This is a genomic window from Pseudomonas sp. Irchel s3h14 (genome assembly GCF_900187425.1).
In the GTDB taxonomy this organism is placed as follows: Bacteria; Pseudomonadota; Gammaproteobacteria; order Pseudomonadales; family Pseudomonadaceae; genus Aquipseudomonas.
The window spans coordinates 112,294-168,456 of record NZ_FYDJ01000013.1 but is presented as its reverse complement, the minus strand read 5'-3'; the positions used below and the strand labels follow the sequence as shown (position 1 = coordinate 168,456).

The following is a 56,163-nucleotide window of genomic DNA, read 5'->3' as shown; positions in this document are numbered from 1 at the left end:
TTCGGGTGTATGGCAAGGAAGACTGGATGTCGCCGGTGGCCTCGGGCTCCGGCGCGCCAGCGGCGATGGTGGTGGTGCCGTGTTCCACCGGGACTTTGTCGGCTATTGCGACGGGGGCCTGCAACAACCTGATCGAGCGTGCCGCCGACGTCACCTTGAAGGAACGCCGTCAGCTGATTCTGGTGCCGCGTGAGGCGCCGTATTCAAGCATCCACCTGGAGAACATGCTCAAGTTGTCGAACATGGGCGTGACGATTTTGCCGGCATCGCCAGGCTTTTATCATCAGCCGCAAACCATCGACGACTTGATCGATTTTGTCGTGGCGCGAATTCTCAATCTGCTGAACATTCCTCAGGACATGCTGCCGCGTTGGGGCGAACACCATCTGACCAGCGATGAATAAGCTGCTGGCGATTGTGCTGGCGCTGCAATTGGCTGGCTGCGCCACGGCGCGAACGCTCGATGCCGCCAAGCCCGGGGCACCGGTGGTGTATTCGGGGACGCGTCTGGATTTGTATGCCCTGAACGGCGGTTGCTGCGCCATGGACCGCTTCGGCGCCGAAGCCCCGAGCTATCCGGGCGTCGACCTGCCGGCCAGTGCGTTGCTCGACACGCTGCTGTTGCCGCTGTCGGTGCTCACGGTGATCGGGGTAAGTTTTCAGGCAACGGGCGGATTGTAGCGTTCGGCGACGAGTCGGAGTCGCGCCCTTCGCGAGCAAGCCCGCTCCCACATTTGACCGAGTTATCCGGACGAACACGGTCAAATGTGGGAGCGGGCTTGCTCGCGAAGGCGTCAGACCAGGCGATGAAGAATTACTTGCCGAGTTTGCGCAACTCATCCGACTCGACAATCCGCACCCCATCCTGCTCTTCCAGCGCCAGTCGCCACATGGCGCGGGCCAGCTGGCAGGCTTCGATGCCGCGGTATTTGCCGGGGATCAAGCGGGACAAGGGCCCAACGAATTGCTCAGCCATACGCGGTTCCATACGCTCGCCCAACAGCAGCGAAGGTCGGCAAATGGTCAGTTGCGGCCAGTCCTGTGCGCGCAATGCATATTCCATCTCGCCTTTGACCTTGTTGTAGAAAATAGGGGACCTGCGATCAGCCCCCAGGGCACTGATCACGATCAAGTGCCGTGCGCCCAGCTCCCGTGCACGTTTGGCGAACGCCACCACCATGTCCAGGTCCACCGCGCGAAACGCCTGTTCCGAGCCGGCTTTCTTGATGGTGGTGCCAAGGCAGCAGTAGGCGATGTCGACGCGACCATTCAATTGCGGCAGAAACACCGCTGGGTCGCCGACCGGATTTTCCAGATGGGGGTGCTCGGCCAATGGCCGGCGTGAGGGCGCCAATACTCGTGAGATCGTGGGCTCATTGAGCAGACGGTCAAGAAGATGTTCACCGGTCAAACCGGTAGCTCCGGCAAGCAGTACGTGCTGAGGCGTCAAGTACATAGTGTTTCCCCCTTGATACTCTCAGCTTAGTTGTTCTTTGCATCCTTGCTGTCGATGGAGACACTTTGCAACGCCTTTCGTGCCTGTTGTTTGCGTAACAGCTGCCAGTGAGAGAGAACGGTTTTCGGTGCCCAGATCTGCGGTTCAGAGGCTTCGAAGCTGTCCGCCAGTTCGCGCTCGGCGACGGTGGCTTTGGCCAGTTTGAAGGCTTGCTCCAGATCGTCGGTCTGGTTCAGTGCCTGGGCGAACAGCGCATCGCCAAAGTAGGTGAAGTTGGCTTCTTCCGAGCAGCCGAAGGACACGCGGTCAGCGCGCGAGGCGGTCATGATCAGGGTGCGTTCATCCTTGAGCGCGGGAATGAAGCCACCGGAGTAACAGGACGAAATCACGATGATCTTGTCGCGGTTTTTCAGCGGAGAGAGCACCGCGGCGAGTTCGTCGGCCGGCAGATCGGACAGTTCCATGCGCGGCTGGTCGAGCACCAGTTCGTGTTCGCTGGTGCCGTGGCTGGTCAGGTAAATGAAGATCAAGTCTTCCGGGCCACTGCGTTCGGCCAGGGCTGCGGCGGCGCGGCGCAGGTTCTCCCGGGTGGCCATCGGCCGGTCGACTAGGTGGTCGCGATGGTTCACCAGGCGGATCTGGCCAAACGCACCAAAGCGACTGTTGAGCATGTTGCTGACGTAATCGGATTCGCGCAGGAACACGCTTTGCTTGCCGTCACCGCCGAGTGTCAGGGTGTACAACTCGACTGCCGGGGTCGAAGCCGGCACGTTGGACAGCGCATCGTCGAGCAAGCGGCCCTGGGCCAGCAAACCGAGTTCCAGGCTGTCGGGTAGCAGCTTGCCATCGGCATCGCGAACACGCTGGCCATTGACCCACGTACCGTTTTGCACCGTGCCGTCAGTCAGCACCAGGGTGCCGCGCCCCGAGTAACTGTCACTGTCGAACTGGCCGATGTAGAAGCTGCCGTCGGACAGGTTCAATCGACCTTGGCCGGTGAAGCGCCAATCGCTGAACTGGCCGATGTAATGGCTGCCGTCGGCGCCGATCAACTCGCCCTTGCCGTTCAGCGATCCTTCCTTGAATTGACCGAGCCAGACATCACCGTCGGCGTTCTCGTAGCGGCCCTTGCCGTGCAGTTGGTTGTTCTTGAAGCCACCGACATAGATATCGCCATCGGCGCTGTTGAAAGTCCCGTTGCCTTCGAGCTGACCGTCGACGAAATGCCCGGTGAACTGATTGCCGCTGGCGTCGCCACGTTGGCCTTCGCCGTTGGGTTTGCCGTGGGCGAACTGGCCCTGATACGAGCTGCCGTCTTCGAGTTCGAGACGACCGAGCCCTGAATATTGATCGGCCTTGAATTCACCGCGGTAGGTCATACCGTTTTCTTTGAGGGTGCCTTCGCCGTCCCGTCGACCGGCTTTGAAGCCGCCGGTGAAGCTGCTGCCGCTGGTGGTCAGTGTGCCCTTGTCGTCGAACAGCCCCAGATTGAATCCCCCGCGATAGACTTCGCCGTTGCTGCCGTGCCATTCGCCCTGGCCATGCCATTGGCCCTTGTCGAAATCGCCGGCGTACCAGCTGCCATTCGGGTAATCGATACGGCCCTGGCCTTGCAGCAATCCGTTGACCAGTTCACCGCGATAGCGTCCGCCGTCCGGCAAGCGGGCGTCGGGGGGCAACAGCGATTCGCCGTCGCCGCAAGCGGTGAGCAATAGGGTCAGAGCGAGGAGTGCAAGTGGGCGCATAGCGGGATCCGGGCAATTAGGCGACCGAGTATGCCGCAGCTGTTTGACCTTATATAGCCAGGAAACAGGAGAGGGCGCGAAACAGCGTGAGCTGCTTCGCATCCGGGATGGGTTACACGAAGCAGAGCGACAGTGGCTCGGCGATGTAGGCCGGTTTGTCCGAGCCTTCGATCTCAAGCGTGGCGGTGGCCTTGAGCAGCCATTGGCCGGGTTTCTTCTCGGTGACTTCGTTCATGTCGACCTTGAGTCGTACCCTGGAATTGACCTTCACTGGCTGGATGAAACGCACGGTATCCAGACCGTAGTTGACCACCATCTTCGCCCCTTCAGGGAGGATCAGGATGTCTTCCATCAGTTTGGGGATCAGCGACAGCGACAGGAAACCGTGTGCAATGGTGCTGCCAAATGGCGTTTGCGCGGCTTTGACCGGGTCGACGTGGATGAACTGATAGTCCCCTGTGGCTTCGGCGAACAGGTTGATGCGCTCCTGATCGATGGTGAGCCATTCGGAACGTCCGAGTTCCTTGCCGACATAATCTTTGAGCTCTGCAACTGGAACATAGGGCATTGAGACTCTCCTTGGGTTCATCGGTTTTATAGTTTTGAGGTGGGGGGATTTGACCTCCCGGATTACCACTTTAGATCAACATGGCAAATGGCTCCGGTCAACTGACCATGATTTTGGCGAATGCCGGTCTATAGCGTTGGCGTGCTTATAATGCTCCGCCCGCTTGTGCGGGATGATATTGGCGGGAGATGACGGATGTTGTTACGTGGCCTGACCTGGCTGGTGCTGTTCCAATTGCTGGGCACAGCCATCAACCACTTGTTTTTACCGGTACTGCCGGGGCCGATTGTCGGCCTGCTGTTGCTGCTGGTGTTCCTGATCAGCCGTGGCCAGGTCGGCGAACCGCTGAACCTCGCGGCCAGCAGTCTGCTGCGTTACCTGCCGTTGTTGCTGGTGCCGCCAGCCGTAGGTGTGATGGTTTACGCTAAAGACATTGCCGCAGATTTCTGGGCCATCGTCGGTGCGCTGGTGTTATCACTGTTGCTGTCCCTGGCCTTCGCTGGCGTGCTGATGCAGCGCATGGTCAAGCGTCACGCTCATCGTGAGGACAGCCAATGATCTTCGACTGGCACGGCGCCTGGACGTCGGTGATTCATCATCCGTTGTTCGGTATCGGTATTACGCTGGGGGCTTATCAGCTGGTGCTGGCGGCGTATGAGAAAACCCGCTGGATCTTTCTGCAACCAGTATTGGTCTCGATGCTGCTGGTGATCGGCGTATTGGTGGGTTGCGGCCTGACCTATGCCGAGTACCGCAAGAGCACCGAGATCCTCAGCATCCTGCTCGGGCCTGCGACCGTCGCGCTGGCTGTGCCGCTGTACCTCAATCTGCGACGCATTCGGCAGTTGTTCTGGCCGATATTTACTACGCTGGTGATAGGTGGCGTCGTCGCCACTGGCATGGGCGTATTGCTGGGCTGGTCGTTTGGTGCCGAACACATGATCCTGATGACCATGGCGCCGAAGTCGGTGACGTCGCCGATTGCCATGCTGGTGGCGGAGCAGATCGGTGGTGTTGCGGCGCTGGCGGCAGTGTTCGTGTTGATTACCGGGGTGATCGGGGCGATATTCGGGCCGAGTCTTTTGACCCGGCTGGGTGTGCACAGTCCTGAGGCGCGCGGTATGGCACTGGGCATGACGGCGCACGCGGTCGGCACTGCGGTGGCAATGCAGGAAAATGAAGAATGCGGCGCCTTCGCGGCGCTGGCGATGAGTCTGATGGGCGTGGCCACGGCAGTTTTCCTGCCGTTGGCGGTGTCGATGGTGGTGTAAGGAAATGTCTATGAGCTTGCCGCTTTTTCCGCTGAACACGGTGTTGTTTCCTGGCTGCATCCTCGATTTGCAGATCTTCGAGGCGCGCTACCTGGACATGATCAGTCGCTGCATGAAACAGGGCGGCGGCTTCGGCGTGGTGTGCATCCTCGACGGCGAAGAAGTCGGCATCGCCCCGGCGGGCTACGCGCTGGTCGGATGCGAGGCGCTGATCACTGATTTCAAACAGCAGGACAATGGCTTGCTGGGCATTCGGGTGCAGGGCGGACGGCGTTTCCACGTGTTGCGCACCGAGATTCAGCGCGATCAGCTGACCGTCGCCGAGGTCGAGTGGCTGGAGGACGAACCTGAGCAACCGCTGCAGGACGAGGACGCCGACCTGGTTGCGCTGCTCAAAGCCTTGGCCGAACACCCGATGGTCGAAGCGTTGAACATGGGCACTGAAGCAACCGGGCAGCAGTCACTGGCCAATCAGTTGGCGTACCTGTTGCCGTTTGCCGAAGTGGACAAGATCGACCTGCTGCAACTCGATGATCCGCAGCAGCGACTGGATGCGATTCAGGCGCTGCTGGATGAGTTGCAGGGTGAGTTGTTTGCCTGATCAGTAGGCATACCGCAACATCGCATGCGGCAAATGCCGCAGCGCAAAGAACCCGAACAGCGCTACCATCGCCGGCAACACCAGCCACCAGACCTTCGGTGGCATGGCGTTGAGCGGCGCCGGGCGCTGACTCAGCCACAAGCTCGCGGCACACACGCACGCCGCCAGCATGGCGCCGGCCAGCACATCCGTTGGCCAGTGCGCGCCCAGGTACACCCGGGACAGGGCAATCGCCAGCGCTGGCAAGCAACCTAACAGCAACCAGGTCAGACGCATGCGCGGCGGTTGTCCGCGGCCGGCCAGCACGGCCAGCGTCAGAAACAGCGCAAAAGAGCCCGAGGCGTGGCCGCTGGGCATGCTGTAGCTGGTCAGGGGATCGCTCAACACTTCCGGGCGTACGCGGGCGAAAAAGTGTTTGGTCGCGGTGTTGCCCAGCGCGGTGCACAGCAGGGTGCTACCGGCGAAAATCGCCTGGCGCCATTGCCGGGTGAGCAGCAGCAAACCCGTCAGCAGGGCGCTGAACAACAGCATGTTGCGAAACTCGCCGATCAGCGTGAACGTCACCGCCACTTCATCAAGCAGCGGGCTGCGGTGTTCCTGCACCAGGGTCATCAGGCCTTGATCCAGGGCGGTCAGGTGCGGATAGCCGATAAACAGTCCCGCCAAAATCAGGAAGCTCATTCCGGTAATCAGCATCGTCGCTTTGCGATGACGGCGCAGACTGCTGGTGGCGCTCAAGCCCACCATGACGACGATGCTACCGGCGACGATGCCGGCCTCAGGCCAAAACCCTTCCGGCAAAGGCAAGCGAATCGCCGCGCCTGTGGCCCAGCCGGGCAGCAGATAGGCAACGGTCCAGCCAGCGGCGGCCAGCAGGCTGACGGCGGCGAAGCGCGGGAAGGGCATGTCGAACATCCCCGCGACCATCGGCAGCATTGGCCGTAGCGGGCCGATAAAGCGCCCGACCAACAGGCTGGCGATGCCGTAACGCTGGAAATACGCCTCGGCACCGGCGATCCATTCCGGATGATGGCGCAACCCTGGCAGGCGCCGGATGTTCTGATGGAAATGTCGCCCGAGGAAGTACGAAATGATGTCGCCCAGCACGCCGCCGAGGAACCCCAGCAACAGCGTTTCGCCCAGAGACAGCGCGCCGCTGCCGGCCAGAACCGCCACGGCAAACAGCAGCACCGTGCCGGGCACGATCAGCCCGGCAATCGCCAGGCATTCTACGCAGGCCACTATGAACACCGCCGCGGCCAGCCATTGCGGGTTGACCGTCAACCAACCGGTCACGCTATCGAGCCATTGGCCCATAAAAACAACTCCATCAAATAATCAATCGGTCCCAAGGGACGAACACAATCTTCAAAACACTACAGATCCCATGTGGGAGCGGGCTTGCTCGCGAAAGCGGACTGACAGTCAACATTGATATCGACTGGCATGGCCCCTTCGCGAGCAAGTCGAATCGTCGCACCGCCGCTCCCACAGGGGGATTTTCATTGTTCATGTCAGCAAAAAATAATCGCGACCTTCGATCTGCCCCCGTCGCAGCGGGTTTCTCGTGCAATACGGCGCGTAAGTCGAATCGACGAAGCGGTACATCAAATGCTCATCGCGGCCGTGCGGAATGCCCAAACGCGTGGTTTGTATGATGTGAACAGGCGCCGGGCCGACATCTTCCACCAGCAGCACTTCATGGTCGAAGCGCTTGGCGTCCCAGACCGGCACCTTCAGGCCCAGCGCCTTGCAGAGCAAAGTTTGTCCGGCGCAAAGCTTTTGCGAGGGGCGAGGGCGACCTTGGGCGTCGGGATTGTTCAACAGCATTTGCGCGAGGCTCGCCGGCCCGCTCAAGTCATCGACCCACGGATAGGCGGATTTGATCAGCACAGCATTGCCCGGACCCTGTGCGCTGAAGTTCAGGGAATCGCCGCCTCGGGCGTAGTACATATAGATGTGGCCGCCATCCAGAAACAAAGCCTTACGTTTTTCTGTGTAGCCGAGGGAGGCGTGGCTGCCTTTTTCTTCGAAGTAATAGGCTTCGGTCTCGATAATCCGGGCGCTGAGCCACAGGTCGCCGACCCGGTGACGAATGACTTTGCCGAGTAAGTCCTGGGCCAGCGTTTGGGCGTCTCTGTCGAAAAATGCATCCGCGAGCCCCTCGGGCGTGCTCGTTGCGGACGTGGGAACAGTCAGGTTGGTCATGATGAACGGCGTTTATCAGGGCTGATTGAGTCGCGATGATAACAATTTGCAGCTTAATCACGGCTGAACGTCGGCAAATTGCCCTCCATTTCGACCATCCGCCCGTCACCGCTGTTAGTCGAGGGACGCGGCAGCTATAATCTGCCGCTTTACTCTTTACCAAGACCTTAGCAAAGACCACTCCAGACCATGACTGAGTCCGTTCTTGACTACATGACCCGCCTGGGTCGCGCTGCCCGCGAAGCTTCTCGCGTCATCGGCCGTGCCAGCACCGCGCAGAAAAACCGCGCCTTGCAGGCAGCTGCCAATGCGTTGGACGCTGCTCGCGCCGAGCTGACGGCTGCCAATGAACTGGATTTGGCCGCTGGCCGCGCCAATGGTCTTGAGCCGGCATTGCTTGAGCGTCTGGCGCTGACCCCGGAACGCATCGACGGCATGATCGTAGGTTTGCGTCAGGTAGCGGCTCTGCCGGACCCGGTCGGCGCGATCCGCGACATGAGCTTTCGGCCGTCGGGTATTCAGGTCGGCAAGATGCGTGTGCCGTTGGGCGTCATCGGGATTATCTACGAATCCCGGCCGAACGTGACCATCGATGCCGCCAGCCTGTGCCTGAAGTCCGGCAACGCGACCATCCTGCGCGGCGGCTCCGAGGCGATTCATTCCAACCGTGCCATTGCCGCCTGCATCCAGCGCGGTCTGGCCGAAGCCGAACTGCCCGCTGCCGTGGTGCAAGTGGTCGAAACCACTGACCGCGCCGCGGTTGGCGCGCTGATCACCATGCCTGAATACGTCGACGTTATCGTGCCCCGTGGCGGCCGTGGCCTGATCGAGCGCGTTAGCCGTGACGCCCGCGTACCGGTTATCAAGCATCTGGACGGCATCTGTCACGTTTACGTCAGTGCTCACGCCGACCTGCCGAAAGCCCAGCGCATCGCGTTCAACGCCAAGACTTATCGCTATGGTATCTGCGGTGCCATGGAGACCCTGCTGGTGGACCAATCGGTCGCCAAGGATTTCCTGCCATCGATGGCTGCACAATTCCATGAAAAAGGCGTCGAGCTGCGCGGCTGCGAACGCACCCGGGCGATCATCGAGGCTGTTGCAGCGAGCGAAGAAGACTGGAACACCGAGTATCTGGCGCCGATTCTTTCGATCCGTGTGGTCGACGGGCTGGACCAGGCCATCGAACACATTAACAAGTACGGCTCCCATCACACCGATTCGATCGTCAGCGAAAACCTTGCCGACACCCGGCGTTTCGTCGCGGAAGTCGATTCATCGTCGGTGATGATCAACACCCCGACGTGCTTCGCCGATGGCTTCGAATACGGATTGGGTGCCGAGATTGGCATTTCTACTGATAAGCTGCACGCCCGCGGCCCGGTGGGCCTCGAAGGTCTGACCTGCGAGAAGTACATCGTGGTCGGTGATGGCCAGTTGCGCGGCCAGGCGTCGGACTGACTTGGGCGACCACGACCTGTCAGTCCCGGTAACCGCCAGCGAGCCTGCGCCTCGACGCATTGGCATGCTGGGCGGGACCTTCGACCCGGTGCACATCGGCCATTTGCGCAGTGCGCTGGAAGTCGCCGAATCGCTGGCGCTCGATGAGCTGCGTCTGACACCCAGTGCCAGACCGCCTCATCGCGGTACGCCGCAGGTGTCGGCGAAAGACCGTCTGGCGATGGTCGAGTGCGCGGTGGCCGGTGTGGCGCCGCTGGTGGTGGACGCCCGCGAATTGCAGCGGGACAAACCGTCCTACACCATCGACACCCTGGAACTGATGCGCGCAGAACTTGCCGCCTCCGACCAGGTTTTTCTACTTTTGGGCTGGGACGCATTTTGCGGCCTACCCACTTGGCACCGCTGGGAAGAGTTGCTCCAGCATTGCCACATCCTGGTGCTGCAACGCCCGGATGCCGACAGCGAACCGCCGGATGCCTTGCGCAATCTGTTGGCGGCACGCTCGGTGAGCGACCCGCTGGCCCTCAAAGGGCCGAGCGGACAGATTGCATTCGTCTGGCAGACACCGCTCGCGGTATCCGCCACCCAGATCCGTCAACTGCTGGCCAGCGGTAAGTCGGTACGTTTCCTGGTGCCCGACGCGGTCCTGGCCTACATCGATGCGCACGGTCTCTACCGTGCGTCGAACTGAAAAAGGGCGCGCTTCAAAACACGTGAACGCGTGTACCGAAGCGCCCGAACATACGAGCAAAACGAGTTTTATATGACGAACAAAGACGTAACTAAAGTAAAGCGCAAAGGCACGTTCAAGAGCGCCCCGCTGCCAGTAGAAGTTCCAACCGGCCCTGAGCTGCGCGGCGAAGAGCTGGTCAAGGTTGCCGTAGCGGCCCTGGAAGACGTGAAAGGCCAGGACATTCAGGTAATCGACGTTCGTGAAAAGCAGAGCATCACTGATTTCATGATCATCGCTACCGGTACGTCCAACCGCCAGATCGGCGCGATGCTGGACAAGGTCCGCGAGGCGGTCAAAGCCTTGGGCGTCAAGCCGCTGGGTGAAGAAGGCAAGGGCGACAGCGACTGGGTGTTGCTGGATATGGATGATGTCATCGTGCACATGATGACCGCTTCGGCTCGTCAGTTTTACGACCTGGAGCGTCTGTGGTCCGGTGCAGAACAGAGCCGTGCTCTGAACGCGGCTCACCACAGCCCGGAAAACACCCATGAGCATTTCGTCAAGCTCAACAAAGACCAGCAATAAGGGACCGCTGTGCGACTGCGACTGATCGCCGTCGGTTCACGCATGCCCAAGTGGGTGGAAGAAGGCTGGCATGAATATGCCAAGCGTCTTCCGTCCGAGCTGGCGCTGGAACTGGTGGAAATACCGCTCAACACCCGTGGCAAGAACGCCGACGTGGCGCGCTTCATCCGTCAGGAAGGCGAAGCCATGCTGGCCAAGGTCGGGCCGAACGAGCGTGTTGTGACCCTCGAAGTCCACGGCAAGCCCTGGAGCACCGAGCAACTGGCGGTCGAGCTCGATCGCTGGCGGTTGGACTCGCGCACGGTGAATTTCATGGTCGGCGGCCCCGAAGGGCTGGCGCCGGAAGTCTGTGCCCGGGCCGATCAGCGCTGGTCGCTCTCACCGTTGACGTTGCCGCACCCGCTGGTGCGAATCCTGATCGGCGAACAGCTGTATCGTGCCTGGACAGTCCTGTCCGGCCACCCTTACCACAAGTAGTTCTGCCCTCATGCCCCAGCCGATCCGCATCAAGGACCACGAAAAAGACGCCCGTCTGGTGCGTGGCCGCGTCGTGTTCGGGGCAATTGCGGTGGTGGTGCTGATCTGTGTGCTGATCGCGCGGCTGTATTTCCTCCAGGTGATTCAGTACGAGTACCACTCGACCCTGTCGGAGAACAACCGCGTCCATGTGCAGCCGATTCCGCCGACTCGCGGGCTGATTTTCGATCGCAATGGCGTGGTGGTGGCCGATAACCGGCCCAGCTTCAGCCTGAGCATGACCCGCGAGCGCTCTGGCGACTGGCAGCAAGTGCTCGACGTGATTGTTGAAGTGCTGGAGCTGACGCCCGAGGACCGGGTGATCTTCGAGAAGCGCATGCGTCAGGGGCGCCGGCCGTTCGAGCCGGTGCCAATCCTGTTCGAGCTGACCGAAGAACAGATCGCCCGCATCGCGGTGAATCAGTTCCGTCTGCCGGGGGTGGAAGTGGTCGCGCAGCTGGTGCGTCACTATCCGCAGGGCCCGCACTTTGCGCACTCGGTGGGTTACATGGGGCGGATCAACGAGAAAGAGCTGAAGTCGCTCGATCCGGTCAATTACAGCGGCACCCACCACATCGGCAAGACCGGTATCGAGCGTTTCTACGAGCCCGAGCTGCACGGTCAGGTGGGTTACGAAGAAGTCGAGACCAACGCTCGAGGCCGCGTGTTGCGCGTGCTCAAGCGTACCGATCCGATTCCCGGCAAGGACATCGTCCTGAGCCTGGACATCAAATTGCAGGAAGCGGCCGAAGCTGCACTCGGCGGTCGTCGTGGTGCGGTGGTCGCGCTGGACCCGAAAACCGGCGAAGTGCTGGCGATGGTCAGTGCGCCGAGTTTCGATCCGAACCTGTTCGTCACCGGCATCAGCTTCAAGGCCTATGCCGAGCTGCGCGATTCCATCGACCGGCCACTGTTCAACCGCGTGCTGCGCGGCTTGTACCCGCCGGGTTCGACCATCAAGCCGGCCGTGGCAATTGCCGGCCTGGATGCTGGCGTTGTGACCGCGTCGAGTCGGGTGTATGACCCCGGCTATTACCAGTTGCCCAACTACGATCACAAATACCGTAACTGGAACCGTACCGGTGACGGCTACGTCGATCTGGACACGGCGATCATGCGGTCCAACGACACCTACTTCTATGACCTTGCCCACAAACTGGGAATCGATCGCTTGTCGGCGTACATGAGCAAGTTCGGCATCGGCCAGAAGGTTTCGCTGGACATGTTCGAAGAGTCGCCGGGGCTGATGCCTACACGTGAGTGGAAGCGTGCAACCCGGCGTCAGGCCTGGTTCCCGGGCGAAACGCTGATTCTCGGGATCGGTCAGGGCTACATGCAATCAACGCCATTGCAACTGGCCCAGGCCACGGCGCTGGTCGCGAACAAGGGTGTCTGGAACCGTCCGCACCTGGCCAAGACCGTCGAAGGCGAGCGGCCAAAGGATGAAAACCCGATGCCGGACATCATCCTGCGTGATCCGTCCGACTGGACCAAGGTCAACCACGGCATGCAACAGGTGATGCACGGTGCCCGGGGTACGGCACGCAAAGCGGCGATCGGTTCGCAATACCGCATCGCGGGCAAAAGTGGTACGGCCCAGGTCGTCGCGATCAAGCAGGGCGAGAAGTACGACCGCTCCAAGGTTCAGGAACGCCATCGCGACCACGCCTTGTTCGTCGGCTTCGCACCGGCCGACAACCCGCAAATCGTGGTGTCGGTGATGGTCGAGAACGGCGAGTCCGGTTCCGGCGTCGCCGCCCCCGTGGTGCGTCAAATCATGGACGCCTGGCTTCTGGACCAGGACGGTCGGTTGAAGGCCGAATACGCCAGCCCTATCAGTGTGGAGGCTACGGCCCGTGAAGAGTAATTTCGATCGCATCCTCTCCAGCGAGGATGTGATGCGTCGCCGCGCGACGCTGTTACAACGCATGCACATTGACGGCCCGTTGCTGATCCTGCTGCTGACCCTCGCCGCCGGCAGCCTGTTCGTGCTGTATTCGGCCAGCGGCAAAAGCTGGGATCTGCTGGCCAAGCAAGCCACTTCGTTCGGCATCGGCCTGGTGTCGATGATCGTCATCGCCCAATTCGAGCCGCGCTTCATGGCCCGTTGGGTGCCGGTTGGTTATGTGGTCGGCGTGCTGTTGCTGGTCGTCGTGGACGTCATGGGCCACAACGCCATGGGCGCCACGCGCTGGATCAACATTCCCGGGGTGATCCGCTTCCAGCCCTCGGAATTCATGAAGATTCTGATGCCGGCGACTATCGCCTGGTATCTGTCCAAGCGCACCTTGCCGCCGCAGCTCAAGCATGTGGGCGTCAGTCTGTTTCTGATCGGTTTGCCGTTTATCCTGATCGTGCGTCAGCCCGACCTCGGCACTTCGCTGCTGATCCTCGCCGGTGGCGCGTTCGTTCTGTTCATGGGCGGCCTGCGCTGGCGCTGGATTCTCAGCGTGATTGCCGCGGCTGTGCCGGTGGCGGTCGGCATGTGGTACTTCGTCATGCACGACTACCAGAAGCAGCGAATCCTGACCTTCCTCGATCCCGAAAGCGATCCGCTGGGCACTGGTTGGAACATCATTCAATCGAAAGCCGCCATCGGTTCCGGCGGTGTGTTCGGCAAGGGCTGGTTGCTCGGCACCCAGTCGCACCTGGACTTCCTGCCGGAAAGCCACACCGACTTCATTATTGCGGTCATGGGCGAAGAATTCGGCCTGGTGGGGATCTGCGCACTGCTGCTGATTTACCTGCTGTTGATCGGCCGCGGGCTGGTGATTACCGCCCAGGCCCAGACATTGTTCGGCAAATTGCTCGCGGGCAGCCTGACCATGACGTTTTTTGTTTACGTTTTCGTCAACATCGGTATGGTCAGTGGCCTGTTGCCGGTTGTGGGGGTGCCGTTGCCGTTCATTAGCTACGGAGGAACTTCGCTGGTGACGCTTTTGTCAGCGTTTGGGGTTTTGATGTCGATCCATACCCATCGCAAGTGGATCGCTCAGGTTTGAATAAGGTGAAGATTTCAATGCAAGTAATGCGTGGCTGGGCGACTCGATATGCGCCATGGGTCGGCCTGGTAAGCATCCTTGGCACAGCGCATGAAGCGTTGGCCGGCGATTACGAAGGCTCACCGCAGGTGGCTGAATTCGTCGGTGAAATGACCCGCGACTACGGTTTCGCCGGTGAACAACTGATGGACGTGTTCCGCGAAGCCGAGCGCAAGCAGTCGATTCTGGACGCGATCTCGAAACCGGCCGAGCGGGTCAAGCAGTGGAACGAATATCGCCCGATGTTCATCACCGACGCGCGCATCGCCCGTGGTGTGGACTTCTGGCGTCAGCACGAGGCGGTACTGGCCCGTGCCGAGCAGGAATACGGCGTGCCGGCGCAGGTTATTGTTTCGATCATCGGCGTTGAGACCTTTTTTGGTCGTAATACCGGCAATTTTCGGGTAATCGACGCCTTGTCGACCCTGGGTTTCGACTATCCTCCCCGTGCCGAATTTTTCCGCAAGGAATTGCGTGAGTTCCTGTTGCTGGCCCGGGAAGAGCAGGTCGATCCGCTGACTCTCAAAGGCTCTTACGCTGGCGCGATGGGCTTGCCGCAGTTCATGCCGAGCAGTTTTCGCGCCTATGCGGTGGACTTTGACGGTGACGGCCACATCAATATCTGGACCAATCCGGACGATGCCATTGGCAGCGTCGCCAGTTATTTCAAACGTCACGGCTGGGTCGCCGGCGAACCGGTGGTCAGCCGCGCCGATGTGCGTGGCGATCAGGTGGACCAAGGTTTGACCACGGGCATCGAACCGACTAAAACCGTCGGGGAGTTGCGGGCGCTGGGGTGGTCAAGTCATGATGCGCTGCGCGATGATATGCCGGTCACGGCTTTCCGCCTGGAAGGTGACAATGGCCCCGAATACTGGATGGGCCTGACGAATTTTTACGCAATCACGCGTTATAACCGCAGCGTGATGTACGCCATGGCCGTACATCAACTGTCTGAACAGCTGGTCCAAGCACGGGGCGTCAAGTAATGCGGGCATTGCCTATGAATAAACCCCTGAAGCTGATGGCATTCGCCGCGTTGGCAGTGCTGGTCGCCAGTTGTTCGACCAGCCGTGCGCCGGCCCAGAAGTCTTCCACCGCCGTGCGCTCGACGCCGGGGCTGGACATCAATCGGGCTCACAAGGATGGCGCGCCATGGTGGGATGTTGACGTTTCGCGCATCCCGGACGCCACGCCTACCCTGCATTCCGGCCCGTACAAGGCCAGCCCGTACTCGGTACTGGGCAAAACCTACTTTCCGTTGCAAGAATCCAAGACGTATGTCGCCTCGGGCACTGCGTCCTGGTACGGCACCAAGTTCCACGGTCAGAACACCGCCAACGGCGAAGTCTATGACCTGTACGGCATGAGCGCCGCACACAAGACCTTGCCGCTGCCGAGTTACGTCCGGGTGACCAACCTGGACAACAACAAGAGCGTAGTCCTGCGAGTCAACGACCGCGGGCCGTTCTACTCGGACCGAATCATCGACTTGTCTTACGCGGCCGCCAAGAAGCTCGGCTATGCCGAAACCGGTACCGCGCGGGTCAAGGTCGAAGGCATCGACCCGCAGCAATGGTGGGCAGCCAAAGGCCGTCCGGCGCCTTTAATGCTTAACGAGCCGCAAATCTCGCAAAATAGCGCCCCGACGATTACGGCTTCGGCCGGCACCGTCGAGCAATGGACGCCACCGCCGCAGCAACACGCCGCGGCCGTTGTGCCCTCGCCGATCGATGCAAAAAAAAACGCTTCTGTACCAGCCTCTGGCCAGTATCTGCAGGTGGGCGCGTTCGCCAACCCGGACGCTGCAGAACTCCTGAGATCGAAGCTCAGCGGGATGGTGAGCGCTCCGGTGTTCATCAGCTCGATCGTGCGCAATCAACAGACGCTGCATCGGGTGCGCCTGGGGCCGATCGGCTCGCCGGGTGAAATCCAGCAAGTGCAGAACAGTGTGCGCCTGGCCAATCTCGGTTCGCCGAGCCTGGTCACTGCCGAGTAATACGTAGTACTTGATTGACGGTTCGCTTGCGGTTTGGGGGGTGGACCTGGTTGTTGGCTCGTTGAAGAACAAAAGCCCGGCAAGGGTCTGAGTGAACAACTGAACACGCGACAGCTCGTTAGAAAGCTGTCTGATTAGTTTTGCCCCTTAGGGCAGTTTCCATTAGCGATTTCGAGAGACGGATGAACATCACCACCTTTGCCAAACGCCTGTGCCTGCTAGTCCCGCTGCTCCTCTCGCCTGCCGCTTTCGCGGTCGAGATGATGCCGTCGCCACCGCAACTGGCCGCCAAAGCCTATGTACTCATGGACGCCAGCAGCGGCAACGTGCTGGTGGAGAACAACGGTGACCAGCGTCTGCCGCCGGCCAGCCTGACCAAGCTGATGACCGCGTACATCGCGACCCTGGAAATCCGTCGTGGACAGATCGGCGAAAACGACCCGGTGACCGTCAGCGAAAACGCCTGGCGTACCGGCGGTTCGCGGATGTTCATCAAGGTCGGCTCGCAAGTCACTGTCAGCGACCTGCTGCACGGCATCATCATTCAGTCGGGTAACGACGCCAGCGTTGCGCTCTCCGAGCACATCGCCGGCAGTGAAGACGCTTTCGCTGACATGATGAACAAAACCGTGGCCGATCTGGGCATGACCAACAGCCACTTCATGAACCCGACCGGTCTGCCGAACCCTGAGCACTACTCGTCGGCTCACGACATGGCGGTGCTGGCTCGCGCGATCATCCACGAAGACCCGGCTCACTACGCGATCTACTCGCAGAAAGAGTTCTTCTGGAACGGCATCAAGCAACCTAACCGTAACCTGCTGCTGTGGCGCGACAAGACGGTTGATGGCCTGAAAACCGGCCACACCGACGAAGCCGGCTATTGCATGGTGTCTTCGGCTGTACGTGACGGCATGCGCCTGATCGCCGTGGTATTCGGCACCAATAGCGAAGTGGCTCGCGCCTCTGAAACCCAGAAGCTGCTGACTTACGGTTTCCGCTTCTTCGAAACCCAGACGTTCTATCAGAAAGGCGCCGAGCTGGCTCAGGCTCCCGTCTGGAAAGGCACCACCAATCAAATCAAGGCCGGCCTGGCTGAAGACTTGACCATGACCCTGCCAAAAGGCCAGCTGAAAAAGCTTGCCGCCAGCATGACCATGAACCCGCAACTGATTGCGCCGATCGCCAAGGGCGACGTAATCGGTAAAGTCGAAGTGAAACTGGACGACAAAGTCGTGCACAGCGCTGACCTGATCGCTCTGGACGCGGTCGACGAGGGTGGTATCTTCCGCCGCATGTGGGATAGCATCCGTCTATTCTTCTACGGCTTGTTCAACTGAATTAGTGTGGACTTGCATGGCCCTGTTCCAATCCGGATCGGGGCCATGTCCGTTGCCACGGCTTACGAGGCCGTTACGCCATGACAGACACCGAAGTAAAGGCGCCAAAAATCGAATTCCCCTGCGCGGATTACCCTATCAAGGTGATCGGTGACACCGGCGTGGGTTTCAAGGACAAGATCATCGCAATCCTTGAAAAACACGCGACCGTTGACCACGAGACCCTGGCCGAGCGCCAGAGTACCAACGGCAAGTACACGACCATCCAGCTGCACATCATCGCCACCGGTCAAGAACAGCTGTACGACATCAACAGCGAGTTGCGGGCTACCGGTTTCGTGCACATGGTGCTGTGATGTCCGGCACGCTGGGCTTTCGCGAGCTCGGCCAGATGGCTTACGAGCCGGTCTGGCATGCCATGCAACGCTTCACCAACGAACGCGGCAGCGATGCCGCGGACGAAATCTGGCTGGTCGAGCACCCACCGGTGTTCACCCAGGGCCAGGCCGGCAAGGCCGAGCACGTGTTGCTCCCAGGGGATATTCCGGTGGTAAAGGTTGATCGCGGTGGTCAGGTGACTTATCACGGTCCCGGCCAATTGGTGGCCTACCTGTTGCTCGATGTGCGCAAGCTGGGTTTCGGCGTGCGTGACCTGGTCAGCCGCATGGAACAATGCCTGATCGAGTTACTGGCCAGCTACGGCGTCACTGCCGTGGCCAAGCCGGATGCACCGGGTGTCTACGTCAATGGGGCGAAAATCGCTTCTCTGGGTCTGCGGATCCGCCACGGTTGCTCCTTTCATGGCCTGGCCCTGAATGTGGACATGAACCTGGAACCGTTTCGACGGATTAATCCCTGCGGCTACGCCGGGCTGGCGATGACCCAGCTGAGCGATCACGCAGGATCGATTGAATTTGCCGAGGTAAGTGCCCGGCTGCGCGCGCAGCTCGTCAAACACCTCGACTATGCTGAGCAGACGACCCTAACGGGCGGAATCGACTGATATGACTACTGATGCAGTGCAAACCATGATCCCGACGCTGGATGTCACCGAGCGTCCGGCCCCGCGTGCCAAGGTTGAAGCCGGCGTCAAGCTGCGCGGCGCCGAGAAGGTTGCACGTATCCCGGTGAAGATCATTCCGACCACCGAACTGCCGAAGAAACCTGACTGGATTCGCGTGCGTATCCCGGTTTCCCCGGAAGTCGACCGCATCAAGGCCCTGCTGCGCAAACACAAGCTGCATAGCGTTTGCGAAGAAGCATCTTGCCCGAACCTGGGCGAATGCTTCTCCGGCGGCACCGCGACCTTCATGATCATGGGTGACATCTGCACCCGTCGCTGCCCGTTCTGCGACGTCGGCCACGGTCGTCCGAAGCCACTGGACGTCAACGAGCCGGAAAGCCTGGCTATTGCCATCGCCGACCTGAAACTCAAGTACGTAGTGATCACCTCGGTTGACCGCGACGACCTGCGTGACGGCGGTGCACAGCACTTTGCCGATTGCATCCGCGAGATCCGCAAGCTGTCGCCGAACGTGCAGCTCGAAACCCTGGTTCCGGACTACCGTGGCCGTATGGACGTTGCGCTGGAAATCACCGCTGCCGAGCCGCCGGATGTGTTCAACCACAACCTGGAAACCGTGCCGCGCCTGTACAAGGCCGCGCGTCCGGGTTCGGATTACCAGTGGTCGCTGACCCTGCTGCAACGCTTCAAGCAGATGATGCCGCACATTCCGACCAAGTCCGGCCTGATGCTGGGTTTGGGCGAGACCGACGAAGAAGTGATCGAAGTCATGAAGCGCATGCGCGAACACGACATCGACATGCTGACCCTGGGCCAGTACCTGCAGCCGTCCCGCAGCCACTTGCCGGTCCAGCGTTTCGTGCACCCGGACGTGTTCGCCTGGTTCGCCGAGGAAGGTTACAAGATGGGCTTCAAGAACGTCGCTTCCGGCCCACTGGTACGTTCCTCGTACCATGCTGACGAGCAGGCGAAACTGGTTAAAGCCGAGCTGATGTCGTCCTGATCAGCTGCAAGACATGAAAACGCCCGCAAGGCATTGCGCCTTGCGGGCGTTTTTTTGCCTTGCCCACGGCAATTAGCGCTTTTTCCTGCAACCTGCGGGGCGACTGACCCTCTTCTGTTTGTCCCCGTTCCTGACTACTGTGTGCTTGACGCTTTCACGCAGGGAGATTCATGGATGACCGTTCGACCGACTCACACCCTTTGTCCTCACGCACCCGTTCCGGCCTTGCCGTCGGAAGGGCTGATTGGCGTCATCGCGCCCGCCGGTCCCGCGGCGCTGGACACCGATAAGGCCATCGCCTGGATGCGCGCTCGCGGATATTCACTGCGGGTTTTCCCTGGCGTGTACGAGAAAGATGATTATCTAGCCGGCAGTGATGATGTACGGCTCAATGACCTGCACGCGGCGTTTGCCGACAGTGAGGTCGACGCCATCATATGCATGCGTGGGGGGTACGGTACGCCGCGGTTGCTCGATCGCATCGACTTTGAATTGCTGCGCAACAATGCCAAGCCGTTCATCGGCTACAGCGACATCACCGCGCTGCACTTGGCGATCAGCCGTTATGCGGGCTTCGTGACCTTTCATGGCCCGATGCTCAACGCCGACCTGCTGGGTGACAAGCAAAAACCTACCGAGTCTTCATTCTTCAACATGCTCAGAGGACAGGTGAAGGCCGGTAGCGTGTTGACGCACCCGGTGGCCTACCCGTTGACCACAATCGAGCCTGGTATCGCTCACGGGCGTTTGCTGGGGGGCAATCTGTCGCTGATCGCCGCAACCATGGGCACGCCGTATGAGATGGACGCCGAGGGCGTCATCCTGTTCATCGAGGACATCAACGAGCCGCTGTATCGCATCGACCGACTGCTGACCCATCTGCGTCTGGCCGGCACGCTGCACAAGCTGCGCGGGGTTCTGGTGGGGGATGTGGCGGGGGTTGAAACGGTTGCGTTGGAGCGCTTGCTCAAGCAGACCTTTGCGCCTTTGCGGATACCGGTGTTGTCCGGTTGGCGTAGCGGGCATTGCGATCCGAACCTGACGTTGCCGATGGGGGCGCTGGTCAGGCTGGATGCGGGGAACAAGGAGTTGGTGTTGGAGCAGGATGTGGTGATCAGGGCTTAGATGTTCATCGCCTGACAGTCCGCCTTCGCGAGCAAGCCCGCTCCCACATTCGACCGTATTCCTATGAGAGAACTCGGTCACCTGTGGGAGCGGCGGTGCGACGATTCGACTTGCTCGCGAAGGCGGCATCCGCCATACCGCTGACTATCGGTTACGCAGGCCTTCCAGCAACTTGTGCGTCGGATACCCATCCGCCGGCCAGCCAAACGACTGCTGGGCGCTGCGGATCGCCTTGCGGGTGTTGGCGCCGATAATGCCGTCAGCGTTGCCCGCGTCATAATTCTGCGCGCTCAACAGACTTTGCAATTCGATCCGCTCGGTTCGGCTCAGTGGCAAATCATCCTTGGGCCATGTGCCGTTGATCAGGCCCGCACCGTTGAAACGCTCGGACAACAGGCTAACGGCCAAGGCGTAAGACGACGAGTTGTTGTACTTGAGGATCGCGCGGAAGTTGTCGAGGACCAGGAACGCCGGGCCACGGTAACCGGCCGGCAGCAGCAGGGCGGCAGACAGGTGTTCGGAGCCTGCCGGGACCTGGCCGCCATTGGGCAGGGTGACGCCCAGTTGCAGCCATTCGGCGACGCTCTTGCGAATAGTGCCATCGGCCAGGACGTAGTTGAAACTGCCCGGTAGCTGCACTTCAAAGCCCCACGGCTGGCCTTTCTGCCAGCCTGAGCTTTGCAGGTAGTGCGCCGTCGAGGCCAGCGCGTCGGCCGGGCTGCCCCAGATATCGCGGCGGCCGTCGCCATCGAAGTCCACGGCGTGGGTGTTGTAAGTGGTCGGGATGAACTGGGTCTGGCCCATGGCACCCGCCCAGGAACCAAGCATTTTCTCAGGCTCGATATCACCCTGTTGCAGGATCTGCAGGGCGGCGATCAGTTGCGCGTGGGCAAACCCGGGACGCCTGCCTTCATAGGCCAGGGTCGCCAGGGAATTAATCACCGACTTGTTGCCCTGGAACTGCCCGAAGTTACTTTCCATGCCCCACACCGAGACCAGTGCCTGACGATCGACGCCGTAGCGCTGCTCGATGCTTTGCAGGATGTCGGCATATTGGCTGACCAGCGCCTCGCCTTTGCGTACCCGTAGCGGCGAAAGGGCGCCGTCGAGGTATTCCCACACCGGTTTTGCGAATTCCGGTTGGCTGCGATCGGCACGGATCACGCTGGTGTCGAGACTGACATTGGCGAAGGCGCGGTCGAACAGATCGGCGCGGATACCGGCGGCCAGAGCGTCCTTGCGGAAACCTGCCTGCCATTCGGCGAAGGTCTGGGTGGGCTGGATATCGAGATTTTCACCAGTCGGAACCACGGGCGGAATGATCGCAGGGGCTGTCGCGACGGGGAGGGTCTGAAGCGGCTTGGCGTCGGCTGCGGTCGGTTTTTCCGCGCAGGCGACTAGCAAAACGAGGCTGGAGGCAGCTATCAGTTGGCGCAGGGGCCAACGACGGGAAATACAAAGGGGCATGCACGGGTCCAGGGAGTACGAATCAGGTGCAGACCTTAACATGTTGAGCGAGCGCTTGCCTTTCAGGCCGCCAGAAAGTAAGAAGCCTCCCAGCTATTAGACTGGAAGGCTTCGCGGCGGTAGCTGCCTTTGCCCTTGCCGGCGGGTTCCTGACGGCTGCGGAACAGTGGCTGGGCGATGATGGATTTGGCCTTGTTGGGGCCATTTTTGGATGGCTTTTTGCTCATGATCAGATCTCTCGATTGAGTGGGTTTTGCGGTGGGAAATATTCTGCCGAAGTTGGGGTTCTGTCTATAGGGCAAATGGATGTGAGTAGTGTAGGAAACCTCCGTAGCAGCTGGCGAAGCCTGCGTTCGGCTGCGCAGCAGTCGTAAAATCAGACAGCACGGTGTGTCAGGATGATCCGGAACTCAGGGTTTACGACTGCTGCGCAGCCGAACTCAGGCTTCGCCAGCTGCTACATAGGGCGTGTTTACTCGGCAGGCAAGTTCAGCCGCTGGCCGGCCATCAACAACGATAACCGACTCAAACTCATCCACGGCGAACCGGCCGCCTGGCCTTTGATCTGTGCGTCGATGCGCTGCGCTTCCAGCAATAGCTGCGCCCAGCGTTGCGCCGAGTAGCGTTGCAAGGCTTTGCTCATCAATGGTTTGCGTTTGTCCCAGACCGGCGGTCGGGCAGAGCTGAAGGCTTTGTCCAGTGGCACGCCCTGGCTGTACTGCAGCGACAGGTTGGCCAGCAGACGCAGCTCCCGGGCCAGCGCCCAGAGAATCACTGGCGGTTCGACACCTTCACCGCGCAGCCCTTCGAGCATGCGCAGGGCATGAGCCGCTTCGCCGTTGAGAATCGCATCAGTCAGGCCAAAGACATCGAAGCGCGCACTGTCGGCCACGGCCGCTTGCACGGTTTCAACGGTGATCTGACCACCTTCGGCCATCAGCTTGAGCTTTTCGATTTCCTGGGCTGCTGCCAGCAGGTTGCCTTCGACCCGTGCGGCGATCAGTTCGACGGCGTCCTGGCTGGCGGAAAGCCCGGCCTGGGACAACCGTTGACGGATCCAGCTTGGCAACTGGTTGGCATCCACCGGCCAAATTTGCACGAACTGAGTGTGCTGGCCTTCGACCAGCGCCTTGCCCCACTTGGTTTTCTGCGCGCTGCCATCCAGCTTGGGCAGGCTGATCAGCAGTATTGTGTCTTCGGCCGGTCGCGAGCAGTACTCGATAAACGCGGCAGCGCCTTTGTCACCGGGCTTGCCGGACGGCAGACGCAATTCCAGCAGGCGCTTTTCGGCGAACAGCGACATGCTCGCGCCGGCTTGCAGCAACGTTCCCCAGTCGAAACTGGCGTCGGCGGCGAAGACCTGGCGCTCGTCGAATCCCTGTTGGCGGGCGGCGGCACGAATGGCGTCGGCGGCTTCCTGACACAGCAGTGGGTCATCGCCACTGATGATGTAGACCGGCGCGAGGGCACCTTGCAGGTGTTTAGCGAGTTGGGCGGGGGCGAGTTTCATAGGAGAGGTCGAACGGGGCGCCTGAGCGCCCCGTAAGTCTTATTGCTGCGGCAGTTCGATTGGCGACTGGCGCGGGGTTTGCGCTTCAGCCTTCTGTGCCGCTTCCAATGCATCGGCTTCAGCCTTGGCTCTGGCGTTGGCGGTCTGTTGCAGCTGATCCAGCTGAGCCGGAGAGAGCTGTTGCAGACGCAACATCATCCGTTGAACCAGGTCACGACGGGTTTCCTTGCGGGCGTCGTTGGCTTCCTGGTCGGAGCCCACCAGGTTGTTGCCGTCGTGGATAAAGATTTTTTGCACTTCGAGTTTGTCGCTCAGCAGCGTCAAGTTGCTCTCACCACGGATGTCGTAGTTCAGCACTGTGCTCACCTGATACTCGCCAGTACGACCGGCACCTGCGTAGCTGAGGATGCGCTGGCTTTCCTGCTCATCGGTCAGCACCAGCTTGTAAGGTGCACCGCTGTAGACCTTGACGCCGCTGCTTTCCAGCACCTGACGCAGTTGCGTCACGGTTTCGCCGTAGGCGTTGCGGGCACTCAGGTCGAGTTCCTTGATCGCCAGTTCAGTAGTGCCGGTGCCGCGCAGCTGGAAACCGCAGGCGCTTAACAGGACCGCAAGGCCCATCACCAGCAAATTGCGTTTGATCATCTTGTTGCTCCCCTTGAAACCATGTGGGCCGATCATGCGGCCCGAAAGGTTTTACTCGGCGCCAGGCATGACCTGGCGCCTGATCCAATTAGCTGGCGACGATATTGACCAGTTTCCCGGGCACTACGATCACTTTACGAATGGTCAGACCGTCGACAAAACGCAGCACGTTCTCATTGGCCCGTGCGGCGGCTTCGACTTCTTCGCGGCTGGCGCTGGCGGGCATTTCGATGTGGCCGCGCAGCTTGCCGTTGACCTGGATGACCAGTTGCAGGCTGTCCTGCACCAGCGCGCTTTCGTCCAGCACCGGCCAAGCGGCGTCGATCACCGGATCGGCGTGACCCAGGCGATGCCACAGCTCGTGGCTGATGTGCGGGGTGATCGGCGCCAGTAGCAGGACCACGGTTTCCAGACCTTCGTGAATCAGTGCGCGATCCTGCCCGGTGCCTTGCGGGGCTTTTTCCAGCACGTTCATCAGTGTCATCACCTGAGCGATGGCGGTGTTGAATTTGTGGTTCTGGCCGACGTCGTGGCTGGCCTGCTTGATGGCCTGGTGGATCGAACGGCGAATGACTTTCTGTTCGTCATTCAGGCTGGCGACGTCCAGTTTGCCCGGCAGGCCCTGAGTGACGTGGGCTTGAGCCAGGCGCCAGACGCGCTTGAGGAAGCGGTGCGAACCTTCTACTCCAGAGTCGGACCATTCCGCGCTCATGTCGGGTGGCGAGGCGAACATCATGAACAGGCGGCAGGTGTCTGCGCCGAACTGGTCAATCATCGACTGTGGGTCAACGCCGTTGTTCTTCGACTTGGCCATCTTCTCGGTGCCACCGATTTCCACCGGCAGGCCGTCTGCGATCAGCTTGGCGCTAACTACTTTGGCTTTGCTGTCGCGTTCGAGTTCGACGTCCGCCGGGTTGAACCACGTGTAGGCACCGTTGGCTTCGCGACGATAGTAGGTCTCGGCGATCACCATGCCTTGGGTCAGCAGGTTCTTGAACGGCTCGTTGGAGCTCACCAGGCCTTCGTCGCGCATCAGCTTGTGGAAGAAGCGCGCGTACAGCAGGTGAAGAATCGCGTGTTCGATACCGCCGATGTACTGATCAACCGGCAACCAATGGTCGGCCGCCGATTTTTCCACCAGACCGCCTTCATAGTGCGGCGAGGCGTAACGGGCGTAGTACCACGAGGACTCGACAAAGGTGTCCATGGTGTCGGTTTCACGCTTGGCAGGCTGGCCGCATTTCGGGCAGCTGCACTCATAGAACTCGGGCATGCGTGCCAGCGGCGAACCCGCGCCGTCCGGTACGACGTCTTCCGGCAATATGACTGGCAACTGATCTTCCGGGACCGGCACATCACCGCAGGTGTTGCAGTGGATGATCGGGATCGGGCAGCCCCAGTAGCGCTGGCGGCTGATGCCCCAGTCGCGCAGGCGGAACTGGGTGCGCGAGGCGCCGAGGTTCTTCTTGATCAGCGCGACTTCGATGGCGTCGAAAGCGCCCGCGAAGTCGAGGCCATCGAACTCGCCGGAATTGATCAGTGTGCCGTATTCGTTGTAAGCGTCCTGCCACGGAGTCGGCGTTTCGTCGCCAGCGCTGGTGTGCACGACAGGTTTGACCGGCAGGTTGTATTTGGTGGCGAACTCGAAATCACGTTCGTCGTGCGCCGGGACGGCCATTACCGCGCCGTCGCCATAGTGCATCAGCACATAGTTGGCGACCCACACCGGGAGTTTCTCACCGGTCAGAGGATGCTCGACGAACAGCGAAGTGCGCAGGCCTTTTTTCTCTTGGGTGGCGACGTCGGCTTCGGCGACGCTGCCGCCCTTGCATTCAGCGATGAACGCTTGCAGCTCAGGGTTGTTCTGCGCGGCCAGGGTCGCCAGATGGTGTTCGGCGGCTACGGCAACGTAGGTCGCGCCCATCAGGGTGTCCGGACGGGTAGTGAACACTTTCAGAACACCGGCTTCGCCGATGGAAGCGACGTCGTACGGGAACTGCACTTCCATGCCGCGGGATTTGCCGATCCAGTTGCGCTGCATGGTCTTGACCTGTTCAGGCCAGCCAGTCAGTTCGTCGAGGCTCTCCAGCAGCTCATCCGCGTAAGCAGTGATCTTGAAGTAGTACATCGGGATTTCGCGCTTTTCGATCAGCGCGCCGGAACGCCAGCCGCGACCGTCGATCACCTGTTCGTTGGCCAGAACGGTCTGATCGACCGGGTCCCAGTTCACGGTGCCGCTTTTTTTGTAAATTACGCCTTTTTCGAACAGGCGAGTGAACAGCCATTGTTCCCAGCGGTAGTAATCAGGCTTGCAGGTGGTGACTTCGCGGGACCAGTCCACCGCGAGGCCCAGGCTGCGCAGCTGGGTTTTCATGTAGGCGATGTTTTCGTAGGTCCACTTGGCGGGCGCTACGTTGTTCTTCATCGCAGCGTTTTCCGCCGGCATGCCGAAGGCGTCCCAACCCATGGGTTGCAGGACGTTCTTGCCTTGCATGCGCTGGTAGCGGGAGATCACGTCGCCGATGGTGTAGTTGCGCACGTGCCCCATGTGTAGCTTGCCGCTGGGGTAAGGGAACATCGACAGGCAGTAGAAAGTCTCCTTGCCTGGCTGTTCACTGACTTCAAAGGACTTTTGCTCGTCCCAGAACGACTGGGCGGCGGCTTCGATTTCACGGGGCTGATATTGTTCGTGCATGGCTACTTTTGAACTGAATAGGGGTGGCCTAATCCTCTTCAATGCAACGCTGGACGGTGATCACGCCAAATCGGCGTTTCGGTGCCCAGACGAGCTGGAAGTGGAGTTACAGGAAGCGCCGTAGCATACATGACCGCACTCTACCGAGGGAAACCCTGATTACTGCTGCGGGTCGCCCAAAAACCGCTGCGAGGGCCGTTGGTCGCAGCATTCAGCCGGTTTGTTCACGGAAGCTAAGCTCTAAATGGGGAGTGAGTCTTATCTTCAATGAGGTGATGGATGGTTGAGTCACGGCAAAAAGTTACAAAACCGGAGCTGTACGAAAGATTGATCGATCGTCTGGGAATGGCCCTGGACGCGGCAAAAACCGCTGACCGGTTACGCGATGAGCGTCCGCTGGAACTGGAATTGCGTGGCTTGAGCCCCGCAGAGTTTGCACTGGTCAAGGCGTATCTCGATCGCAGTGAACGTGAGACACACGGATGCTTGTCAGAAGCAGTGAAGCAACTCGACGCACCACGTTCGGCCAAGATCATCTGGCTCAAGGACAAGGTTCCCGGCAGGGACGCAGTAAAAGTCCGGTCTTTGCAATTCAAGTAAGGACACTGGAAGTAATGTCTGATGTATTTGTGAAGCATAGTCCTTTCGTATTTGTTGTCGCATTGCGTCAACCCACTTAGGCTTCGGGCATCTTTTTGGAGATGCTCGATGCCTTTTCGATATTTCGTTAAACAACTCCTGTTGCCGCCCGGCATTCTTTTGCTGCTGTTGGTGCTTGCCTGGTGGTTGCGTCGCTCAAGACCGCGCCTTGCCGGGTTGTGCTTTGCGTTGGGCGTGGGTGGCTTCTGGCTGATGAGCTTGCCGGTGGTGGTGCAGTGGGGCGCCAAGGCGCTGGAGCGTGAAGCGCCGCTGGCCCGCGATGAATGGGCGACATTGGCTCAGCACGCTGACGCGATTGTAGTGCTGGGCGCGGGGCGTGAACGTGGCGATCTGGCCTGGGGCGATGACCAGCCGACGGGTGTGGCGCTGCAGCGCGAGCGTTATACGGCGCGGCTGGCCAAGGCATCGGGCTTGCCGGTCCTGACCAGTGGCGGCCTGCATTACGGCACGCCGCCGACTGAAGCCAGGTTGATGGCTGACTCGTTGCAAGATGATTTCGGCGTGACGGTGCGTTGGCAGGAAGGGCGCAGTCGCACGACCTGGGAGAACGCGCAGTTCAGCGCCGAGGTGTTGTTGCCGCAAGGGATCAAGCGTGTGGTGATCGTGACTCAGGCCTGGCACATGCCGCGAGCAGTCTGGAGTTTCAAAAAGGCAGGTTTTGAAGTGGTGCCAGCGCCGATGGGGTTCTTGGGTGTGGACAACGCTCGGCCACTGGGCGGCTGGATGCCGGAATTCAAATCGATCTGGCAGAGCGGGCAGTTGTTGAATGAGGCGGTGGGGCAGATCGGGTATTCACTTTTTTACCGCTGATTCACTGTGGCGAGGGGGCTTGCCCCCGTTCGATCGTTCCCACGCTCCGCGTGGGAATGCATCCCGTGACGCTCTGCGTCACAGCGTCAACAGCGGAACGCGGAGCGTCCCCGGCGGCATTCCCACGCGGAGCGTGGGAACGATCATTTAGACGGTTTTGGCCATCCGGCTCGCGACCAGCGCCCAGCCAAACAACAACATGCAAATAATGATCAGCGGCCACGAACGCCATTGCAGATAGGGCGTCAGGTTGTGCATTGGCACCACTTCACCGTACAAAATACCGCGCTCGAACTGCGGGATCTGCACGGTGATCTGGCCGAACGGGTTGATCAAACCGGTCACGCCGTTGTTGGTGGCGCGGATCATCCAGCGACCAGCCTCCAGTGCGCGCATCTGCGCCATTTGCAAGTGTTGCAGCGGGCCGATGGACGTACCAAACCAGGTGTCGTTGCTGATGGTCAGCAGCAGATCGCTACGCGCCGCAAGGCTGGCGGCGAATTCGGGGTAAACCACTTCGTAGCAGATGAACGGCGCAATCTGATAACCCTTGGCCTGCAGCATCGGCTGATCGGCCGGGCCACGGGCAAAGTCCGACATCGGCAGGTCGAAGAAGGCGATCAGCCCGCGCAGCACGTCCTGTAACGGAACATATTCGCCAAACGGCACCAGCTTCTGTTTGAGGTAAGTGCCATCGCCTTCGCCCACGACGGTGATGCCGTTGTAGAAACGCTTCTGGTGATGGACTTCCTCGCGAATCGGCACGCCGGTAATCAGCGCGGACTTACGCTCTGCCGCGAAGTTTCCCATCATGTTCAGGTAGCCCTCGGCGGACTCCTTGAGCACCGGGATGGCCGTTTCCGGCCAGATCAGCAAGTCGACCGGTTTCGAGCTGAAACTCATGTCGCGGTACAGCGCCAACTGCGCGTTGAGCTGCGCCGGGTCCCACTTCATGCTCTGTTCGATGTTGCCCTGAATCGCCGCGACACTCAGCGGAGCACCCGACGGGGTTGTCCAGGCGTGTTCCTTGAGCGCCATGCCGGCCACCCAAGGGCCGACCAGCAGCAACACACCCGCGGCGATGAAGCCTTTGCGGCCGGTGCGTACCAGACGCAAAGCGTTATAGATCAGCGCGGCCGTCAGGGCCAGGGTGAAGGAGATCAGCCACATCCCGCCGAGTGGCGCGAGCCCGGCCAACGGGCCGTCGAGCTGGCTGTAGCCGGAATAAAGCCAGGGAAAACCGGTCAGGAACCAGCCGCGAAAGGCTTCCTGACCGACCCACAGCGCCGAGAACGCCAAGGCATCGGCCAGCGGTGCTTCGTTACGGCGCAGCCAGCGCGCCCAGATCCAGGCGGGCAGGGCGAAGAACCAGGCGATCGCCGCCGTGAAGATCAGCATCAGGAAACCGGCCAGCAGCACCGAAGCGCCGCCGAAGTGGTGAATGCTGTAGTAGATCCAACTGGTGCCAGCGCCAAACAGGCCAAAACCGAAACACCAGCCACGGCCCAGGGCCTGACGTGGGTTCAGTTCACGCAAGCCGGCATAGAAGAAGCCGACCGCCAGCAACGCCAACGGCCAGATATCGAATGGCGCCAGGGCCAGGGTGGTGAGTGCACCGGCCGCCACGGCCAGCAGGTTACCGGGCCAGCCGGGGCGGGTTACGCGGAGCATGTCAATCCTTAACGGGCAATGGGTGTCAGGCGCAGCAGGTGAATCCGACGGCTGTCGGCGTTCAGGATGCGGAAGCGATAAGGGCCGATTTCAGTGATTTCGTTGCGTTTTGGCAGGTGCCCGAACGCGCTCATCACCAGACCGCCGACAGTGTCGAATTCGTCATCGGAGAATTGACTGTCGAAGAACTCGTTGAAGTTCTCGATCGGCGTCAGGGCCTTGATCAGGAAGTCACCGCTGGGCAGCGGCTTGATGTAGCTGTCTTCTTCGACGTCATGCTCGTCTTCGATGTCGCCGACGATTTGTTCCAGTACGTCTTCGATGGTCACCAAGCCCGCCACGCCGCCGTATTCGTCAATGACGATCGCCATGTGGTTGTGGTTGGCGCGGAACTCGCGCAGCAGCACATTCAGACGCTTGGACTCGGGCACGAAAGTGGCCGGGCGCAGCAGGTCCTTGATGTTGAAGCTGTCGCCGTTCTCCTTGAGGATCAGCGGCAGCAAGTCCTTGGCCAGCAACACGCCCATCACGTCATCGTGGCTTTCGCCGATCACCGGGTAGCGGGAGTGGGCCGAGTCGACCACGGCAGGCAGGAACTCGCGGGGTGTCTGGGTCGCCTTGATGCTGATCATCTGCGAGCGCGGGACCATGATGTCCCGTACTTGCAGGTCAGCAACCTGGATGGCGCCTTCGACGATGGCCAGCGCTTCGCTGTCCAGCAACTTGTTTTGGTGTGCATCGCGCAGCAGCTCCAGCAGCTCCTGGCGGTTCTTCGGCTCGTGGGCAAAAGCCTGGGTGAGCTTACCCAGCCATGACTTTTGCCCGTTGCTCGATCGATCTTCGCTCATAGCGATTACTCTGAATCCTTTGTTGTAACGATAGGGGATGTGTCTGTTTCGTCGTCCGCATACGGGTCGGGATAGCCCAACTCTGCAAGCAACGTTCGTTCCAGTGCTTCCATTTCTTCGGCTTCATCGTCATCTATATGGTCGTAACCCAGCAGATGCAAGCAGCCGTGAATGACCAGATGAGCCCAATGGGCCTTGAGTGCCTTGCCTTGTTCAGCGGCTTCGCGCTCGACCACCGCCACGCAGATCACCAGATCGCCCAGCAACGGGATATCCAGAAATTCGTCGGGAACGTCTGCGGGGAACGACAGAACGTTAGTGGCGTAATCCTTTTGCCGCCAGGTGTGATTGAGCTCACGACCTTCGGCTTCGTCAACCAGGCGAATGGTCATCTCGGAGTCAGCGGTGCGCTGGCGCAGCGCCAGCTCGCACCATTGGCGGAACTCGGCTTCGCTTGGGGCAGGCGCGTCGGTAGCCAGTTGCAGATCAAGCTCAAGCATCGTGGCGGTTGTCCTTGGACGAGAACTTCGCCGGTTCGTCGGCTACGCGATTCTCGAAGCGCTCGTAGGCTTCGACGATGCGCTGCACCAGTGGATGGCGCACGACGTCTTTGGGCATGAAATGGGTGAAGCTGATTCCCGGTACATCCTTGAGCACTTCGATCACATGGTGCAGGCCGGACTTGGTGCCTTTCGGCAGGTCGACCTGGGTGATGTCACCGGTGATGACTGCCGTGGAACCAAAGCCGATCCGGGTCAGGAACATCTTCATCTGCTCGACGGTGGTGTTCTGGCTTTCGTCGAGGATGATGAAACTGTTGTTCAAGGTGCGACCGCGCATATAGGCCAGCGGCGCAACTTCGATCACCTGACGCTCGATCAGCTTGGCGACGTGTTCGAAGCCGAGCATTTCGTAGAGTGCGTCGTAGAGCGGGCGAAGGTACGGGTCGATCTTCTGCGACAGGTCGCCCGGCAGGAAGCCGAGCTTTTCGCCCGCTTCAACCGCAGGACGCACCAGCAGGATGCGGCGAATCTGTTCGCGTTCCAGCGCGTCTACCGCGCAGGCAACGGCCAGATAGGTCTTGCCGGTACCGGCCGGGCCGATGCCGAAATTGATGTCGTTACCGAGGATTTCCTTCACATAGCGCAACTGATTCAAGCCGCGAGGGCGAATCATGCCTTTTTTGGTGCGCAGGGCGACGGAAGGTTCGGAGGGGGAGACGTTATCCAGCTCTTCGACGGCCGATTCCTGCAGGAACAGGTGAACCATGTCCGGCGACAGCTCGGTACCCTTCGTTTCCCGGTACAGGCGGCGCAGGAGGTTTTCCGCGGAGGTGGTGTGTTTGGGCTCGCCGATCAGTTCGAACTGGTCTCCGCGGTTGCGGATCTCGATATTCAGGCGCTGTTCGATCAAGCGCAGATGCTCGTCGAATTGCCCGCACAGATTGGCGAAGCGGCGAGCTTCAAAAGGCTCGAGGATAAAACGATGTGGTTCTATGGGTGCGTTCAAGGTCGTATTTAGCCGCCCTGGGGCAATTAAGATGAAATCAAGGATAACGCCAGTGGCCTGGGTGCGAAAGGTCTTATACAGACCAATGTTGAACACCGGGCCTGTAGGAGCAAAGCTTGCTCGCGATGGCTGTCTGGCATTCAACATATAAGTTGTCTGACCTGACGCCATCGTCGGAACGCCGCCCGGAGCAAGCTCGGCTCCTACAGTGATGTGCGGTGTTATTGGATCAGCGAGCCCCGCAGCGAGTGTGGCTGAGCGGCGTCGATATGCACATCGGCGAACTGCCCAATCAAGGTCGGATTGTCGCAGCGGAAATTGACGATACGGTTATTCTCGGTCCGGCCTTGCAGTTCGCCGGGGTCCTTTTTCGAATAATCGGTCACCAGGATCCGCTGGATCGAACCGACCATTTGTCGGCTGATCTCGAAGCCTTGCTGGTTCAGGCGATGTTGCAGGGCGTTCAGGCGTTCTTTTTTCAGCGCTTCCGGCGTTTCGTCGGCCAGATCGGCAGCCGGAGTACCCGGGCGCTGGCTATAGACGAACGAGTAGGAGAAGTCGAAACCGACGTCTTCGATCAGCTTCATGGTCTGTTCGAAGTCTTTTTCGGTCTCGCCCGGGAAGCCAACGATGAAGTCCGAGCTGATGCAAATCCCCGGTACGGCAGCACGCAGCTTGCGCAGTTTGGATTTGTATTCCAGCGCGGTGTGGTTGCGCTTCATCGCCGAAAGGATCCGGTCCGAACCCGATTGCACCGGCAAGTGCAGGTGTTTGACCAGTTCCGGCACGTCGGCGTGGGCCTGGATCAGGCTGTCGGAGAACTCCAGCGGGTGTGAGGTGGTGTAACGGATGCGATCGATGCCATCGACGGCGGCGACGACGCGGATCAGTTCGGCCAGGTCAGCCAAACGACCATCATGAGTGGTCCCGCGATAGCCATTGACGTTCTGCCCCAGCAGGGTCACTTCGCGCACGCCGTTTTCAGCCAGGTGGATGATCTCGGCGATCACGTCATCGAAAGGTCGGCTGACTTCTTCACCACGGGTGTAAGGCACCACGCAGAACGTGCAGTATTTGCTGCAGCCTTCCATGACCGATACGTAGGCACTTGGGCCATCGACGCGGGGCTCGGGCAAGTGGTCGAACTTTTCGATTTCCGGGAACGAGACGTCGACTTGCGGCAGTTTGGTAGCGCGGGCGGCATCGATCATTTCCGGCAGGCGGTGCAGGGTCTGCGGGCCGAAGACCACGTCCACGTAAGGGGCACGGTCGCGGATGGCCGCGCCTTCCTGGCTGGCCACGCAACCGCCGACGGCGATGACCATGTCCGGGTTGGCCAGTTTCAGTTCGCGCCAGCGGCCGAGCTGGGAATACACCCTGTCCTGGGCGCGTTCGCGGATCGAGCAGGTATTGAGCAGGATCACGTCGGCATCTTCAGCGCGAGCGGTGACTTCCAGGGCCTGATGTTCGCCCAGCAGATCGACCATGCGCGAGCTGTCGTACTCGTTCATCTGGCAACCGTGGGTTTCGATGTAAAGCTTCTTGGCCATGGAAAGAGTCATCACGTGATTCAAAGAACCGCGCATTATAGGGAACATGTCTCAAGGTTCCTACCGCTGTGCGTCCGGCGGCTATGCTATAGTTCGCGCCCTCATTTTTATCCCCGATGTGTTGCTCGCCCACCATGACCAAACGTGAAGCTCCAATCTACAAGGTGATTTTCCTCAACCAGGGCCAGGTGTACGAAATGTATGCCAAGCAGATCTATCAAAGTGATCTGTGGGGCTTCCTGGAAGTGGAAGAGTTCGTCTTTGGCGAGCGCACGCAAGTGGTCGTCGATCCGAGCGAAGAGAAGCTCAAGGCTCAGTTCGAAGGCGTTGTGCGCAGCTTTGTGCCGATGCATTCGATCGTGCGGATCGACGAGGTCGAGCGCCTCGGCACGCCGAAAATCAGCGAAGCCCGCGGCGCGGTCGGCAATGTCATGCCGTTTCCGATGCCGATGCCTGAGAAGTAAGGCTCAAGATCGAGTCGCCCCCAATCGCGAGCAAGCCCGCTCCCACAGTTGATTTGTGTAAGACGCAGATCAAATGTGGGAGCGGGCTTGCTCGCGAAGGGGTCAGAAAGATCGAAGCGGAATTCAAGGCAGTGGCGAAAACGGCGTACGCCCATCGGCGCTCTGCAATTCCATCAGGTATTTGCGGAAGATTTGCCCCAGCACCTGGGTAGCCACTTCAAGTTCTTCGCGGGGCATTTTCTCGGCGACTTCGTCGGCGGTGTCCAACGCTTCTTCAGCGCCATTGACCGCAGCCATTTTCAGCACGATATACGCCTGAACGTTATTGGCCGGTACGCCTTCGCCGTGGAAGAACATGGAGCCGAGTTTGAATTGCGCCTGAGCATGGCCTTGCAACGAGGCCTTCTCGAAGTAGCCCAAGGCTTTTTTGAGGTCGCGCGGCGTGTTTTTGCCGTCGTAGTAGAACTCGCCCAACTCGTATTGCGCTTGCGCATCCCCTTCATCCGACGCTTTCTGGCAGGCCGCAAGAGCCTGTGCCAGATCTTGCGGCTGAGTATTGAGGGTGCAACGACCCATCGCTGGGATTAACAACGAGTTGCCGCCTGCTTGTGCGAGCGCGAGCAGGGGCTGAAGGAGCAACAGGCAGCCCAATGCAAGGGCGCGGCCGGTGCGGTTCATGGGAATCGACTTACCTCTGAAGGGCGCGCGGACCCGTCGAGGGATCCAATAAGCGCGCATTATGAAATAAGCAGGGCCAACCTTACAAAGTCTTTACTCGTTTTTCTGCTGCGCGGGGAATATATCGCCCGATTTGCGGGGGATTCTCAGCAGAAGCGTAGGAATGAGGGTGGGAATGCGGGTAAAAGCTGACGCTGGCAATCGCCAACGTCAGCGAGACAGCGTTACTTCAATGCAGCAAATGCACGCTCGGCGGCATCCAGCGTCAGTTTCAGCTCGGCGTCGCCGTGGGCGATCGAGGTGAAGCCGGCTTCGAAGGCGCTCGGCGCCAGGTACACGCCGCCTTCGAGCATCAGGTGGAAGAAGCGCCCGAACAGGGCGGCGTCGCTGGCCATCACATCGTCGAAGGTCACGATGTCGTCGGCGCCGCTGAAGTACAGACCGAACATACCGCCGGCCTGTGTGGTCACGAACGGAATACCCGCGGCATCGGCGCGCTGTTGCAGGCCATCGAGCAGGCGACTGGTGTAGTCAGTCAACTCGGCGTGGAAACCCGGGCGGCTGATCAGGCGCAGGGTCGTCAAGCCGGCAGCCATGGCCAACGGGTTACCCGACAAGGTGCCAGCCTGATAGACCGGGCCCAATGGCGCGATGTGCGACATGATTTCACGCTTGCCGCCGAAGCAGCCAACCGGCATGCCGCCACCGATGATTTTGCCGAAGGTGGTCAGGTCTGGCTTCACACCGTAGTGGGCTTGTGCACCGCCAAGGGCGACACGGAAACCGGTCATCACTTCGTCGAAAATCAGCACCACGCCATGCTTGTCGCACAGGGTGCGCAGGCCTTCGAGGAAACCTGGCGCCGGCGGTACGCAGTTCATGTTGCCGGCCACTGGCTCGACGATGATGCACGCCACGTCCTGGCCGACTTCGGCGAGCATGGTTTCAACCGCATCAATGTCGTTGAACGGCAGGGTCAGGGTGTGTTTGGCAAAGGCCGCCGGCACACCGGCCGAGCTCGGCACGCCTTGGGTCAGGGCGCCGGAACCGGCCTTGACCAGCAGGCTGTCGGAGTGACCGTGGTAGCAGCCTTCGAACTTGATGATGCTGTCGCGGCCGGTGAAACCACGGGCCAGACGGATAGCGCTCATGGTCGCTTCGGTACCGGAGCTGACCATGCGCACCATTTCCATCGATGGCACGATCGAGCAGACCAGATCCGCCATCTGGGTTTCCATCTCGGTCGGCGCGCCGTAGGACAGTCCGTGCTCAAGTTGTTTGCGCACGGCGTCCAGCACGTCGGGGTGGCTGTGGCCGAGAATCATCGGCCCCCAGGAACCGACGTAATCCACATAACGCTTGTTGTCTTCGTCGGTGACGTAGGCGCCTTCGGCGTGCTTGAAGAACAACGGCGTGCCGCCAACGCTCTTGAACGCGCGAACAGGCGAGTTCACGCCACCGGGAATGTGTTTCTGGGCATTGGCAAACAGCGTTTCGGAACGAGACATGATCGGGCTCTCAAATCAGATTTTTAAGCTACTTAAATAGAAAGCAGGGCGTTGAATGCGCGGGCGCGGCGTGTCACTTCAGCCGTGCTCTCGGCGCCAAACAGACCATGGACCACCGCCAATAGATCGACCCCGTGGGCCACCAGTGGCGCGGCGTTTTCCAGGGTGATACCGCCAATCGCGCAGATCGGCAGGTGCAGTTTGCTGCGGGCCTGGTCAAGTAATTCGAGGCTGCAAGTCGGTGCGCCGGGCTTGGTGTTGGAGTTGAAGAAACGACCGAAGGCGACGTAACTGGCGCCTTCCTTGGCCGCTTGCTCGGCGAGTTCGAGTTGCGCGTGGCAGGTCGAGCCGATGATCGCCTGGCGACCGAGCAGTGCCCGAACCGGCATCAGCGGGCCGTCGGTCTGGCCCAGGTGCACGCCGACGTTCAGGCGAGCAGCCAGTTCGGCATCGTCGTTGATGATCAACTGGGTCTTGTAGCGTTCGCACAGATCGCGCAAGGCTTCGGCCTCGCGCAGACGGCGGGCCTCGTCGCTGCTCTTGTCGCGGTATTGCAGCAGGGTGACGCCGCCTTCCAGCGCCGCCTCCACGTACGAAAGAAATTTACCTGCCAGCAGTTGGCTATCGGTGATGGCGTACAGGCCACGTAGCTTCATCGGGCAATCCTTTTTGCTTTACGCATGGACAGTTATGAACAGAAATCCAGCGGCAGGCGGCGTGGCACGAACTGGCCTTTGCCCAACTGCTCCGCATCACGCAGGGTGCGCCACGTGTAGTTAAGCGCGGTCTGCACGGCACTGACGAGATTTTCACCCTGGGCCAGACGACCGGCCAAAGCGCTGGCCAAGGTGCAACCGGAGCCGTGATAACTGCCGGGCAAGCGCTGGCAGGTGAAGGTTTCGCGGTGACCGTCGCGGCTGTACAGGCGATTGTGGATTTCGTGTTCATCGCCATGGCCGCCGGTGATCAGCAGGTGTTTGACGAATGGCAGGAGTTTTTCAGCGCACTCGTCCGCGGTGCCTTCGGGCAGTTCGGCGAGGATGCGGGCTTCGGGAAGGTTAGGGGTGGCGATGATCGACAGAGGCAGCAGGCGCTCGCGCATGGCGTAGCCGACTTCGTCCTTGCCCAGCCGTCCGCCGCCACCGGCGCGCAGCACCGGGTCGCAGACCACCGGCAAATGCGGGTGCGCCGACAACAGTTCGACCACGGTGTCGACCATTTCCAGGGAACCGAGCATGCCCAGTTTCACCGCTGCGACCGTCGAGTCGTTGAGCACGGCATTGGCCTGGGCCAACACCCACTCACGGTCGAGGACGCGGAAGTCAGTGACGTTGACCGTGTCTTGCACGGTCAGGGCGGTGACGGCCGGGGCCGCATGACAACCCTGAGCGAGCAGGGCTTCGATATCTGCCTGCAAGCCGGCGCCACCACTTGGGTCGTGGCCGGAGAGACAGAGGACAACGGGGCGAGAGCTGTAGATATTCATGGTGCGCGAGCTTACCACCAGTCGACCAGCGAGTCATGATGGACCCTGTAGCAGCTGGCGAAGCCTGCGTTCGGTTCGGGCCGCGTTCGGACGTAGCAGTCGTAAATCCTGAACACGCGGTCTGCCTGATACACCGCAGCGACTGACTACACGACTGCTGCGCAGCCGAACGCAGGCTTCGCCAGCTGCTACAGGAATTAGGGCGTTGTCACAAACTGACCGGCGAAACAGCTCTAGCCCAATGCATTGAGCTGGAACGCCCGTTCTAGAGCCTTTGTAGGAAAAATTTCAATGGTGTTCAATGGCCACCAACGGCTATGCTAGAGTGGATCCAAACCAATAACAGGTAATACCGGTTTTACGTCTACTCAAAAGGAATGAGGGGCTTCCTGAGATAACCGGACAGGCCACGCTGGGGCTTAAATGCGCTATTTGCTGATGTTGCTGTTGTGCTTGCCCCTCATGGCGAGTGCAGTCGAATTCGACGAATTCACTCAAAGCCTTCCCCTGGGCCGAACCTTGCAAGTGTTCGAAGACGCGGGTGGTCAGGCGACCATCGCCGATGTCCGTGCACAAGCAGCGGCCGGAAACTTCAAACCCCACGACAAAGCCACCCTCAACGCCGGTTACTCGCGTTCAGTGTTCTGGCTGAAAATCGACCTGCATTACCGCCCGAACAACCCCGCGGTGCAGCACACCTGGTTGCTGGAACTGGCCTATCCGCCCCTTGATCACATTGATCTCTATTTGCCCGATGCGGCCGGTGGCTATCAACTGGCACGCCAGACCGGCGATGCCTTGCCGTTCGACAGTCGCGAGATCCGCCAGAACAACTACCTGTTCGATTTGAACTTCACCCCTGATCAAGCGCAAACCCTGTACCTGCGCCTGCAGAGTGAAGGATCGATCCAGGCGCCGGTCACCCTGTGGTCGAGCACTGCCTACCTGGAAGAGCAACCGATCCGACTGTATGTGCTGGGGCTGATCTACGGCGTGTTGCTGGGGATGCTGGTGTACAACCTGTTCATCTATCTCAGTGTGCGCGATACCAGCTACCTCTATTACATCTTCTATATCGCCTCGTTCGGCTTGTATCAGCTGTCAGTGAACGGCGCGGCCGTGGAGTATTTCTGGCCGAACAATCCCTGGTGGGCCAATGCCGCGACGCCGTTTTTCATCGGTTGTTCAGGACTGTTCGGCAGCCAGTTCGCGCGCAGCTTCTTGCAGACGGTAACCCTCAGTCGTTGGCTTGACCGCTTACTGTTGGCGTTGATTGCGTTTAGCGCGGTGGTGGTCGGGTTGTCGTTGATGACCAGTTACGCCCTGGCCCTGCGCCTGGCGACGACGCTGGCACTGACCTTCACCGTAGTGATTTTTGCCGCCGGGATTTTCGCCTGGCTGCGTGGCCTGCGAGTGGCGCGTTATTTCATCATTGCCTGGTCGGCGTTTTTACTCGGCGGCATCGTCAACACCCTGATGGTGCTGGGTTACCTGCCCAACGTGTTCCTGACCATGTATTCCAGCCAGATCGGCTCGGCGATTGAAGTGGCGCTGCTGTCCCTGGCGCTGGCCGATCGCATCAACGCCATGCGCGAGCAACAGGCGCAGACCCTGTTCGATGCCGGTCAAACGCTTGAAGTGCTGAACCAGCAACTGGCTCACAGTAACAAGCTCAAGGACGAATTCCTCGCCACCCTGACCCACGAATTGCGTACGCCCATGAACGGTGTGATCGGCTCGCTGGAACTGATGCAGACGGTCGAGATGGACCCGGAGCTGGAGCAATATCAGCAAACGGCTGCCGGTTCGGCGCGAGACATGATGCGCATGGTCAACGGCATCCTCACCCTGACCGAGTTGCAGGCCGGCAAGCTCAAGACCTATCCGGCCGTTTTCAGTTTGCGCGGCGTGGTCGAGGCTTTGCGCCTGCAGTTCGAGGACAACGCGTTGAGCAAGTCGCTGGACTTCAAAGTCGAGGTTGCGCCGGGGCTGCCGGATCGCTTGCACGGCGACAGCGCCAAGTTGGCGCAATGCCTGGAATGCCTGCTGGATAACGCAATCAAGTTCACTCGGGTCGGCGGACTGGCGCTGCGGGTGACGGGTAACCCCGTGGCGCCCGACCGACTGGCGCTGTCCTTTGCGGTGATCGACACCGGCATCGGCTTCACCGATCTGGGGGAGGCGACACTGTATCAGCGGTTCTTCCAGCTCGACGGCTCGATGACCCGTGAATACGGTGGTCTGGGTGTTGGCCTGGCGATCTGTCGGCAACTGGTCGAATTGCTCGGTGGAAAACTGACCCACCGCTCCGAGCTTGGTCGTGGCAGCCGCTTCCAGCTCGACGTCGAGTTCGAACTGCCCGTAGTAGAACGGCCGTCAGTGCCCTTGATGCCCCGGGAATTTCCTCGCCTGCGACTGCCTCAGGACTGCACCGTCCTGCTGGTCGATGACAACAGCATCAATCAGTTGGTAATGCGCGGCATGTTGCTCAAGCTTGGGTTCCGGGTGCGCACCGCCGACAACGGGGCTGCCGCGCTCGATCACTTGCAGCGCGAAACCTTCGATGCGGTATTGCTCGATTGCCAGCTTCCATCTCTGGGTGGCGCGTCCCTCTGTTGCCAGATCCGCGCGTTGCCGGGCTGCGCCGAACTGCCGGTATTCGTGATTGCCTTGAGCATTGATCGGGAACGCTGCCCAACCGGGGCCTTGATCGATTACCTGAGCAAACCGGTGAAATTCGAGGACCTGCAGGCAGCGCTCTATCGGCGGGTGCTGTGTCCAAGGCAAGGCGAAAGCGCCGACAATTAGGCAGATATGACACTTTGTTCGGCCGGGGGGCGGTGCTTAACTGAAGTTCCTTGGCTGACCAAAGGAGCCCCGTCATGAACCTGCATCAGTTCGCCGAAACCCACGAAGTCACCAACCAGCCACCGTCGCTGGACGGCGCCAACCTGTATCGCATCGACCTGCCGTTGCAGGAGTGGTCGCGGCGTTTCGGGGCCGGGTGGGCCGAGTCGCGAATCGACGCTTACGGCGCACTGGCCGGCGGGCCGCTGATGGAAGCGGGGTTCCTGGCCAATCAGAACAAGCCCGTTTTCAGCAGCCATGACCGTTACGGCCATCGCATCGATCTGGTGGAATTTCACCCGGCCTATCACGAGTTGATGCGCACGGCGGTCGAGCACGGTTTGACGTCGTTGCCTTGGGCGCACCCGCAGTCCGGCGCCCACGTCGCCCGCGCCTCCATGACCTACCTGCACAGCCAGGCCGAAGCCGGTAGTGGTTGCCCTCTGACCATGACCTTCGCCAGCGTCCCGGCGATGCGCCTGCAACCGGATCTGGCGGAGCAATGGCTGCCGAAAATCCTCTCTACCGAATACGATCCGCGCAACGTCGGCATGGCCCACAAGGCCGGGGTCACCATCGGCATGGCGATGACCGAGAAGCAGGGCGGCACCGACGTGCGGGCCAACACCACCAAGGCTTTTCCGGTCGGCGCCAGTGGTCCGGGCCAGGCGTATGAGCTGGTGGGCCACAAATGGTTCTGTTCGGCACCGATGTGCGATGCCTTCCTCACCCTGGCCCAGACTGACAAGGGTTTGACCTGTTTCCTGCTGCCGCGCCATCGCCCGGACGACACGCGCAATCAGTTCTACATACAGCGCCTGAAGAACAAACTTGGCAATTGCTCCAACGCTTCCAGCGAAGTGGAGTTCCGTGGTGCGCTGGCGTGGATGGTCGGCGAGGAGGGACGCGGCGTTCCGACCATCATCGAAATGGTCGCCATGACCCGCTTTGATTGCATGGTCGGTTCCAGTTCGCTGATGCGCCAGGCCCTGACCCAGGCCAGCCACCACTGCGCTCACCGCAAGGTCGGCGGCAAATTGCTCAGCGAACAACCCTTGATGCAGAACGTACTGGCCGACCTGGCCCTGGAAAGCGAAGCCGCCCTGGCCTTGAGCCTGCGCATGGGCCAGGCGCTGGATCATCTGGGTGACGACCATGAAGCTAAATTCGCCCGGCTGGTCACAGCGGTGGGCAAGTACTGGATCTGCAAACGCGCGCCCGGAATGATCAACGAAGCTGCCGAATGCATGGGCGGCGCCGGTTATGTCGAAGACAGCATCCTGCCTCGGTTGTACCGTGAGGCACCGGTCAATTCGACGTGGGAAGGTTCCGGCAACGTGCAATGCCTCGACGTGCTGCGAGCGTTGTCGAAGGAGCCGGGTGTGCTCGACGTACTGTTCAGCGAATTGGGTGATGGTCATGGCGACAAGCGCCTGGCCGCACACATCACTCAATTGCAGACAGCGTTCAAGGACACCAGCGACATTCAATACCGCGCCCGTCAGCTCACCGAAGACATCGCCTTGGGCCTTCAGGCCAAGCTGTTGCTGGAGGCGGGCAACGGCGCCGTTAGTGATGCCTTCATTGCGAGTCGCCTGGGTTCGGCCGGTCGGGTGTATGGCGCGTTGCCACGTGGGCTGGAGGTGGAAGCGATTGTCGCGAGGTCTACGCCGCTTCTATGATCGACACCGGATCCCTGTGGGAGCGGGCTTGCTCGCGAAAGCGGTTTGTCAGTCACATCAATTTTGAATGTACCGCAGCATTCGCGAGCAAGCCCGCTCCCACATTGGATTGATGGTGTGCATAGCATCTGTGAATCAACACTCCACTGTTCCCGTGAAGCGATGATGCAGGCAAGATGAAGGCCTGCAAGTCAGAACACAGGATGCTGATCGTGACCGAAGCTTTTATTGTCGTTCAAACCGCCGAGCAAGCCGTGGACCGGCTTGCGCTCTTGCACAATCGTGCAACCACCGCGCTGAACCAGGCGCTCAAGCGTTACCTCAAGGATCGAGTCGAACCGGACGCCGAACAGCGTGCGATGTTTCGTTATCCCGAACTGCGTCTGACCTACCATTGCCAGGGCGAAGTCCCACAGACCACTCGCGCCTACGCCAAGGTTCAGCTACCGGGGACTTACAGCGTCACCGTCACTCATCCCGCCGCCTTCCGTAAATACCTGCTGGAACAGCTGGTGCCGCTGATGCACGACTTTACCGTGACGGTGGAGGTCGGCATCAGCCAGCAAAATATTCCTTATCCGTACGTGGTTGAGCAGGGCGAAGAACTGGCCGGCTCCGGCGTCACCGCTGCCGTGCTGGCGCGGGTGTTCCCGAGTACCGATTTGTCTGCCGCGACCGATGGCATCGCCGACGGTTTGTACGATTGGGAAAATACCGACCCGCTGCCGCTGGCCCTGTTCGACGCCGCGCGGGTGGATTTTTCCTTGCGCCGTCTGGTGCATTACACCGGCAGCGACTGGCGTCATGTGCAGCCATGGATTCTGCTGACCAACTACCACCGCTACGTTGACCAGTTCATCGTCCATGGCCTGGAACAGTTGCGCAGCGATCCGCGCTTCGTGCGCATGGTTCTGCCGGGCAACGTGATCATCGAAAAGAGCATGGACCACGGCGAAGCCTCGGCGATTGCCGCCGGTGTGGTTTGGCATCGCTACCAAATGCCGGCCTATCACCTGATCGCCAGCGACGGCCACGGCGTGACCCTGGTGAACATCGGCGTCGGCCCGTCCAACGCCAAGAACATCACCGACCACCTGGCGGTACTGCGTCCGCATTGCTGGCTGATGATCGGCCACTGTGGCGGCTTGCGTCAGTCGCAGACCATTGGCGACTACGTGCTGGCGCACGCTTACATGCGCCGCGACGGGATTCTCGATCGGGTCGTGCCGCCGAATATTCCGATTCCGGCCTTGGCCGAAGTGCAGATGGCGTTGCAGCAAGCGGCGGCCAATATCACTGGCGAGAAGGGCGACGAGCTGAAAAAGCGCCTGCGCACCGGCACCGTACTGACCTACGATGACCGTAACTGGGAATTGCGCTGGGCTCAGGAACGTCCGCTGATCAACCTGTCTCGCGCCGTGGCAGTGGACATGGAAAGCGGCACCATCGCAGCGCAAGGTTATCGCTTGCGGGTTCCGTACGGCACGTTGCTCTGTGTTTCGGATAAACCGTTGCACAGCGAAATCAAACTGCCGGGTTCGGCCAACGCCTTCTATGAACGCGCGGTCAGCCAGCACTTGAAGATCGGCATCGAGGCGGTGGATCTGTTGCGCACCGAACTCAACTCGCTGCACTCGCGCAAACTGCGCAGCTTCGACGAGCCGCCGTTCCGCTAACGGTTTGTCGTGGTCATTTGGCGGTCAGGGCAGGGCGTGCCATCGATTATTTCCACTGCCGCGCCGGGTCTGCTGTTGCGCAGGGCAAGGCGCGAGGAGCGTTGTTTGGTCATTCCAAATAAGCTCCGAGCAACGCAGCCCTGCGCAACAGCAGGCCCGGCCCTTCGGGTTGTGCCTTAAAGCGGGCCAGGCTGCGTTGCAGGCCTTGGAAAGGGAGCGACCATTCCCAGCGGCCTGCGCCTTGCCTGGCCCGCTTTAAGGCGACAACGCGGCGGTGGAAATAATCGATGGCACGCCCTAGCATTAGCAGCCCTGACCGTTAGATGTTCCTTTCCCATGTCTCGTCCTCAACGTCCCGTTTCCCGCCGCCCTGGCGTGAAGCCTGCGCCATCGTCCTCAGCCCCGCGCCGTGTCGCCAAAGCGCCGCCGGCCGAGCCGAAGCTGATTCTGTTCAACAAACCGTTCGACGTGCTGACGCAATTCAGCGACGGAGAAGGGCGGGCGACGCTCAAGGACTACATCGAGATTCCCGGGATTTACCCGGCAGGACGGCTGGATCGCGACAGCGAAGGTTTGCTGCTGCTGACCAATGATGGCCAGCTCCAGGCGCGGATTGCCGACCCGAAACACAAACTGGCCAAGACCTATTGGGTGCAGGTGGAAGGCGAGCCGAGCGCCGAGCAATTGCAGCGTTTGCGCGATGGTGTCGAACTGAATGACGGCATGACCTTGCCGGCCGAGGCGCGGCAACTGGAAGAGCCAGAACTATGGCCACGCAACCCGCCCGTACGCTTTCGCAAAAGTGTGCCGACCAGTTGGCTGGAGCTGGTGATTCGCGAGGGGCGTAACCGTCAGGTACGGCGCATGACCGCAGCGGTCGGCTTGCCGACGTTGCGGCTGGTGCGGGTCAAAATCGGCGACTGGTCGATCGAAGGGCTCGATCAGGGCCAGTGGAAGGAAGTGCCGGCGCGTTTATAACGTGCCGGATTCGATCAGGCCGATGACCACACTTTTGATCACGAACGCGGCGACGCCCAAGCCGAGTACGAAGAACAGGATGAACGAGCCAAAGCGTCCGGCCTTGGATTTCTTCGCCAGATCCCAGACGATGAAACCCATGAAAATGATCAGGATGCTGACCAGTCCGGTCATCATCCACTCTTCGAATACTGCAGGATCCATCGAACATCTCCAGCGCGGGCGGGGCTAAAAGGCGCTGGAGTATACGTCATGGGCTATTGGCGAAGTATTGACCTGCGGCAGCGTGTCGCAGCTATTCGTCGCCCTGGGCAGTGATCGTTCCCACGCTCTGCGTGGGAATGCATCCTGTGACGCTCTGCGTCACGATTCACAGCGGACGCGGAGCGTCCATGGCGGCATTCCCACGCAGAGCGTGGGAACGATCAGTTTCGGTGATGGTTTAGCTACGCAGATGAGTCAGCGGCAACTCAGTACTGTTGAGCACCTGATTCAACACAAAACTCGACCGAACACTGGTCACCCCTTCAATCCGGGTGAGGTGTCCCAGTAGCAATTTCTGATAATGATCCATGTCCGGCACGACGACCTTGAGCTGGTAGTCGGCATCCATCCCGGTCACCAGGCTGCATTCCAGCACCTGCGGCAACGTACGAATCGCCGCTTCGAAGTTCTCGAACCGCTCTGGCGTATGGCGGTCCATACCGATCAACACGTAAGCAGTCAGACTCAGGCCGAGCATCTTGCGGTCCAGCAGCGCTACCTGCCGGGAGATGTAACCGTCATCTTCCAGCTGCTTGACCCGCCGCGAGCATGGCGAGGGGGACAGGCCGATGCGTTCGGCCAGCTCCTGGTTGGAGATGCGCGCGTCACGCTGCAATTCCGCCAAAATGCTCAGGTCGTATCGGTCGAGTTTGCTCATCAATCAGGCCTTTGTCATAACTATTGCGGTAGATTATCTATCCAGGGTTAAAAATTGCGCAAGTGATGTTTATTTGAGCAATCTTCGCAATCCTCTGCTGGCGCCGCGAGCCTATTCTTATCACCAGAATCACTGCTCGGACAAACAGTCCAGTGCGGCTCGCCCAATCAGGCCAGCTGCGGTCGCCACCCCCACCGGGGATGAGCCGGCCCCCGAGCTACACACTGTCCAGAAGACGGCGTGAGGTGAGCCGACGTCATAAGCGTCGAGCACGGACGAAGTTCTCAAAGGGAGGCCGACGGGTCTCCCTTTTCTTTTGCCCGCAATTTGCCGACTGCCCTCAATAAATAAGTTTCGCGACTGATAACCTGTTGCAGAACCGGCCTGTGCTTTCCCAGTCTTACGTACAGGCCCTAACCCGCAGTGAGGAAAAGCATGAAGTCGCGCATCTGGCGTTTGGCCGGTGTTGGTTTGCTGTGTGTAAGTGTCACTGCGCAATCGCTGGCCGATGAGCCGCAAAACCGTGGCCCCGATGACGGGCAACGCGGGTCGGATGGCCAACAGGGAAACAATCAGGGCCATGGCGGAAACAACCAGCCCCGGCCGCAGCACGACTACAACAATCCGGTTCAACCACTGCCACCGGCCAATGATCTGCCGATTCAGGGCCGGCCCGATACCGTGCGCCAGACCCAGCAGCCGCAACGTGGTTACTACCAGGACGTGCCGCGGCGCAACGATAACAACCCGCATTGGCAGAACAACGGTCCGCGTCCCGATGACTATCGCTGGGCCGGTCGCCCGGATGGGCATGGCAATGGCTGGGGCCCCGGCCCGCAGTACCGTCCCGGTCATGTGATCGATCGCTTCCCCGACCGTGATTACCGTGTGCCGTACCGTGGTCGGGATTACTTCTACTCCGGCGGCTACTGGTATCGCCCACAAGGCCCGCGCTACGTGGTGGTACAGCCGCCACGCGGGATTCGCGTCAGCTACTTGCCCGATTACGCGCGCGAAGTGTGGATCGGCGGTGCGCTGTTGTTCCTGGCGGCCGGTTCTTACTACGCCTATCAGGAACGCACTCAGGATTACGTCGTGGTCGAGCCGCCCGTGCAACCGCAGCCGCAACCGGTCAGCAATGGTTATGACGTGGTGGCGTACCCGGCCAACGGTCAGTCGCCAGAGCAGGTCAACCAGGACGGTTACGAGTGCTATCAATACGCGGTGCAGCAGAGCGGCTTCGATCCGCGAACGGCCACCTACCAGCCAGATCCGTCGGTGGTACAAGCCTACCGACAGGCCCAGGGCAACTGCCTGAGCAGTCGCGGCTATCAGGTTTCTTTCTGAGCCCTGCCTGCCAGTACCACTTCCTGCGGGTCGGCGTGCACCAGCACTTCGGCTCGCGGATAAGCCGCGTGAATCGCATCGGCGGCTTGGTCGCTGATGCCATGAGCGACTGACAGGGTCAAATCCCCCGGCAATTCCAGGTGCAACTGCACGAACCACTGGTTACCGGAAATCCGCGTGCGCAGGTCGTGCGCCCCCAATACTCCCGGTACGCTGCAGGCCAGTTCGAGCATGTGCTGGCTGACGTCCAGTGGCAGTTCTTCATCCATCAGCACGGCAAAACTTTCCCGGGCGATATGAATCGCGCTCCAGAGAATGTAGACGGCAATCCCCAAACCGAACCAAGGGTCGACCTGATGCCAGCCAAACCCGGCGAGCACCAGCGCCACCAGAATGCTGCCGTTGAGCAGCAGGTCCGAACGGTAATGCAAGGAATCAGCGCGCACCGCGTTGGAGCCGGTCGCCTTGACGACCCGATGTTGCAACATCAGCAGGGCCAGGGTCAGCGCCAGGGAAAACACAATCACCCCGATACTGATCCACGGCGCCGTCACCGGTTCCGGGTGTTTTAGTCGATCGATCGCCTGCAAGGCAATCAGCACCGCACTGCCGCTAATGAACAACGCCTGAGCCATGCCTGCCAGCGATTCTGCCTTGCCGTGCCCGTAACGGTGATCATCGTCGGCCGGGCGCAAGGCGTAATGCACCGCGAGCAGGTTGAGCAGTGAGGTGACGCCGTCGAGGGCCGAGTCGGTCAACCCGGCAAGCATGCTCACCGAACCGCTCAACCACCAGGCAATGGCTTTGGCGACGATCAGCGTGCATGCCACCGCCACCGAGGCACGGGTCGCCAGCCGCAGCAGGCGGGCGTGTTCGGAGCTGGAGATCATAGGTGCTGTCGTTCCTTCTTATGCACGGGTTACGCGGCAGGTTGCAGGCCTAACATGGCCAGTTGCTGGGCGCTGCCCTTGTGCTGGATCAGGCGCGGGTCATCCAGCGGGAAGCTGCGGCCCAGTTCGGTTTCGAGAATAGTCTGCAATTTGTGGTTATCGACCTTGCCGTCGGCGCCGATGGCTTCCTTGAGTTTTTCCGGGGCCACCTGTGCGGTCTCGCCGGGCGCGTAGTAAATCGCGCCAGTGGCGAAGTCCACGGCAAACGCGATCAGGCCGGGAATGATGTAGAACAGCAGACCCACGGCATCCAGCGCGGCGATGGCCGGGTCGATCTTGCCGTCGATCTGACCGCGACGGTCAGGGTAGAAAATCGATCCGCAAGCGGTCACCTGGGTCAGCAACGTCGCGACCAATACACCGCCAATCAAGCGAAAGGGAACACGCATAAGAAATCTCCTGAGTCATCTGGAAAACGAAGCGTCGTCGATATGAATTAGGACAGCAACGAGCGACAAGCAGTTCGCCGTTATACTCGCGCTCGGCAGGGCGTGCCCACAGTAAATTGCGGCCACGTCTCACCCCCACTGGAATAGTTGAGGATTGATGTTGTTTTTTCCAGATCGACAACGCGTGGCGGCTGATGGATTTTATCGGGGTTCGGCCCTCCGGGCTGAAGCTGTGGACGCGCCATGCTGCGTTGCGGGACTTGGTAAGGAAACGACCCTTGCCGGCGTCCCGCGCCTTGCCTGGCACGCCCACAGCTTCAACGCGACTCGCAATTTACTGTGGGCACGCCCTGGGGAGCCAGCATGATTTCTTTGCCGATTGATGAAGTTTTACCCGCCCTGCGTGAAGCCTTGGCTACACGCCACGAAGCCGTGCTCGAAGCACCGCCCGGCGCCGGTAAAACCACCCGCGTGCCGTTGGCCTTGCTCAACGAGCCCTGGTTGGCCGGGCAGACCATTCTGATGCTTGAACCGCGCCGTTTGGCTGCGCGGGCAGCAGCGGAGCGCTTGGCCAGTGAGCTGGGCGAGAAGGTCGGCGAAACCGTCGGCTATCGCATTCGTCTCGACAGCAAAGTCGGCCCCAAAACCCGTATCGAAGTAGTCACCGAAGGGATTCTGACCCGACGCTTGCAGGACGACCCCGCACTCGAAGGCGTGGGTTTGCTGATCTTCGACGAATTCCACGAGCGTAGCCTCGATGCCGATCTGGCGTTGGCCCTGAGCCTGAATGGCCGCGAGCTGTTTCGTGACGATCAACCGCTGAAAATCCTGTTGATGTCGGCAACCCTGGAAGGTGAACGCCTGGCCGGGTTGCTCGATGATGCGCCGATCCTGCGCAGCGAAGGCCGCATGTACCCGGTGGCGATGCGCTGGGGGCGGCCGTTTCAACCGGGTGAATTCATCGAGCCGCGTCTGGTGCAGACCATTCTCGAAGCCTTGAATGATGAAACCGGCAGCGTGCTGGTGTTCCTGCCGGGGCAAGCGGAAATCCGTCGGGTGCATCAGCAGCTGGCTGATGCACTGGGCGATAGCACACAGGTTTTGCTCTGCCCGTTGCACGGTGAACTGGACCTCGCCGCCCAACGCGCCGCGATCGATCCGGCCCCCGCCGGCAAACGCAAAGTGGTGCTGGCGACCAACATCGCCGAGACCAGCCTGACCATCAACGGCGTGCGCGTGGTGATCGATGCCGGGCTGGCGCGGGTGCCGCGGTTCGATCCGGGCAGCGGCATGGCCCGCCTCGATACTCAGCGTATTTCCAAAGCCAGCGCCACTCAGCGCGCGGGCCGGGCAGGGCGGTTGGAACCGGGTGTGTGTTATCGCTTGTGGTCGCAGGATCAGCATGAGCAACTGGCGGCCTACGCCAGCGCGGAAATTCTCTCGGCGGATCTTGCCGGATTAGCGTTGCAGCTCGGTCGCTGGGGTGTGACACCGGGGCAATTGGTGTGGCTCGACGTGCCGCCAGCCGCCGCTTATGCGCAGGCTCAGGACTTGCTTGATCGCCTGGGCGCATTGGACGGCGAAGCGCTGACCCGACACGGTCAGGCCATGGCCGAACTACCAGCGCATCCGCGCATCGCGCATTTGCTGTTGCGCGGTCAGGCGCTCGGCTTGGCCGACATGGCCTGCGATGTTGCGGCATTGCTCGGTGAGCGAGATATTTTGCGTGGCGCCGGGGCGGATCTGCACAGTCGATTGGTGTTGTTGTCCGGCGAAGAACGCGCTGCACGCGGCGCTCAGGGTGGCGTTCAACGTGCCCGGCAACTGGCGCGGCAGTATCGCGGATATCTGCGGGGCAAGGCGTCGGAACCGGTCAGCGATCCGGATCATCCGCGCTGGCTTGGCGCGCTGTTGGCGTTGGCCTATCCCGATCGAGTTGCCCAACAGCGCCGGGCCGGTGGCGCGGAATATCGCCTGGCCAACGGCCGTGCGGCATTGTTCGCCGAAGCCGACAGTTTGATGAAGCAACCGTGGCTGGTGATCGCCGATCTCGGCAGTCGTCAGGGCCAGCGTGAAGAACGGATTTATCTGGCGGCGGATTTCGATCCGGTGCTGTTCGATTCAGTGCTGGCTGAACAGGTGCGCTGCGTCGATCAACTGGATTGGGATGAGCGTGAAGGCGTATTGCGCGCGGAACGTCAGCGTAAGGTCGGTGAGTTGATCCTCAGCCGTGAACCCCTGACCGGACTCGATGAGACTGCTCGCAGCCAGGCGCTGGTGAATCTGGTGCGGCGTAAAGGTCTGGAGCTGTTGCCGTGGACTCCAGAGCTGCGTCAGTGGCAAGCGCGAGTGGCGTTGCTGCGACAGCTGGACCTCAGCAGTAAAGAGCAGAGTGAATGGCCAGATGTCAGTGACGCCGCCCTGCTCAAAAGCCTCGAACATTGGCTGATGCCGTATCTGGGCAAAGTCTCGCGGCTCAGTCACTTCGCCAATCTGGACCTGTCGAGCATCGTCCACAATCTGCTGCCATGGCCGCTGCCGCAACGGCTGGATGAGCTGGCGCCGCATCATTTGAGCGTGCCTTCGGGTTCATCGATTCGCCTGGATTACAGCGAGCAGCCGCCGATTCTGGCGGTGCGGTTGCAGGAGTTGTTCGGCCTGGCCGAAACCCCGCGGATTGCTGGTGGCCGGCAGGTGGTCAAACTGCATTTGCTGTCCCCGGCGCGACGGCCGGTGCAGGTGACGCAGGACCTGGCGAACTTCTGGCGCAGCACGTATGCCGAGGTGAAGAAGGATTTGAAAGGCCGCTACCCGAAACACTACTGGCCGGATGATCCGCTGGTGGCCGAGGCAACGGCGCGGATCAAGCCGCGTAAAAGCTGAAGATCTTTTGACGTTGATGTTCAAGAGGCGGCCTTCGCGGTCAACTGCTCCCGGCAATAGTCGGCAAACAACTGCGCCGGTTTGGTCAACTGCCCGCGCTTCAACCACGCCGCCACCAGCCCTGAGCCGGTGACGTCTTCGACGATGTCCACGCACACCACTTTCTGGCCGTCATAGGTGCACTCCGAATGCGGCCGGGTGACCAGGATCGAGAAGCCGAAGCCTTGCCCAACCATGCCCCGGACCATCTCGATCGACGGTGAGCTGAAGGCAATGTTCGGCGTCAGTCCCAACTCTTCGAACAGGCTGACGAAGTAGGTCCGGCTCGGTTGCACGTCCAGCAAAATCATCGGCTCCAGGCACAGATCCCGCAGCGACACTTGTTTCAGCTGAGCAAAGCGATGATCCGCCGGCAGCAACGCATAAGGTCGCTGCGCCGGCATCAAGGGTTCGGTCTGGATGGTGGCGTCGAGGTCGTGTTCATACAGGATCGCCAGGTCGAAGGTGCCCGAGGTCAAACCTTGCACCAGCTCTTGCTGTTCGCCGTCGCGGATGCGGATTTTCACCCCCGGATACAGCGCCGAGAACCCGGCAATCAACTGCGGCAGGTACAGCGGCGCGACCGTTTCGAAGCAACCGATATCGATTTGCCCGGCCACCACGTCGTTGTCGGCGAGGGCGTTCTGTTCGAACTCCTTGGCCATGCGCAGCAGTTCCTGGGCCTTGCGGTAGAAGCGTGCGCCGCTGGGGGTCAAGGACACGCCCTGGGCGTGATGACGGATCAGCAGTTGCACGCCGAAGCTGTCTTCCAGGCCTTTGATCGCCGTGGATATCGCCGGTTGGGCGATGTACAGCTTGCGCGACGCCTCGGCGACGCTGCCGCATTCGACGGTGGTGATGAAGTACTTCAATTGACGCAGGTTGTAGGCAGCCACGGCAAACCTCGGTGTGGATGATTTCGACATCCAGGCAATTTTTGCGCCGACTGCATCCGTTCTGACGACGGTGTTTTTATGCCTGAACAATAACCACATACCGCGCCACCGGGGAGATCGGCTGCCCAGTTTTTTCATGGTCTGCGAAGACATTTTTACTATTTTTCCTGGACACAGGCCTGGGCCACCATCCAATCCACAAGAAAGCCCATGGAGCATCTGAACGTGTTCGAGCTTACATTCTGGCAAAACAAAGCCGCTGCGCTGCAGTTTCCCGATCAAGCCGTGATCGACGGCAAACCCCGCGCGGCGCAGTCCGGGCAGACCTTCGCCGCGATCAATCCCGCCACCGGCCGGTGCCTGGCCAACGTGGCCGCGTGCGGCGATGAAGAGGTGGACGCCGCGGTGCGCAATGCGCGGCAAGTGTTCGAGGCCGGAACCTGGTCGGTGCGTTCGCCGAATGAGCGCAAGCAAGTGCTGTTGCGACTGGCCGATCTGATCATGACCCATCGCGAAGAACTGGCGCTGCTCGACTCGCTGAACATGGGCAAACCGGTGATGGACGCCTACAACATCGACGTGCCGGGCGCCGCCGGGGTGTTTCGTTGGTACGCCGAAAGCCTCGATAAACTCTACGACCAGATCGCCCCGAGCGCGCAGAACGTGTTGGCGACCATTACCCGCGAAGCGCTGGGCGTGGTCGCTGCCGTGGTGCCCTGGAATTTCCCGCTGGACATGGCCGCGTGGAAACTTGCACCCGCGTTGGCGGCGGGCAATTCGGTGATCCTCAAACCCGCCGAACAGTCACCGTTTTCCGCCCTGCGTCTGGCTGAGCTGGCGCTGGAAGCCGGCCTGCCAGCCGGCGTGTTGAACGTGTTGCCGGGGCTCGGCGAACAGACCGGCAAAGCCCTCGGTCTGCACCCTGACGTCGATTGCCTGGTGTTCACCGGCTCCACCGAAGTCGGCAAATATTTTATGCAGTACTCTGCGCAATCGAACCTGAAACAGGTGTGGCTGGAGTGCGGCGGCAAGAGCGCCAATCTGGTGTTCGCTGATTGTCAGGACCTCGACCTCGCCGCCGAGAAAGCCGCGTTCGGGATCTTCTTCAATCAGGGTGAAGTCTGTTCGGCCAACTCGCGGTTGCTGGTGCAGCGTTCGATTCATGACGAGTTCGTCGAGCGCCTCAAAGCACACGCCGAACGTTGGCAGCCGGGCGATCCGCTGGACCCGTCGAGCCGCGCCGGGGCGATTGTCGACAGCCGCCAGACTGCACGCATCATGAAGTTCATCCAGCAGGCCGAACGCCAAGGTGCGACGAAACTTTGTGGTGGGCGACAGTCGATTTTCAACGGCTCCGACAACTTCATCCAGCCGACGATTTTCACCAGCGTGAGCCCGGACATGCCGCTGTTTCGCGATGAAGTGTTCGGCCCGGTGCTGGCGGTCACGGCGTTCGATGATGAGGCCCACGCCTTGCAGCTGGCAAACGACAGCGTCTACGGTTTGGCCGCGTCGCTGTGGACCGACGACCTCAACCGCGCCCACCGCGTGGCGCGGCAATTGCGGGCGGGCACGGTGTCGGTCAACAGCGTCGATGCGCTGGACGTGACCGTGCCTTTCGGTGGCGGTAAGCAGTCCGGTTTCGGCCGTGACCTGTCACTGCATTCATTCGATAAATACACCCAGTTGAAGACCACCTGGTTTCAGCTGCGCTCATAACAGCCGCTAATAACAAAACGGAGAACTGGCGATGACCACATCACGTGAAACCCGCGACTACCAGGCCGCCGACGCTGCGCACCACATCCACGCATTCGTCGATCAAAAAGCGCTCAACGATGAAGGACCTCGGGTGATGGTCCGTGGCGAGCGTCTGCATCTGTGGGACAACGATGGTCGGCGTTACCTCGACGGCATGTCCGGGCTGTGGTGCACCAACCTCGGTTACGGGCGCAAGGACCTGGCGGCTGCGGCGACTCGGCAGCTGGAGCAGTTGCCGTACTACAACATGTTTTTCCACACCACCCACCCGCAGGTGATCGAGCTGTCGGAGCTGCTGTTCAGCCTGTTGCCGGGGCACTACAGCCACGCGATCTACACCAACTCCGGCTCCGAAGCCAACGAGGTGCTGATCCGTACCGTGCGCCGTTACTGGACGATCCTCGGCAAGCCCGAGAAGAAAATCATGATCGGTCGCTGGAACGGTTACCACGGCTCGACCCTGGCGGCGACGGCGCTCGGTGGCATGAAGTTCATGCACGAAATGGGCGGCATGATTCCCGACATCGAACACATCGATGAGCCGTACTTTTTTGCCCACGAGGGCAACCTGACCCCGGCTGAATTTGGCCTGCGGGCGGCGCAGCAACTCGAAGCGAAGATTCTCGAACTTGGTGCGGACAAGGTCGCCGGGTTCATCGCCGAACCGTTCCAGGGCGCGGGCGGGATGATCTTTCCACCAGAGAGTTACTGGCCGGAAATTCAGCGAATCTGCCGCAAGTACGATGTGCTGTTGTGCGCCGACGAAGTGATCGGTGGCTTCGGTCGTACCGGTGAATGGTTCGCCCACGAGCACTTCGGTTTCGAGCCGGACACGCTGTCGATCGCCAAGGGTTTGACCTCGGGTTACATCCCCATGGGCGGTTTGATTCTGTCGAAGAAAATGGCTCAGGTACTGGTGGAGCAGGGCGGGGTGTTTGCCCACGGCTTGACCTACTCCGGGCACCCGGTGGCAGCGGCGGTGGCCATCGCCAACCTCACGGCGTTGCGCGATGAAGGGGTGGTGACGCGGGTCAAGGATGACATCGGGCCGTACCTGCAACAGTGCTTGCGCGAGGTGTTCGGCAAGCACCCATTGGTGGGCGATATTCAGGGTGTCGGCATGGTGGCGGCGCTGCAATTGGCTGAAGATAAAACCAGTCGCAAGCGCTTTGCCAATGAGAACGACATTGCCTGGCGTTGCCGCACGATTGGCTTTGAAGAGGGAGTGATTATTCGCTCGACGCTAGGGCGGATGATCATGGCGCCGGCGTTGATTGCCAGTCGTGAAGAGGTTGATGAACTGGTTGGCAAGACCCTGAAAGCGGTGGATCGTACTGCGCAGGAATACGGCCGGCTCTGAGATTGCCGGAAGGTCCTGCGGACCTAATCGCGGGCAAGCCTTGCTCCTGCAGGGTTGTGTTGAGCGCAAATTTTGCGGCCGACACAACCCTGTAGGAGCAAGGCTTGCCCGCGATTGCGTTATCCCATTCAACACACTTCTAACCTTTTGCACCCACCCCGGGCATCCCCGCCCACAACGCCCTTTCGCAGTGCGCGCTACCCAGTTTTTTCATCACTCCCATCGACATATTTCCTAATTTTCCTAATCCCCGCCTTGGGCCAACATCGACCTCGCCAGTCAGCCAAACGCTGCTCGCCGAACGGTCCATCAGAGA

53 protein-coding genes (1 of these 53 only partly in view) are annotated in these 56,163 nt (G+C 60.5%); 29 read left to right on the top strand and 24 right to left on the bottom strand.

Going from position 1 to position 56,163, the window contains the following annotated elements; genetic code table 11:
• A protein-coding gene (gene ubiX, locus CKW16_RS22650; RefSeq protein ID WP_046048695.1) for a flavin prenyltransferase UbiX crosses the window boundary here: on the top strand, positions 1 to 404 show its 3' portion. The gene continues 229 nt to the left of window position 1, outside the view; the window shows 404 of its 633 coding nt (coding positions 230-633); its start codon lies beyond the left edge, outside the window; its stop codon occupies positions 402 to 404.
• Entirely contained in the window at positions 397 to 681 is a 285-nt protein-coding gene (locus tag CKW16_RS22645) for a YceK/YidQ family lipoprotein (RefSeq protein WP_095130782.1), read from the top strand. The genes ubiX and CKW16_RS22645 overlap by 8 nt, the downstream gene beginning before the upstream one ends.
• 133 nt (positions 682 to 814) lie before the next feature.
• Here CKW16_RS22645 and CKW16_RS22640 read toward each other — a convergent pair whose 3' ends face one another.
• The 3 genes from CKW16_RS22640 to CKW16_RS22630 form a co-directional block, all read right to left on the bottom strand.
• Positions 815 to 1,456, bottom strand: coding sequence for an oxidoreductase (locus CKW16_RS22640; RefSeq protein WP_095130780.1), 642 nt, complete (start codon positions 1,454 to 1,456; stop codon positions 815 to 817).
• A gap of 26 nt (positions 1,457 to 1,482) precedes the next feature.
• Entirely contained in the window at positions 1,483 to 3,201 is a 1,719-nt protein-coding gene (locus tag CKW16_RS22635) for a C13 family peptidase (RefSeq protein WP_095130778.1), read from the bottom strand.
• A 112-nt stretch (positions 3,202 to 3,313) separates the two neighbouring features.
• Positions 3,314 to 3,769 (bottom strand): MaoC family dehydratase, encoded by a 456-nt coding sequence (locus CKW16_RS22630; protein ID WP_008152797.1) that lies wholly within the window; start codon positions 3,767 to 3,769, stop codon positions 3,314 to 3,316.
• A gap of 195 nt (positions 3,770 to 3,964) precedes the next feature.
• On the opposite strand from CKW16_RS22630, the gene CKW16_RS22625 reads away from it, so the two are divergent.
• The 3 genes from CKW16_RS22625 to CKW16_RS22615 are packed head-to-tail and all read left to right on the top strand — an operon-like array spanning position 3,965 to position 5,641.
• Complete coding sequence (locus CKW16_RS22625; protein ID WP_095130776.1) at positions 3,965 to 4,327, top strand: CidA/LrgA family protein; 363 nt, start codon at positions 3,965 to 3,967, stop codon at positions 4,325 to 4,327.
• Positions 4,324 to 5,040, top strand: coding sequence for an LrgB family protein (locus tag CKW16_RS22620; RefSeq protein ID WP_046048700.1), 717 nt, complete (start codon positions 4,324 to 4,326; stop codon positions 5,038 to 5,040). Before CKW16_RS22625 ends, CKW16_RS22620 begins: the two co-directional genes overlap by 4 nt.
• Before the next feature lie 10 nt (positions 5,041 to 5,050).
• Entirely contained in the window at positions 5,051 to 5,641 is a 591-nt protein-coding gene (locus CKW16_RS22615; RefSeq protein WP_008152802.1) for an LON peptidase substrate-binding domain-containing protein, read from the top strand.
• On the opposite strand, the gene CKW16_RS22610 is transcribed toward CKW16_RS22615, so the two are convergent.
• Together CKW16_RS22610 and CKW16_RS22600 are read right to left on the bottom strand one after the other, a co-directional pair.
• Positions 5,642 to 6,958, bottom strand: a complete 1,317-nt coding sequence (locus tag CKW16_RS22610; protein ID WP_095130774.1) for a bifunctional DedA family/phosphatase PAP2 family protein — start codon at positions 6,956 to 6,958, stop codon at positions 5,642 to 5,644.
• A 192-nt stretch (positions 6,959 to 7,150) separates the two neighbouring features.
• The gene (locus CKW16_RS22600; RefSeq protein ID WP_095130770.1) at positions 7,151 to 7,849 is read right to left on the bottom strand and encodes a DNA-3-methyladenine glycosylase; all 699 of its coding nucleotides are present in this window, start codon (positions 7,847 to 7,849) and stop codon (positions 7,151 to 7,153) included.
• A 189-nt stretch (positions 7,850 to 8,038) separates the two neighbouring features.
• Here CKW16_RS22600 and CKW16_RS22595 point away from each other — a divergent pair, with 189 nt between their 5' ends.
• The 13 genes from CKW16_RS22595 (at position 8,039) to CKW16_RS22535 (ending at position 20,616) form a co-directional block, all read left to right on the top strand.
• Entirely contained in the window at positions 8,039 to 9,310 is a 1,272-nt protein-coding gene (locus CKW16_RS22595; RefSeq protein ID WP_095130768.1) for a glutamate-5-semialdehyde dehydrogenase, read from the top strand.
• 1 nt (position 9,311) lies between these two features.
• Positions 9,312 to 10,001, top strand: coding sequence for a nicotinate-nucleotide adenylyltransferase (gene nadD, locus CKW16_RS22590; protein ID WP_256580537.1), 690 nt, complete (start codon positions 9,312 to 9,314; stop codon positions 9,999 to 10,001).
• Between the two features lie 72 nt (positions 10,002 to 10,073).
• The gene (rsfS, locus tag CKW16_RS22585) at positions 10,074 to 10,568 is read left to right on the top strand and encodes a ribosome silencing factor (RefSeq protein WP_033054148.1); all 495 of its coding nucleotides are present in this window, start codon (positions 10,074 to 10,076) and stop codon (positions 10,566 to 10,568) included.
• A gap of 9 nt (positions 10,569 to 10,577) precedes the next feature.
• A complete protein-coding gene (gene rlmH, locus CKW16_RS22580) occupies positions 10,578 to 11,045 on the top strand; it encodes a 23S rRNA (pseudouridine(1915)-N(3))-methyltransferase RlmH (RefSeq protein WP_007937439.1) in 468 nt (155 codons plus the stop codon).
• 10 nt (positions 11,046 to 11,055) lie between these two features.
• Entirely contained in the window at positions 11,056 to 12,951 is a 1,896-nt protein-coding gene (gene mrdA, locus CKW16_RS22575) for a penicillin-binding protein 2 (RefSeq protein ID WP_095130764.1), read from the top strand.
• A 31-nt stretch (positions 12,952 to 12,982) separates the two neighbouring features.
• Positions 12,983 to 14,086 carry a rod shape-determining protein RodA gene (rodA, locus tag CKW16_RS22570; RefSeq protein WP_176471595.1) on the top strand — a complete coding sequence of 368 codons (1,104 nt, stop codon included), beginning with the start codon at positions 12,983 to 12,985 and terminating at the stop codon, positions 14,084 to 14,086.
• A 17-nt stretch (positions 14,087 to 14,103) separates the two neighbouring features.
• Positions 14,104 to 15,114, top strand: coding sequence for a lytic murein transglycosylase B (gene mltB / locus CKW16_RS22565; protein ID WP_095130760.1), 1,011 nt, complete (start codon positions 14,104 to 14,106; stop codon positions 15,112 to 15,114).
• On the top strand, positions 15,114 to 16,124 hold the full coding sequence (locus CKW16_RS22560; RefSeq protein WP_095130758.1) for a septal ring lytic transglycosylase RlpA family protein: 1,011 nt from the start codon (positions 15,114 to 15,116) through the stop codon (positions 16,122 to 16,124). Before mltB ends, CKW16_RS22560 begins: the two co-directional genes overlap by 1 nt.
• 182 nt (positions 16,125 to 16,306) lie before the next feature.
• Entirely contained in the window at positions 16,307 to 17,464 is a 1,158-nt protein-coding gene (locus tag CKW16_RS22555) for a D-alanyl-D-alanine carboxypeptidase family protein (protein WP_095130756.1), read from the top strand.
• A gap of 80 nt (positions 17,465 to 17,544) precedes the next feature.
• Positions 17,545 to 17,820, top strand: a complete 276-nt coding sequence (locus CKW16_RS22550) for a DUF493 domain-containing protein (protein WP_064679955.1) — start codon at positions 17,545 to 17,547, stop codon at positions 17,818 to 17,820.
• The gene (gene lipB / locus CKW16_RS22545; protein ID WP_095130754.1) at positions 17,820 to 18,467 is read left to right on the top strand and encodes a lipoyl(octanoyl) transferase LipB; all 648 of its coding nucleotides are present in this window, start codon (positions 17,820 to 17,822) and stop codon (positions 18,465 to 18,467) included. The genes CKW16_RS22550 and lipB overlap by 1 nt, the downstream gene beginning before the upstream one ends.
• A gap of 1 nt (position 18,468) precedes the next feature.
• The gene (gene lipA / locus CKW16_RS22540; protein ID WP_059402097.1) at positions 18,469 to 19,491 is read left to right on the top strand and encodes a lipoyl synthase; all 1,023 of its coding nucleotides are present in this window, start codon (positions 18,469 to 18,471) and stop codon (positions 19,489 to 19,491) included.
• A gap of 174 nt (positions 19,492 to 19,665) precedes the next feature.
• Positions 19,666 to 20,616, top strand: coding sequence for an LD-carboxypeptidase (locus tag CKW16_RS22535; protein ID WP_095130752.1), 951 nt, complete (start codon positions 19,666 to 19,668; stop codon positions 20,614 to 20,616).
• Positions 20,617 to 20,760: 144 nt separating this feature from the next.
• Here the strand turns inward: CKW16_RS22535 and CKW16_RS22530 are convergent, their stop codons facing one another.
• The 5 genes from CKW16_RS22530 to leuS all read right to left on the bottom strand — a co-directional run bounded on the left by CKW16_RS22530 (position 20,761) and on the right by leuS (position 26,933).
• On the bottom strand, positions 20,761 to 22,083 hold the full coding sequence (locus CKW16_RS22530; protein WP_095130750.1) for a lytic murein transglycosylase: 1,323 nt from the start codon (positions 22,081 to 22,083) through the stop codon (positions 20,761 to 20,763).
• Positions 22,084 to 22,145: 62 nt separating this feature from the next.
• Positions 22,146 to 22,310 carry an alternative ribosome rescue factor ArfA gene (gene arfA / locus CKW16_RS22525; RefSeq protein ID WP_008152840.1) on the bottom strand — a complete coding sequence of 55 codons (165 nt, stop codon included), beginning with the start codon at positions 22,308 to 22,310 and terminating at the stop codon, positions 22,146 to 22,148.
• 245 nt (positions 22,311 to 22,555) lie between these two features.
• Positions 22,556 to 23,593, bottom strand: a complete 1,038-nt coding sequence (gene holA, locus CKW16_RS22520; protein WP_095130748.1) for a DNA polymerase III subunit delta — start codon at positions 23,591 to 23,593, stop codon at positions 22,556 to 22,558.
• Between the two features lie 39 nt (positions 23,594 to 23,632).
• Entirely contained in the window at positions 23,633 to 24,238 is a 606-nt protein-coding gene (gene lptE, locus CKW16_RS22515; protein ID WP_095130817.1) for an LPS assembly lipoprotein LptE, read from the bottom strand.
• An 88-nt stretch (positions 24,239 to 24,326) separates the two neighbouring features.
• Complete coding sequence (gene leuS / locus CKW16_RS22510; protein WP_095130746.1) at positions 24,327 to 26,933, bottom strand: leucine--tRNA ligase; 2,607 nt, start codon at positions 26,931 to 26,933, stop codon at positions 24,327 to 24,329.
• Positions 26,934 to 27,212: 279 nt separating this feature from the next.
• On the opposite strand from leuS, the gene CKW16_RS22505 reads away from it, so the two are divergent.
• On the top strand, positions 27,213 to 27,533 hold the full coding sequence (locus CKW16_RS22505; protein ID WP_095130744.1) for a hypothetical protein: 321 nt from the start codon (positions 27,213 to 27,215) through the stop codon (positions 27,531 to 27,533).
• Between the two features lie 108 nt (positions 27,534 to 27,641).
• Complete coding sequence (locus CKW16_RS22500; protein ID WP_095130742.1) at positions 27,642 to 28,403, top strand: YdcF family protein; 762 nt, start codon at positions 27,642 to 27,644, stop codon at positions 28,401 to 28,403.
• Positions 28,404 to 28,550: 147 nt separating this feature from the next.
• Here the strand turns inward: CKW16_RS22500 and lnt are convergent, their stop codons facing one another.
• The 5 genes from lnt to miaB all read right to left on the bottom strand — a co-directional run bounded on the left by lnt (position 28,551) and on the right by miaB (position 33,981).
• Complete coding sequence (gene lnt, locus CKW16_RS22495; RefSeq protein ID WP_095130740.1) at positions 28,551 to 30,074, bottom strand: apolipoprotein N-acyltransferase; 1,524 nt, start codon at positions 30,072 to 30,074, stop codon at positions 28,551 to 28,553.
• Between the two features lie 8 nt (positions 30,075 to 30,082).
• Positions 30,083 to 30,922 (bottom strand): HlyC/CorC family transporter, encoded by an 840-nt coding sequence (locus CKW16_RS22490; RefSeq protein ID WP_008152854.1) that lies wholly within the window; start codon positions 30,920 to 30,922, stop codon positions 30,083 to 30,085.
• Positions 30,923 to 30,927: 5 nt separating this feature from the next.
• Positions 30,928 to 31,422 carry an rRNA maturation RNase YbeY gene (gene ybeY / locus CKW16_RS22485; protein WP_056744586.1) on the bottom strand — a complete coding sequence of 165 codons (495 nt, stop codon included), beginning with the start codon at positions 31,420 to 31,422 and terminating at the stop codon, positions 30,928 to 30,930.
• A complete protein-coding gene (locus CKW16_RS22480) occupies positions 31,415 to 32,431 on the bottom strand; it encodes a PhoH family protein (protein WP_095130815.1) in 1,017 nt (338 codons plus the stop codon). The genes ybeY and CKW16_RS22480 overlap by 8 nt, the downstream gene beginning before the upstream one ends.
• A gap of 221 nt (positions 32,432 to 32,652) precedes the next feature.
• Complete coding sequence (gene miaB, locus CKW16_RS22475) at positions 32,653 to 33,981, bottom strand: tRNA (N6-isopentenyl adenosine(37)-C2)-methylthiotransferase MiaB (RefSeq protein WP_176471591.1); 1,329 nt, start codon at positions 33,979 to 33,981, stop codon at positions 32,653 to 32,655.
• 134 nt (positions 33,982 to 34,115) lie between these two features.
• Between miaB and CKW16_RS22470 the strand changes: the two genes are divergently transcribed.
• Positions 34,116 to 34,445 carry a DUF1820 family protein gene (locus tag CKW16_RS22470; RefSeq protein ID WP_007894425.1) on the top strand — a complete coding sequence of 110 codons (330 nt, stop codon included), beginning with the start codon at positions 34,116 to 34,118 and terminating at the stop codon, positions 34,443 to 34,445.
• Between the two features lie 123 nt (positions 34,446 to 34,568).
• Here CKW16_RS22470 and CKW16_RS22465 read toward each other — a convergent pair whose 3' ends face one another.
• The 4 genes from CKW16_RS22465 to CKW16_RS22450 form a co-directional block, all read right to left on the bottom strand.
• Positions 34,569 to 35,123 carry a tetratricopeptide repeat protein gene (locus CKW16_RS22465; RefSeq protein ID WP_033054173.1) on the bottom strand — a complete coding sequence of 185 codons (555 nt, stop codon included), beginning with the start codon at positions 35,121 to 35,123 and terminating at the stop codon, positions 34,569 to 34,571.
• Positions 35,124 to 35,347: 224 nt separating this feature from the next.
• Complete coding sequence (gene hemL, locus CKW16_RS22460; protein WP_095130736.1) at positions 35,348 to 36,631, bottom strand: glutamate-1-semialdehyde 2,1-aminomutase; 1,284 nt, start codon at positions 36,629 to 36,631, stop codon at positions 35,348 to 35,350.
• 32 nt (positions 36,632 to 36,663) lie between these two features.
• Positions 36,664 to 37,287, bottom strand: a complete 624-nt coding sequence (thiE, locus tag CKW16_RS22455; RefSeq protein ID WP_056744592.1) for a thiamine phosphate synthase — start codon at positions 37,285 to 37,287, stop codon at positions 36,664 to 36,666.
• Between the two features lie 32 nt (positions 37,288 to 37,319).
• Positions 37,320 to 38,117, bottom strand: coding sequence for a hydroxymethylpyrimidine/phosphomethylpyrimidine kinase (locus CKW16_RS22450; protein WP_095130734.1), 798 nt, complete (start codon positions 38,115 to 38,117; stop codon positions 37,320 to 37,322).
• 423 nt (positions 38,118 to 38,540) lie between these two features.
• On the opposite strand from CKW16_RS22450, the gene CKW16_RS22445 reads away from it, so the two are divergent.
• The 4 genes from CKW16_RS22445 (at position 38,541) to CKW16_RS22425 (ending at position 45,300) form a co-directional block, all read left to right on the top strand.
• Entirely contained in the window at positions 38,541 to 40,925 is a 2,385-nt protein-coding gene (locus tag CKW16_RS22445; RefSeq protein ID WP_095130732.1) for a hybrid sensor histidine kinase/response regulator, read from the top strand.
• A gap of 74 nt (positions 40,926 to 40,999) precedes the next feature.
• Entirely contained in the window at positions 41,000 to 42,646 is a 1,647-nt protein-coding gene (locus tag CKW16_RS22440) for an acyl-CoA dehydrogenase family protein (RefSeq protein WP_095130730.1), read from the top strand.
• 176 nt (positions 42,647 to 42,822) lie between these two features.
• On the top strand, positions 42,823 to 44,322 hold the full coding sequence (gene amn, locus CKW16_RS22435) for an AMP nucleosidase (protein WP_176471590.1): 1,500 nt from the start codon (positions 42,823 to 42,825) through the stop codon (positions 44,320 to 44,322).
• Positions 44,323 to 44,658: 336 nt separating this feature from the next.
• Complete coding sequence (locus CKW16_RS22425) at positions 44,659 to 45,300, top strand: pseudouridine synthase (RefSeq protein ID WP_095130726.1); 642 nt, start codon at positions 44,659 to 44,661, stop codon at positions 45,298 to 45,300.
• Here the strand turns inward: CKW16_RS22425 and CKW16_RS22420 are convergent.
• Positions 45,295 to 45,504 (bottom strand): DUF2788 domain-containing protein, encoded by a 210-nt coding sequence (locus CKW16_RS22420; protein WP_007937369.1) that lies wholly within the window; start codon positions 45,502 to 45,504, stop codon positions 45,295 to 45,297. The two genes, CKW16_RS22425 and CKW16_RS22420, sit on opposite strands and share 6 nt — an antisense overlap.
• 238 nt (positions 45,505 to 45,742) lie before the next feature.
• Positions 45,743 to 46,222, bottom strand: coding sequence for an Lrp/AsnC family transcriptional regulator (locus tag CKW16_RS22415; protein ID WP_007937367.1), 480 nt, complete (start codon positions 46,220 to 46,222; stop codon positions 45,743 to 45,745).
• A gap of 435 nt (positions 46,223 to 46,657) precedes the next feature.
• Here CKW16_RS22415 and CKW16_RS22410 point away from each other — a divergent pair, with 435 nt between their 5' ends.
• A complete protein-coding gene (locus tag CKW16_RS22410; protein ID WP_095130724.1) occupies positions 46,658 to 47,569 on the top strand; it encodes a DUF6515 family protein in 912 nt (303 codons plus the stop codon).
• Here the strand turns inward: CKW16_RS22410 and CKW16_RS22405 are convergent.
• Both CKW16_RS22405 and CKW16_RS22400 read right to left on the bottom strand, forming a co-directional pair.
• Complete coding sequence (locus CKW16_RS22405; protein WP_095130722.1) at positions 47,554 to 48,459, bottom strand: cation diffusion facilitator family transporter; 906 nt, start codon at positions 48,457 to 48,459, stop codon at positions 47,554 to 47,556. The two genes, CKW16_RS22410 and CKW16_RS22405, sit on opposite strands and share 16 nt — an antisense overlap.
• Positions 48,460 to 48,488: 29 nt before the next feature.
• A complete protein-coding gene (locus CKW16_RS22400) occupies positions 48,489 to 48,908 on the bottom strand; it encodes a polyribonucleotide nucleotidyltransferase (RefSeq protein WP_095130721.1) in 420 nt (139 codons plus the stop codon).
• A gap of 363 nt (positions 48,909 to 49,271) precedes the next feature.
• On the opposite strand from CKW16_RS22400, the gene hrpB reads away from it, so the two are divergent.
• The gene (hrpB, locus tag CKW16_RS22395; RefSeq protein ID WP_095130718.1) at positions 49,272 to 51,791 is read left to right on the top strand and encodes an ATP-dependent helicase HrpB; all 2,520 of its coding nucleotides are present in this window, start codon (positions 49,272 to 49,274) and stop codon (positions 51,789 to 51,791) included.
• Between the two features lie 20 nt (positions 51,792 to 51,811).
• Here the strand turns inward: hrpB and CKW16_RS22390 are convergent, their stop codons facing one another.
• Positions 51,812 to 52,726, bottom strand: a complete 915-nt coding sequence (locus CKW16_RS22390) for a LysR substrate-binding domain-containing protein (RefSeq protein ID WP_095130716.1) — start codon at positions 52,724 to 52,726, stop codon at positions 51,812 to 51,814.
• Positions 52,727 to 52,951: 225 nt separating this feature from the next.
• On the opposite strand from CKW16_RS22390, the gene CKW16_RS22385 reads away from it, so the two are divergent.
• Together CKW16_RS22385 and CKW16_RS22380 are read left to right on the top strand one after the other, a co-directional pair.
• Positions 52,952 to 54,445, top strand: coding sequence for an aldehyde dehydrogenase (locus CKW16_RS22385; RefSeq protein ID WP_095130811.1), 1,494 nt, complete (start codon positions 52,952 to 52,954; stop codon positions 54,443 to 54,445).
• Positions 54,446 to 54,476: 31 nt separating this feature from the next.
• The gene (locus CKW16_RS22380; protein ID WP_095130714.1) at positions 54,477 to 55,847 is read left to right on the top strand and encodes an aspartate aminotransferase family protein; all 1,371 of its coding nucleotides are present in this window, start codon (positions 54,477 to 54,479) and stop codon (positions 55,845 to 55,847) included.
• The last annotated feature ends 316 nt before the right edge of the window (positions 55,848 to 56,163 follow it).

Excerpts from the sequence above, each read along its gene's own strand:
- CKW16_RS22645 (WP_095130782.1), top strand. The coding sequence starts at position 397 with ATGAATAAGCTGCTGGCGATTGTGCTGGCGCTGCAATTGGCTGGCTGC.
- CKW16_RS22640 (WP_095130780.1), bottom strand. The coding sequence starts at position 1,456 with ATGTACTTGACGCCTCAGCACGTACTGCTTGCCGGAGCTACCGGTTTG.
- CKW16_RS22635 (WP_095130778.1), bottom strand. The coding sequence starts at position 3,201 with ATGCGCCCACTTGCACTCCTCGCTCTGACCCTATTGCTCACCGCTTGC.
- CKW16_RS22630 (WP_008152797.1), bottom strand. The coding sequence starts at position 3,769 with ATGCCCTATGTTCCAGTTGCAGAGCTCAAAGATTATGTCGGCAAGGAA.
- CKW16_RS22625 (WP_095130776.1), top strand. The coding sequence starts at position 3,965 with ATGTTGTTACGTGGCCTGACCTGGCTGGTGCTGTTCCAATTGCTGGGC.
- CKW16_RS22620 (WP_046048700.1), top strand. The coding sequence starts at position 4,324 with ATGATCTTCGACTGGCACGGCGCCTGGACGTCGGTGATTCATCATCCG.
- CKW16_RS22615 (WP_008152802.1), top strand. The coding sequence starts at position 5,051 with ATGAGCTTGCCGCTTTTTCCGCTGAACACGGTGTTGTTTCCTGGCTGC.
- CKW16_RS22610 (WP_095130774.1), bottom strand. The coding sequence starts at position 6,958 with ATGGGCCAATGGCTCGATAGCGTGACCGGTTGGTTGACGGTCAACCCG.
- CKW16_RS22600 (WP_095130770.1), bottom strand. The coding sequence starts at position 7,849 with ATGACCAACCTGACTGTTCCCACGTCCGCAACGAGCACGCCCGAGGGG.
- CKW16_RS22595 (WP_095130768.1), top strand. The coding sequence starts at position 8,039 with ATGACTGAGTCCGTTCTTGACTACATGACCCGCCTGGGTCGCGCTGCC.
- rsfS (WP_033054148.1), top strand. The coding sequence starts at position 10,074 with ATGACGAACAAAGACGTAACTAAAGTAAAGCGCAAAGGCACGTTCAAG.
- mrdA (WP_095130764.1), top strand. The coding sequence starts at position 11,056 with ATGCCCCAGCCGATCCGCATCAAGGACCACGAAAAAGACGCCCGTCTG.
- rodA (WP_176471595.1), top strand. The coding sequence starts at position 12,983 with ATGCGTCGCCGCGCGACGCTGTTACAACGCATGCACATTGACGGCCCG.
- mltB (WP_095130760.1), top strand. The coding sequence starts at position 14,104 with ATGCAAGTAATGCGTGGCTGGGCGACTCGATATGCGCCATGGGTCGGC.
- CKW16_RS22560 (WP_095130758.1), top strand. The coding sequence starts at position 15,114 with ATGCGGGCATTGCCTATGAATAAACCCCTGAAGCTGATGGCATTCGCC.
- CKW16_RS22555 (WP_095130756.1), top strand. The coding sequence starts at position 16,307 with ATGAACATCACCACCTTTGCCAAACGCCTGTGCCTGCTAGTCCCGCTG.
- CKW16_RS22550 (WP_064679955.1), top strand. The coding sequence starts at position 17,545 with ATGACAGACACCGAAGTAAAGGCGCCAAAAATCGAATTCCCCTGCGCG.
- lipB (WP_095130754.1), top strand. The coding sequence starts at position 17,820 with ATGTCCGGCACGCTGGGCTTTCGCGAGCTCGGCCAGATGGCTTACGAG.
- lipA (WP_059402097.1), top strand. The coding sequence starts at position 18,469 with ATGACTACTGATGCAGTGCAAACCATGATCCCGACGCTGGATGTCACC.
- CKW16_RS22535 (WP_095130752.1), top strand. The coding sequence starts at position 19,666 with ATGACCGTTCGACCGACTCACACCCTTTGTCCTCACGCACCCGTTCCG.
- CKW16_RS22530 (WP_095130750.1), bottom strand. The coding sequence starts at position 22,083 with ATGCCCCTTTGTATTTCCCGTCGTTGGCCCCTGCGCCAACTGATAGCT.
- arfA (WP_008152840.1), bottom strand. The coding sequence starts at position 22,310 with ATGAGCAAAAAGCCATCCAAAAATGGCCCCAACAAGGCCAAATCCATC.
- holA (WP_095130748.1), bottom strand. The coding sequence starts at position 23,593 with ATGAAACTCGCCCCCGCCCAACTCGCTAAACACCTGCAAGGTGCCCTC.
- lptE (WP_095130817.1), bottom strand. The coding sequence starts at position 24,238 with ATGATCAAACGCAATTTGCTGGTGATGGGCCTTGCGGTCCTGTTAAGC.
- leuS (WP_095130746.1), bottom strand. The coding sequence starts at position 26,933 with ATGCACGAACAATATCAGCCCCGTGAAATCGAAGCCGCCGCCCAGTCG.
- CKW16_RS22505 (WP_095130744.1), top strand. The coding sequence starts at position 27,213 with ATGGTTGAGTCACGGCAAAAAGTTACAAAACCGGAGCTGTACGAAAGA.
- CKW16_RS22500 (WP_095130742.1), top strand. The coding sequence starts at position 27,642 with ATGCCTTTTCGATATTTCGTTAAACAACTCCTGTTGCCGCCCGGCATT.
- lnt (WP_095130740.1), bottom strand. The coding sequence starts at position 30,074 with ATGCTCCGCGTAACCCGCCCCGGCTGGCCCGGTAACCTGCTGGCCGTG.
- CKW16_RS22490 (WP_008152854.1), bottom strand. The coding sequence starts at position 30,922 with ATGAGCGAAGATCGATCGAGCAACGGGCAAAAGTCATGGCTGGGTAAG.
- ybeY (WP_056744586.1), bottom strand. The coding sequence starts at position 31,422 with ATGCTTGAGCTTGATCTGCAACTGGCTACCGACGCGCCTGCCCCAAGC.
- miaB (WP_176471591.1), bottom strand. The coding sequence starts at position 33,981 with ATGGCCAAGAAGCTTTACATCGAAACCCACGGTTGCCAGATGAACGAG.
- CKW16_RS22470 (WP_007894425.1), top strand. The coding sequence starts at position 34,116 with ATGACCAAACGTGAAGCTCCAATCTACAAGGTGATTTTCCTCAACCAG.
- CKW16_RS22465 (WP_033054173.1), bottom strand. The coding sequence starts at position 35,123 with ATGAACCGCACCGGCCGCGCCCTTGCATTGGGCTGCCTGTTGCTCCTT.
- hemL (WP_095130736.1), bottom strand. The coding sequence starts at position 36,631 with ATGTCTCGTTCCGAAACGCTGTTTGCCAATGCCCAGAAACACATTCCC.
- thiE (WP_056744592.1), bottom strand. The coding sequence starts at position 37,287 with ATGAAGCTACGTGGCCTGTACGCCATCACCGATAGCCAACTGCTGGCA.
- CKW16_RS22450 (WP_095130734.1), bottom strand. The coding sequence starts at position 38,117 with ATGAATATCTACAGCTCTCGCCCCGTTGTCCTCTGTCTCTCCGGCCAC.
- CKW16_RS22445 (WP_095130732.1), top strand. The coding sequence starts at position 38,541 with ATGCGCTATTTGCTGATGTTGCTGTTGTGCTTGCCCCTCATGGCGAGT.
- CKW16_RS22440 (WP_095130730.1), top strand. The coding sequence starts at position 41,000 with ATGAACCTGCATCAGTTCGCCGAAACCCACGAAGTCACCAACCAGCCA.
- amn (WP_176471590.1), top strand. The coding sequence starts at position 42,823 with ATGAAGGCCTGCAAGTCAGAACACAGGATGCTGATCGTGACCGAAGCT.
- CKW16_RS22425 (WP_095130726.1), top strand. The coding sequence starts at position 44,659 with ATGTCTCGTCCTCAACGTCCCGTTTCCCGCCGCCCTGGCGTGAAGCCT.
- CKW16_RS22420 (WP_007937369.1), bottom strand. The coding sequence starts at position 45,504 with ATGGATCCTGCAGTATTCGAAGAGTGGATGATGACCGGACTGGTCAGC.
- CKW16_RS22415 (WP_007937367.1), bottom strand. The coding sequence starts at position 46,222 with ATGAGCAAACTCGACCGATACGACCTGAGCATTTTGGCGGAATTGCAG.
- CKW16_RS22410 (WP_095130724.1), top strand. The coding sequence starts at position 46,658 with ATGAAGTCGCGCATCTGGCGTTTGGCCGGTGTTGGTTTGCTGTGTGTA.
- CKW16_RS22405 (WP_095130722.1), bottom strand. The coding sequence starts at position 48,459 with ATGATCTCCAGCTCCGAACACGCCCGCCTGCTGCGGCTGGCGACCCGT.
- CKW16_RS22400 (WP_095130721.1), bottom strand. The coding sequence starts at position 48,908 with ATGCGTGTTCCCTTTCGCTTGATTGGCGGTGTATTGGTCGCGACGTTG.
- hrpB (WP_095130718.1), top strand. The coding sequence starts at position 49,272 with ATGATTTCTTTGCCGATTGATGAAGTTTTACCCGCCCTGCGTGAAGCC.
- CKW16_RS22380 (WP_095130714.1), top strand. The coding sequence starts at position 54,477 with ATGACCACATCACGTGAAACCCGCGACTACCAGGCCGCCGACGCTGCG.